This is a genomic window from Sphingomonas sp. Root720 (assembly GCF_001428605.1).
Lineage (GTDB): Bacteria > Pseudomonadota > Alphaproteobacteria > Sphingomonadales > Sphingomonadaceae > Rhizorhabdus.
In genome coordinates this window covers 562020-619172 of sequence record NZ_LMID01000001.1, presented here as the reverse complement: position 1 = coordinate 619172, position 57153 = coordinate 562020, and the positions used below count along the sequence as shown (strand labels likewise).

Here is a 57153-nt window from a genome sequence, read left to right as displayed (position 1 = left end):
CTGCGATCATGGTCGATACCGGCGATCGGGTCGCCATCGACTTCCAGGGATTGGGCACGATCGGGATCAACATCCATTGAAGAGGACGCCATGCCAGTTATTCAAGTCAATCTTATCGAGGGACGGCCTGACGAGAAGATCGAGGCCATGATCCGCGAAGTGACCGACGCGGTTTGCGTCACGCTCGACGCACCGCGCGATTCGATCAGGATCATCGTCAATACCGTGTCCAGTGCACATTGGGGCATCGGTGGCGCGACGGCGAAATCGAAGGGGCGATAACCCTTCGGCTGGCTACGACGATCGCCTCCCGACCATGAGCGGCCCAGACCGGCCGCTCATTCCATTTTCGCGAATGACCTTATTCCTGCAGGAGTCCAAAGAATGACCGCGGCCTCGTTGATGAGCACCTATGCCCGCACATCGTTATCGGTCGCTTCGGGCCGGGGTGTATGGCTGACGGATACCGAAGGACGCACCTATCTCGACTGTGTCCAGGGTATTGCGACCAATGCGCTCGGCCATGCCCACCCCCGGTTGGTGGAGGCGCTGACCGAGCAGGCGAAGGCGCTGTGGCATGTCTCCAACACCTTCCGTGTGCCGGGGCAGGAACGCCTGGCCGGCCGCCTGACCAGCACGACATTCGCCGATGTCGTCTTTTTCACCAACTCTGGCACCGAAGCCGTGGAGGCAGCGCTCAAGGCGGCACGCCGCCATCATGCCATTGGTGGACACGCGGAGAGGGTCGACGTCATCGGTTTTGCCGGGTCGTTTCATGGCCGGACCTATGCCGCGGTCAACGCGTCCGGCAATCAGGCGTATCTCGATGGCTTCGGCCCGCGCTTGCCCGGCTATATCCAGCTGTCGATCGACGACGAGGCCGCGCTCGACCGGGCGGTGGCCAGCCCGACCACGGCAGCGGTGATCGTCGAACCGGTACAGGGCGAGGGCGGCGCCAGAGCGCTCTCCGGCGATTGGTTATGCCGCTTGCGCGAGCGCACGCGGGCTCATGGCGTGCTGCTCATCTACGATGAGGTGCAGAGCGGCATGGGGCGGACGGGGAAGCTGTTCGCCCACCAATGGTTCGAAGGGGCTGAGCCCGACATCATGGCTATCGCCAAGGCGCTGGGGAGCGGCTTTCCGGTCGGGGCCTGCCTCGCCACGGCCCATGCTGCCCGCGGCATGACTGTCGGGGTTCACGGCACTACCTTCGGCGGAAATCCACTGGCGATGGCGGTGGCGACGGCCGCATTCGATGAGATCGCCCGTGAAGATACGCTTGCTGCCGCACGCGATGCCGCGGCCGATCTGAAGGCAAGGCTCGAAAGCCTGTGCGAGACATATCCAGACGTGATGCTCGGCGTGCGCGGCAAGGGATTGCTGCTCGGCGTGAAGCTGGTGCCGAACAATCGCGAGTTCATGGTGCTTGCCCAGGAATTCGGCCTGCTGGTGGCTGGCGGCGGCGAAAATATCATCCGTATCCTGCCTCCGCTCAACATAACCGCCGAGGAGATCGGCGAGGTGATGTCGCGGCTGGCGGCCACATGCGAAGCCGCGCGCACCCGCTTGGCCGCGTAGCGCGGACCCGTGATAGGCCGTCATGGGCTGGGCCGTGGAAACGGCGCCCTCTTGACATCGGCGGAATCACCGGTAATTGCAATCATTACAAGGATACTAAGGATTGGGCGAGGTGATCGCGCGTCATTTCCCCATATGGCTGGAGAGTCAGCGTGACCGACACTTACCGCTCCGCTTGGAAAGATGATGAAATTCAGGCCCTGAGCGACGTCGCGACGAGGTTCATCGACGCTGAGGTGATGGCGCACCGCGAGACATGGGAGCGGCAGCACCAAGTAGACCGCAGCGTTTGGCGCAAGGCCGGCGAGCTTGGGTTCCTCTGTTGTTCGATTCCCGCGGAATATGGCGGCGGCGGCGGCACGATCGCGCATGATCTCGCCATATGCGAAGCCCAGGGCGCCGCCGGTGATTGGAACTGGGGCTATATGGTTCATAGCGGGATCGTCGCCCATTACGTGCTCGCATATGGCACGGAGGAGCAGAGGCAAGCCTGGCTGCCGCTCATGGCGACGGGCGAGGTGGTCGGCGCGATCGCGATGACCGAACCGGGGACCGGCTCCGACCTCAAGGCGGTTCGGACCAGGGCGGTGGCCGATGGCGACGACCTGATCATCGATGGTTCGAAGACGTTCATCTCCAACGGGCAAACCGCCGATCTGGTCATCGTCGTGGTGAAGACCGACCCCGAAGCGGGATCCAAGGGGATCTCGCTTGTGCTGGTCGATACGCGTGACGCCCCCGGCTTCGCGCGAGGCAAGACGCTGGACAAGGTGGGTCAGCTCGGTGCTGACACCGCAGAATTGTTCTTCGACGGGGTTCGCGTTCCGGCAACGAGCATTTTGGGCGGTGTTCCCGGCCTCGGCTTCGGTCAGCTCATGACCCAGTTGGCCCAGGAGCGCCTGTTCATCGGCGTGATGGCCGTGGCGGCGATGGAGACCGCGGTGCAGGACACCGTCGCCTACACGAAGCAGCGACAGGCATTCGGGAACAGCATCTTCGATTTCCAGAACAGCAAGTTCGTTCTGGCGGAGGTGGCGACCACCGCCCATGTCGCCCGAGTATTCGTCGATTCCTGCATCGAGCGGTATTTCGCCGGGCAACTGGACGCCACGACCGCGGCGATGGCGAAGTGGTGGCTCACCGAGCAGCAGACGCAAGTGATAGACCGCTGTCTGCAGCTGTACGGCGGCTACGGATATATCAGGGAGTATCGCATCGCCCGCCTGTTCCAAGATTCGAGAGTCCAGAAAATCTACGGCGGCGCGAATGAGATCATGAAGGATCTGATTTCCCGTGCTCTGTGAAGCGGGCATCCGCGTCTTCGATAACGGTCGGAGCGGAGGATTTGATGGAAGGACGGATGCGCTGAGCATGTTCTTTCCATGGGGACGGTATCGGCAGGCAGCGTTCTGCTGCCATCGCAGCGCAATCCAGAATAACGGGCCGGGGAGAAGCAGATGAGCAGTGGTCCTCTCGCCGGACTAAGGGTGCTGGAACTGGCCGGGATCGGCCCGGCCCCGCTGGCATGCATGATTCTCGCGGACTATGGCGCCGACGTCATCCGTGTGGAGCGCCGCGGCTCCGAAACCGAGCGTTCCGACCAGACCGTGCGTGGGCGCCGGATCGTCAGCGCGAACCTGAAGGACCCGGCAGAACTGGACGACGTTCTCGATCTGATCGCGGATGCGGACATCCTGATCGAGGGTTACCGTCCCGGTGTGACCGAACGGCTCGGGCTCGGCCCGGCGGACTGCCTGTCGCGCAATCCTCGCCTGATATACGGCCGTATCACCGGCTGGGGACAGGTCGGCAGCCTCGCCAGTTCGGCAGGGCACGACATTAATTACATATCCATCACCGGCGTTCTCGAAAATATCGGGCGAGCCGGCGAGCGACCGGTGCCGCCGTTGAACATGGTCGGCGATTATGGCGGCGGTGCGATGTTCCTCATCGCGGGCGTGCTCGCGGCCTTGTTCGAGCGCCAGAAATCCGGTCGGGGCCAGGTCGTGGACGCCGCGATGTGCGACGGGACGGCGGTCCTGGCGCAGCTCATGTGGTCGATGCGCGGTGAGGGGCAATGGTCGGATCAGCGGGGCTCGAACCTGGTCGACGGTTCCCGGCCATATTATGACACCTATGTCTGCGCCGATGGCCGCTGCGTCGCCGTTGGATGCATCGAGCCGCAATTCTTCGCCGTCATGGTGCAGCGCCTCGGTCTCGATCAGGGGGCCCTTCCGGAGCAGAACGACAGCAGCCGCGCCGACGAGCTTCGCGCGGCGCTGGCCGCCGCCTTCGCGACCAGGACTATGTCGGAATGGGCCGATGTCTTCGCCGGAACCGACGCGTGTGTCACGCCGGTCCTGACCTATGCCGAGGCCCTGGAAAACCAGCACTTCCGCGATCGGGAGACCTTCACCCGTATCGACGGTGTCGACCAGCCGCGCCCCGCTCCGCGCTTTTCGCGCACACCATGGGCGGAGCCGATCGCCGCCCGGCGGGAAGATCGTGTGGCCTGGTTTTCAACCTGATCCGCCGGCTGCCCGTCAAGGCGTCGGCGCAAGCGCATATGAGCTGCCCAAGCAGCGAAACTCGAGGAGTTGAAATGTCCGAGAAAGTAGTGGTGGCCGGCGTCGGGATGATCCCGTTCACCAAGCCAGGTAAGAGCGACCCATACCATGTGATGGGCGCCGCCGCCGCGGAAAAGGCGCTTGCCGACGCGGGCATCGATTACAGCGCGGTGCAGCAGGCCTATGTGGGATATGTCTATGGTGACTCCACATCGGGTCAGCGGGCGCTGTATCAGCTGGGGCACACCGGCATCCCGGTTTTCAACGTCAACAATAATTGTTCGTCCGGTTCGTCCGCGCTGTACCTCGCCCGTCAGGCTGTCGAGAGCGGTGCCGTCGACGTGGCGCTGGCGCTCGGCTTCGAACAGATGGTGCCCGGGGCGCTGGGGGCGATCTTCACCGACCGCCCTTCGGCGATGGAAGTCTTCGAAAATGTGCGGGATCGTGTGCGGGGGGTGCCAGATGCAAACACGCCCAACGCCGCCACCTTCTTCGGTGCGGCAGGCCAGCAATATGTCGAAGATCGTGGGATGGATCCGTCGGTCTTCGCGCACATCACCGTCAAGTCTCGGCGGCATGCCGCCAACAATCCCTATTCGGTGTTCCGGGATCCGATGAGTCTGGAGGAAGTCCTCGCCTCTCCGCACATCTACGGCCCGCTCACCCGCTTTCAGTGTTGCCCGCCCACCTGTGGGGCGGCCGCCGCCGTCCTCGTGTCGCGCAATTATGCGAAGCGTCACGGCCTTCGATCGGATGTCGTCATCGCCGGCCAGGCGCTGACGACCGATTCTCCGGAAGCGTTCGACGGCGATATGATCCGGCTGATCGGATACGACATGACAGCGCAAGCGGCGAGCGAGGTATACGCGCAAAGCGGGATCGGGCCGGATGACGTGCGCGTCGCGGAACTTCACGACTGCTTTACGACCAACGAATTCCTCACCTATGAGGCGCTCGGACTGACGCCGGCTGGCACCGCGGAGAAGTTCGTCCTCGACGGCGACAACACCTATGGTGGGCGCGTGGTGACGAACCCGTCGGGCGGCCTGATCTCGAAGGGCCACCCGCTGGGTGCGACCGGGCTCGCCCAGTGTGCCGAACTGGTGTGGCAGCTTCGCGGGCAAGCCGATGCACGGCAAGTCGAGGGCGTGAACGTCGCCCTTCAGCAAAATCTCGGACTCGGCGGAGCATGTGTCGTGACGATGTACCAGAAGGTCGATGGCTGAGATGCGCGTGGACGCTTCGCTTATCGGAACGGGCCGCCCCGGCAGCAGCCTTCTCGTGACGCGTAGCCGGCTGCGCTTCTTCGCGAAGGCGATCGGGCAAACCGACCCGGTATTCTTCGACGTTGACGCCGCACGGCGCGCGGGACATCCCGACCTGCCGGTTCCGCCGACCTTTTATTATGGCGTCGACCTCGAGGTGCTAAACGCCATCGATCTGCTGACCGAACTCGGCGTCGATGTGCGCGCGGTGCTCCATGGGGAGCAGGAGTTCACCTATCATGCCATGGCCTATGCGGGCGACGAGCTGACGTCGTCGGCGACCATCACCGATGTCTATGAGAAGAAGGGGGGAGCATTGAAGTTCCTGGTCACGAAAGTGCCGATCGTCAATCAGCACGGCGTGACCGTGGTCACGATGCGCGAAAGCCTGGTCATACGCGAGATCGCGGGAGCGGCGGCGTGAGCGCCGCACTCACGCCCGGCGCGGAGGTCGGTCCTTTGCGGATTGAGCCGATCTCGCGCACGACGCTCGCATTGTTCGCAGGCAGCTCGGGCGATCACATGCCCCTCCATATCGATATCGACGTCGCGAAATCGGCGGGCATGGACGATGTGTTCGCGCATGGCATGCTGTCGATGGCCTATCTCGGCCGCCTGCTCACCGACAGTTTCGGGGTGGAGAAGCTTCGCAACTACAAGGTTCGGTTTTCGGCCATCACGCCGGTCCACGGGCAGCCGACCTGTCGCGGGACCGTCCGGTCGATCGAGGAGGTCGAGGGGCAACGGCTGGCGACGCTGGATCTCGTCGTCGCGTTGGCGGACGGCACGACCACCCTGATCGGCGAGGCCGTCGTCGAGATCGACCGCACCTAGCAAGATCATTTCGGGCAGGTTCGATCGCGAACCGCAGATGCATAGAGATAAAGGAAAGACGATGGGGAAACTTGACGGGAAGTCCGCGATTGTCACCGGCGGCGGGCGCGGGATCGGCCGAGCGGTCGCGCTGTTGCTGGCCCGGGAGGGCGCACGGGTGGTCGTGAACGACCTCGACCAGGAGCCCGCCGATCAGGTCGTGGAGGAGATTAGGAAGAATGGCGGAGAAGCTGTCGCCTGTGCCGGTAGCGTGACCAGCGAGGGCTTTGCTGATCGGTTCGTCCAGACGGCGGTCGAGACCTATGGCGGCATCGACATCATCATCAACAATGCCGGATATACATGGGATGCTGTCATCCAGAAGATGACCGACGAACAGTGGCACGCGATCGTCGATCTTCACCTGAAGGCCCCTTTCGACATCCTTCGCGCGGCGCAGCCGATCATCAGCGCGGCGGCCAAGAAGGAGAAGGCGGAGGGCCGGATCGTGCATCGCAAGGTCGTGAACATCTCGTCGGTCGCCGGTGTGTTCGGCAACGCCGGGCAAGCCAATTATGCTTCCGCCAAGGCCGGTATCGTCGGGCTGACGAAGGCTCTCGCGAAGGAGTGGGGGCGATATAACGTCAACGTGAACTGTGTAGCCTTCGGGTTCATCCTGACGCGACTGACCGAAGCGACGGCGGATCAGGCTTCGACGATCGACGTGGAGGGTCGCGAGATCAAGGTTGGGGTCAATCCGCAGGTTCTCGAAATGGCCAAGGCTATGATCCCGCTAGGACGCCCAGGGACCCCCGAGGAGGCAGCGGGTTCGGTCGTCATGCTCACCTATCCTGAAGCGGATTATGTTTCCGGCCAGTTGATCGTGACGGGGGGCGGCCTGGAAGGTTGAACACCGGCGCGCTGTCATTCGGTAGGTCGCAGATCGGCCCGCTGCATCGCAGATCGATCGTCACCAGCATGGGCAAAGGGTCTTTGGGCCCGAACTAGCGACACAGGAGGGCCTGATGGCCGACTCAACAGCCAAACCGGCCGCACAGGTCCAGAGCGATGAGGGGCGAGGGAAGCCCTTCGATCTATGGGTCGAGACAGGAAAGGTGCGAGAGTTCGCTTGGGCGACCGGAACGAAAGATCCGGCCTATGCGGAACCACAGCCGGTTTCCCCACCGACTTACCTGATGGTGGCGAACTTCTGGCAGACGCCCGCAAACGCACCTTGGGGCGACTCACCGCCGGACTTCCGCCGTCTTCTGCATGGCGAGCAGGAGTTCCTGTTCCACGGACCTCCGCCCAGGGCGGGTGATCATTTGATCGGGCAAGTTCGTATCGACAAGCGTTATTCGAAACCTGGCAAACGCGGGGGGCTGATGAATTTTACCGAAACCGTGACTGAGTATCGGGATGCCGACTCGAAGAAACTCGTAGCCGAAGTTCGGGCCACGCTGATCGAGACGAGCAAGGCGGCCGCAGCATGAGCCATTCCAAAAGGATATCGTGGGCCGATGCGATTGTCGGCCAAGATGTGGGTGAGAAGGTTGCGCGGCCCCTGACGATCACCGATTTCGTCCGGTACCAAGGTGCATCGGGGGATATGAACCCGATCCATCACGACGCAGAGTTCGCGCGAAAGGCCGGATATGACCAGCCGTTCGCCGTCGGCATGCGCCAGGCTGGAGTGATGGCCAGTTATAGCGCCGAGTTGTTCGGTCCGGAGAATGTCCGCCGGTTCAAGGTGCAGTTCCGCGAACAGGCCTGGCCTGGGGACATCATAACGTACAAGGCCACCGTGGCCGGCAAGCGCGTCGAACACGGCGTTGGGCTGATCGACCTCGACCTGCTCGCCGAACGGCAGACCGGGGGCGTTCATTTGAAGGGGTGGGCGACGTTCGCCATTCCGGTAGAGACATGACGTCGGCGCCGAAACGTCGCTGACCCCGCGGAGCGGAGATGAGCATGAGACCAGAAGAGCCGCCTGAACCGATGGTCGCCGTAGACCGCGCCGGCGACGTGACCGTCATACGCCTGTCCGACCCGTCCCGATCGAATGCGTTGACGCCCGCGATGGTGCTGGGCCTCACCCGCGCTGTCGCGGCGGCCGAGGGTAAGGCGCTGGTGCTCTGCGCGGAGGGGCGGAATTTCTGTTCCGGCGGCGATCACAAGTCGTTCGTCGAGCTGTCGCTGGACGACCGGCGGCAGCACCTGGCCGAGATCAAGGCGCTCATGATCGCGATCAGGGCCGCCTCGCTGCCGACCGTGGCCTGCGTGCAGGGAGCGGCGATCGGCGGCGGGTTGGAGCTTGCCCTTCACTGCGACCTCATCGTCGCGGCCGATGACGCCCGCTTCCAGCTCCCCCAGGTGGCGACGGGCGCAAGGGTGCACCGGACGAGCTATGGCGCGCTGATCGACCGGACCGGCATGGGCTTCGCCCGCCGCATGGTCCTTCTGGGAGATGCCTTGCCGGCGGCTTCCGCGCTCGCCATGGGGCTTATCGACCATGTCAGCCGAGGAGCCGATCTCCACGCCACGGCCTTGTCGATGGCGGCGCACCTGGCGGCACAGCCGCGGGAGACGATGGAACATGCCCGCAAGGCTCTCGCCGGGACGGCTATCGGGCCTGCATAGGGAAGATGCCCGGCCGATCGGGAGCGACGGCCTGGCCATGACCGGCGGTCGTCAGCCGGATGCCGTCAGCCGGATGCGCCCAGCACGCTTATCGCGTGGGACCGGGCGGTTCAGACCAGCGACTGGAAGCTTCGGCGAGCCCTGGCGCTTGCCGCGTCGACGATCTCGTTTCCATCAACGCGGCTGATATACAGGTCGCGAACGGCCTCGTTGTGACGGCGGACGGCGCGTTCCGCCCCGGCTGCATCACCGGCTTCCATGCGGGCAACGATCTTGGCGTGCGCGTCGATCACTGCCTCGCGATTCTCGCGGGTATGGGTCTCGCCGTGCGCGGCCATTGTCTCTTCGACGGCTTCTTCCTGCGACGACCAGAGGGCAACCAGGCTGCGGACCATCAATTCTGTGGTCTTGTTCCCCGCGGAGGTGACGAGCAGGTCGTGAAACTCTCTAGCCTTCATCAGGAATTGGGGCTCGTCGTCCAGCAGCGCCCGAGTCTCCTCGATATTCTGACGCAGCTTGGGAAGGACCTTGTCTTGGTCGGCATTCTCGACACACATTGCCGCGCACATTGGCTCCAGCCGGACTACCGCGTCGCTGAGGTCCGACAGTTGAACCCTTGCGGCCTGGAGGGCGAGGCCGAGCGAGTAGGCGGCTGAACCGGCATCGGGGCGGCGCACCTGTGATCCGCCCAAATTACCTCGGCGAACGGTGATCAGGCCTTCCGTTTCGAGGATTCGAAGAGCCTCGCGCACCGACGGATAGCTGACCTGAAATTCGGCGACGATTTCATCCTGCTTGGGCAGGACGGCGCCCTCGTCGGCATTGAGTATGCGGGCTCGCAATTCGGCCGCGATCGACTCCGCAATCCTGACCTGCTGCAGCGGCATCCGAGGGCGAGCACCGGTGGCCTTCATCAAAGTCCGCTCGCCAATTGATCCACTCCCGAAGCTCCGCTGATCCAGCCGATCTACGTCGGGGTAGTGTCTCCGTCAATCAATAACCTTCACAGGATTGCACCCACAGCCGCCGCTTTTAGCGTCATGAAGGGAGGCGGAGAACTACCCTCATCCGGCCATGGCCGAAGCATTGACATAGCCTTGGATTGTGCAGTCGTGGGCACTCATGATCAATTACTGGCGTGCAGGCGGTCGACTGCCAACGCGACCCGGCAGCAAGGCGTGCCGCCTGCGCTTGCCGCTCGAATGCGATGGATTGTGTTCAGGCGCGCGGCACTGCTGGAGCAGCAATCGCAGTATTGATCGAGAGCTGCGATCCGGGCGGGCATCCGGCGTTGAGACGCCGGCGAAGGGTGTGACACTCCACTTGTCTATCAATGCATTACTTGATAGGATTGATTCTAGAGGCGGCAGGTGGTGCGGAAGGCGGTTGACGAGGATGTGCCTCCCCGAGGCCATGAACGCTCTGCATCGGGGCCGATGCCGAGCTGCACCTTTTTGTTGGGGGCACCAGCCCTTGGCATCCCATTGCGCAGCGAAGGACGAGGTAGCGCGGCTCCGCCCGGTTCACCTTGAAACTCGCCAATGTCGAAGGAGACGATCATGAACTATAAAGGCGACCATAAGTCCGCCCTGCCAGGGGGCTGCTGATGGCTGGACCAATGGAAGGACTGCCCGTTCAGCACGGCGGATCGACTTCGACGCCCCGGCAGATTCCGGTGGTCGACTATTTGGTATTGGGCGACGAGCCACATCTATCCGCCCGGCAGTGCCGGAGTTGTGGTGCCCTCTACTTCGACCGCCGCAACGCGTGCGCCAAATGTTTTGCGGCCGAGTTCACCTCAAGCCGTTTAGCAAATACCGGGCGCGTACGGGCGTTTACTTTCGTGCACCGGGTCAAGCGTCCATTCGTTTCGGCGATCGTCGATCTTGACGGTGGTGGAGTAGTCAAGGCGAACCTGCTCGGTTTCGAGACGCCGGAGGATGTCGCTCCGCATGTGCGTGTTGCGCTGACCACCTTTGTCGTCGGGACCGACGATGACGGCACCGAAGCGATTGCCTTTGGATATAAGCGGCTGGGGAAAACGGCATGAGCTCGGAAGATATTTGGATCATCGGTGCGGCGATGACGCCATTTGGGCGCTTCGCCGATAAGGACCTCATCGACCTCGCGGCCGAGGCGGCTCTCGGCGCGCTATCCGACGCGCAGATCTCGATGGGCGACGTCGGTGTGCTCGCGCTCGGCAACGTGTATGAGGCCAACTCCCATAACGGCCAGCGCCTGCAGAAGCAGATCGGTCAGACTGGTATCCCGGTGTTCAACGTCGTCAACGCGTGCGCCACTGGAGCAACCGCCGCCCGCGTCGCTATGCTGTCGATCGCCGCAGGTGAGTCCGATATCGGCTTGGCTGTCGGGGTCGAGAAGATGGGCAAGATGGGGATGATCGGTGGCGCCGCTCGACCGCGCGAGGAGAAGAAGGTCTATGCGGCCAGCGGACGCTATGGCTCGGTCATCCGTCCCGAAGGAATCCTGGGCACGGGGACGATGCCCGGCGTCTTTGCACAGGCGGGGATGGAATATGCGTTCCGGCACGGCGTGACTCCTACGCACTTCGCGAAGGTGGCCCAGAAGAACCACGCGCATTCGGTGCTCAATCCCCTGGCGCAATATCGCAAAGAATTCTCGCTCGACGAGATATTGAACGCCGAGATGATCAGCTATCCGAACACATTGCCGATGTGTTGCCCCACCGGCGACGGCGCGGCGGCGGTGGTCCTCGTGTCCGGTGCGAAGCTGAAGACGCTCGGCCTCGACGTGCGGCGTCGCGCGGTCAAGATCAGCGCCGCCGTGATGACCTCCGACCCCTGGACCGAAACCGACCAGGTCCAGCCGGACGTGAACACCCTCACGCGGCTCGCCGCCGACCGGGCATATGAGCAGGCCGGCATCGGCCCTGACGACCTCGATGTCGTCGAGTTGCACGATTGTTTCGCGACTGCCGAGCTTCTCCACTACGACAATCTCCGGCTGTGCGATCCCGGCGGCGCGGGCGAGTTCATCGACTCCGGCGCGCCGTGGCGGGACGGGAGGATCCCGGTCAACGTCTCCGGCGGCTTGCTGTCGAAGGGGCATCCGCTGGGCGCTACGGGCATCGCCAATCTCTTCGAGGTGACCGCCCATCTGCGTGGTGAGGCGGGGCAACGGCAGATCGAGGGAGCGCGGGTCGGGCTGACCCATGTGATCGGCCTGGCCTCGGCCTGTGCCGTCCACATCCTGGAAGCGGCGCCACGGTAACGGGCCCGCCTCTGTTGGCGGGGGCGGCGAACGCACATTCCCGTGGTTCGTCGCGCCGCTTGCGCGCCGGCTCGCTTAGCTGACATGACAGCCGCGCGGCGTGGCGCTTGTCGAGGAAAGCCGATAGCCGGGCAGATGGAGCGGCATGATGCTCGAAGATAACCTGCAACGCCGCGCCCGGCCCGCGAAGGATATACCCTGTGAGTGATCTGCTGCGCGGTGTCCGCGTTTTGGAACTCGCCACGCTGCTCAACGGCAGCACGGTTGGAACCCTGCTCGGCGATCTCGGCGCCGATGTGATAAAGATCGAGAGCCCCTTCCTGGGCGATTACATCCGCGACATCGGCGGGAGCGTCTCTCCACATAACAGCCCGTCCCACATCCAGGCGAACAAGCATAAGCGGAGCTTGACGCTCAACCTTCGCGAGGAGCGCGGGCGGGAGCTTTTCTGGAGGCTGCATGCGACCGCCGACGTCTTCATCGACGGGAACCTCGTCGGCGTCGCCGACCGGCTCGGCGTGGGGTATGAAGAGCAACGGCGGCGCAAGCCGGGCATCGTTTACTGCCAATATACCGGCTATGGCGCCCAGGGGCCTTATGCCAGCATCCCGACACACGGCATGATGATGGAGGCGCTCGCCGGGGCGCAGCCCACGGTCGTCGATGCCGACGGCGCGGCACGGGTGCTGCCGGGCCCACCGGTTCCGCCCCCGATCCAGCGCGACCTGCGAAGCGGAGGAGAGGCGACCGCGGCCGGCGCGATACACGCGGCTTTCCATGTGGCGGCTGCGCTGGTCCAGCGGGATCGGACAGGAGAGGGGGCCTATATCGACGTGTCCGCCGCGGCCGGGGTCGTCGCAAATGCCTGGATCGCCGCAACGTTTACGATGAACGATCATCTGATAAGCGACCGCGCCGATTTGCCGGACCCCGATGTGGCCGGATCAGACTGGGTCAAATATCAATTCTACGCTGCCGCCGACGGTAAGGTGGTCCTTTTCGCCTGCATCGAGCATAAATTCTGGGACCGGTTCTGCGCGGCGGCGGGGCGGCCCGACCTGATCGAGCATAAGGATGCGTCGCTCGCCGCCGATTTCGCGGCCGGCAATGTCTGGCTGCGTCAGCAGTTGCAGGACATCATCGTGAAACATGATGCCGCCTATTGGGTCGATCTCGCCGCGCGCGAGGATATACCGATTGGTCCTGCTCCGCGCACGATCTCCGAAGTCGCCGAGGATCGCCAGATGCGACAGCTCGGTATATTCCATCGGGCGCCGGACCCCACCGGCAACGAGTGGACCTATATCGGCGAGCCGGCGATCGTCGCCGGGCAACCCTATCGGGTCCAGCGCCCGGCGCCGGGCCATGGCGAGCACACGGACGAATTGCTGGCCGACCTCGGCGTGACCGCGTCAGAGCTGGCGCGGCTCAAAGCCGATGGCATCGTCTGATCGTCGCGGCCTATCGCTCGGCTGAAAGGTCGGGATGGTCGGGCGCGCCGAGGGCAGGGGCGCCCTCGGCGTCAGGCACTGAGCCTCATTCGTTAGGGGCCGGTCCGATGCGGGGGCGCAGCCATCCGGCTATGCGACCGATGGCTTCATCGGCCTGCGCCAGTCGGCCTGCCCTGAGCTGGAAGACATGCTGCATCCCCGGGGCCACGTCGACCGTCACATCGACATCCGCCTGACGCGCCAGATCGGCGACGCGGAGGCTGTCATCCATCAAGATCTCCGCACCCCCGACCTGAAAGTATAAGGGGCAGATGCCTCTGTAATCGCCGTGAACGGGTGCGGCCCGGGGGTCGCGCGGATTCGCCCCGGCCAGAAATAACCCGGCCAGATTCTTCAACTCGATGGCGGTGACGAGCCGGTCGAACCCGGCGTTCGTCGTGATGCTCGCGCCGAGCACCTCCAGGTCCGTCCAGGGCGAGAAGGCAAAACCGGCTGCAGGCTGAGACAAACCCTCGTCGCGGGCCCGGAGCAGGCTGCATAACGCCAGGCCTCCGCCCGCTGAATCGCCGCCGATGGCGAAGCATTCCGGGTGCGTTCCCGCATCCAGCAGGGCCCGATAGACCGCCATGCTGTCGTCGAGGGGGCCAGGATGGGGAGTCTCCGGCGCCAGTCTGTAATCGACCAGGAACACCCGGCAGCCGATCGCCCTGGCGAGATGGCCACCGAGCCGGCGGTGAGACGCCGCGGACCCGGCCACATAACCACCGCCGTGCAGATATTGCAGCACCCGCCGGGGATCGCCGCGATCGCTGTCAGCCCAGAGGCCCGGAACGCCGCCGACGATCGCGGGCGTCCATGTCACGCCGACCGGTTCGGCCGCGAACGAGATGGCGGTCTCGGTGACCTCGCGATGCTGCTCCACGGTCAGCGGCGGCATGGCGACGGGCCCGGCGCCCGATTTCTGTTCGACCATCCTGGCCGCTTTCCTTTCGGTTCTCAGGCGGAAGTTCCGGCCTTGGCCATCTCATGGCGGCCGATAACCATGCGGAGCACTTCGGACGTGCCTTCGCCGATGGTAAGGCCGTGAGCGTCTCGGGCGTGCATTTCGACGGCATATTCGTCGGTGAAGCCGATGCCGCCGTGCAGATGCAACGCCTGGGTCGTGGCTTCAACCGCCAGTTCGGACGCGTAGACCTTGGCCATGGCCGACTCGGCCTGGCACTGGACACCGGCGTCGACCATGGCCGCGGCGCGTTCGGTGAGCAGCCGGGCGGCGTCCAGGCGGATGCGGATGTCGGCCACCCTGGCCAGAATCACGTCATTTTGGGCGAGCGGGCGATCGAAGGTGGAGCGGTCGATCAGAAAGCGGGTGGCCGATGCCAGCGACGCCTCGGTCATGCCCAGGCAGATGGCCGACAGCCCGACCCGGCCGAACTCGACCATATCCATCATATGGTAGAAGCCGCGCCCTGGCTCGCCAAGCATCCGGTCCTGAGGAACCCGACATGCCTCGAGCTTGAACCAGCCCAGGCCGGCCGCCCGGAAGCCAAGCGTGCGATAGGTGCGCTGATAGTTGAAGCCTGGGTCGTCCCGATAAACAATGAACAGGCTTATGCCTTGGCGGCGGGCCGCAACGTCCTGCTCCGATCTCGCGCTCACCACGATGAACGGTGCATTGGCGGCGTTGTCGATCATGCGCTTTGCACCGTCGAGAAGCCAATGATCGCCGTCGCGAGTGGCGGTGGTGCGGATCCCTGCTGCGTCCGATCCGCCATGCGGTTCGGTGAAGCCCACGCCGCCCAGGCCGGTGCCGTCGACAAGGCCGGGCAAAAGGGCCTGTCGTTGCTGCTCATTGCCGTAGCGAGAGATGAGGCGCCCACTGAGATTGGCCCAGGTTCCGGCGATGGCGGCCGTCGGCCAGACCTTCGCCAATTCTTCCTGTTGGGCGGCGAAAGCCCTCAGCCCTTGCGCTTTGCCGCCAAACTCGACGGGAAGGGTGCGGCCAAAGCATCCCGCCATGGCCATCGCCTCGCGCACTTCGTCCGGGAAGGTACTGGTCGATTCGGCTCTCTCGACATGCGGCGCGATGTCCCGCAACGCCATCTCGCGAATGGCGAGCCTTACCCGTTCGATATCCTGTTCCCCGCTTCCGGAGCCGGATCGTCCCGGTGCGTCGCTTCCGATGTGGCTGGTCGTCGCGGAGGTCAAGATTTCGGCTCCTAATCGGTTCGAGAGAACAGGCAAAGCTGGCGGCGGAATCCCGTGCGAACAAAGGCGGTCTTACCAGGGCCGCCGCGCACCTTGTTCAAGCGTCTCAAGCAGCGCCCTAGAAACCGATCTATGTCGGTCAGTCCTCATCCGTCAATATCTATCTTTATAAGGTTATAATGATAGGCCTTCGACTGGTGGGGCGGGCGGCGGAGCGGCGCGATATGCCGTAGACGTAAGCTGCGCGCGGCACCGTCGTTTAATGCATCAGGATGGCAAAAAGCCGATGCGCACGGCGGCGCAATCAGTCCCTTGTCTATCAATGCATTACTTGTTAGGATTGAAATATGGAGGAGATTTCTAGTGACGGCCAGAGTCGTCCTGGCGCGGAAATGGGGAATGCGAACAATCGCTTCCGGACATCGGGGCGACCATCCGACACATGAATCGAGCCGCCGCCGGTCTTCACCGATGCCAAGCTCGTAGCGGGTCGGATTTTTTCCACCGGTGGAGCGATATTGCCGAGTCCGGCCTATGAAGATCGCACACGGGTCACAGGAGATGATAATGAAATACGTCGCCGATCACTGTCTCGCTCTGGCAGGATCCTGCTGATGGTCGGGCCGCTCGAAGGCATTCGCGTGCTTGAGGTGGGCAGCTATGTCAGTGGTCCATATGCCGGGCAGATGCTCGTCGACCTCGGTGCGGAAGTCATCAAGGTGGAAGGGCCGCCCGAGGGTGACCTCTTCCGACATTTCGGCCGGCCGCCGACGCCAGTCAGTCCGCTGTTCGCCAATTGCAACCGAGGAAAGCGCAGCATCTGCCTTGATCTGAAGCAGCCTGGCTCGGTGCAGAAACTGCTCGGACTGGTGGCGACGAGCGATATCTGGATCAGCAACTGGCGTACCGGGGTCGCAGACCGGCTAGGTCTCGGCGACGACGTCCTGCGATCCGCGAACGAGCGCCTTATCCGGATCAACGTGACCGGCTATGGTTCTGAAGGGCCTAACACCGACAAGCCAGTCTATGACCTGATCGTTCAGGCGGCCAGCGGCCTGACCCAAGCGACTGCCCGTGCCGGCGCTCCCCAGGTCCAGCCCGGCTTTCCGGTCGACAAGATCACGGGCATGATGGTGGCCCAAGCGGCTCTGGCCGCGCTGTACGCCCGCAGCCAGAGCGGCCGGGGCGACCGTGTCGACGTGTCGATGCTGGCATCCGCCGCATATTTCAACTTTGTCGACCTTTTCGCGAACCGCACATTCGTCGATTCCGCTCCGGAGGACCCGCTCAACCACCACGCGCTCTCAACGCAGGTACTGCCGGCCAAGGATGGCTGGCTCGCGGTGGCTCCGGTGTCAGGTCAGGCGATCAAGCGTGCCTGCGACGCGGTGGGGCATCCCGAATGGGTGGCCGATATCCGCCGGGCAACGGGACAAACCCAGTTGCTGATGCGCTTCTTCGAACTGTTCGCCACCGTGCTTCCGACCCAGACGACGACCCATTGGCTGCGGGTGTTCGCCGAACATGACGTGCCCGCGTCGCTGTGCCTGACGATGGACGATCACCTCGCCGACCCGCAGGTGCAGGTCCAGGGGATATATCGGATGGCCGACTGGCCGGAGATCGGCGAGGTGAGGACGGTAGGATATCCCGCCGATTTCGCCGCATTCGACCGGCTCGGATCCGTCGCCCCGCCACCGGCGGTCGGCCAGGACAATGACGAGCTTCTGACGGGGCGGTCGTGACGCAGGGAATATCCCTTCCATCTGCCACATGGGGCGCGGACCTGGTCGAGGAATATGTGCTGGGGGCGCCGTGTCGCGTCTTTTCCAGCCGGCATCGGCATGTCACCGGGCTATTCTCGGACGCCCGGCGGTTTCCGGATCGCCCCTATCTTGTCCAAGGTTCGCGCACGATAAGCTTCGCCGACCACGAGCGCCTCGTCAGGGCGGCCGCCACGCTCCTGCGGCGTCACGGGGTGGAGAAGAAAAGTCCGGTCCTGCTCCTCGGCGCGAACTGCATCGAATGGGTGGTTGCCTATTGGGCCATCCTGGCCGCGGGCGGGGTGGTCGTCCTCGGAAATGCCTGGTGGAGCGAGGATGAGGTTCGTCACGCCGTAACGACCACCGATCCGGTCCTGGTCGTCGGGGACGGAGCCCGGCTGGCCCGGCTGCCCGACGGCCGGAGAGTCCTGGCCTTCGACGCTTTGGCCGAACTGGGTTCTGATGATTCTGGGGATCAGCGTTTCGACGACTCCAAGCCAGTCCAGGAGGATGATCCCGCCGTTGTCGTGTTCACATCCGGCACGACGGGGTTGCCCAAAGGCGCCGTGCTGTCGCATCGGGCGATCATCTCCACCCTTCAGGCCCTGCTGGATAGAACCCGTCGGCTGCCCGATGCGGACAGGCCGCCGCCCGCGCCCAGCAGCTCTCTTCTGAGCCTGCCGATGTTCCATGTGGGCGGCTTGCAGCAGATCATCACTCCGATGGTGACGGGCGGATCGATCGTCTTCAGCGAGGGCCGTTTCGATCCGGAGCGGATCGTGGCGCAGATAGCCGAGCAGGAAATAAGGGTATGGTCGGCTGTCCCCACAATGGTCACCAGGGTGATCGACTATCTCGAGCAGAGTGGGCTTCCGCCTCTTTCCGGTCTTCGCACGCTCGGCCTCGGTGGTGCGCCGGTCTCACAGGAGCTTCGCGAGCGGGTCCTTACCTGGTTCCCTTCGGTAACGCGCAATCTCGCCGTGACCTATGGGCTGAGCGAAGCGTGCGGCGTGGTGGCCACGGGCGTCGGCGAGGAGGTCCGCCTGCGTCCGGGGAGCGTCGGACGACCGCTGGCGACCTCGACCATCTCGATCGCGGACCCCGACGAGGCCGGGATCGGCGAGATCCTGATCCGAAGCCCTTCGTTGATGCTGGGATATTGGTGTCGGGCCGACGGCGCGGATAGCCTCGCGGCATGGGATCCCGGCCCCATCGGGTCGGGCCGATGGCTGGCCACCGGCGATATCGGCCGGCTCGACGGGGACGGGTTCCTCTTCGTGACCGACCGGAGCAAGGACATCGTGATCCGCGGCGGCGAGAATATAGCGACCCCCCATGTCGAAGGGCGGCTGTCGGCGCATCCGGCCGTGGCGGAGGTCGCCGTGCTCGGCTTGCCGCATCCCAGCCTGGGCGAGGAACTCGCCGCGGTCGTGGTCCTGCATAGCGGACAAAAGGTCGATCGGGACGAATTGAAGGCCTTCGCCCACCAGACCCTCGCACATTTCGAGGTCCCGTCTCAATGGTGGTTCCACCCGGGTCCCTTGCCTCAAAATGCCACCGGAAAGGTGCTGAAGCGGGCGTTGAAACAGGCATGGGTCGATCGGGCGGACGCCTGATCCGCCCCCACCGACGCCGCCAAAATACTGAGAGAGCGTGTCTTTTTATTCTTATAAGTATAGAATGATTTTATCATTGTAAGTATAGTAGTATACGGTATAGTTTTTTCCAGGCGCGCTGAAAGGGAGAAAGCCCATGAGCTTGCTTGGTGAGTCGGGTGAGGTCCTGAAAGACGCGCGGCAAAAATGCGGTTGCAATGCGTTGTTCGCCGGGTTTCTCAAATGCTGAGAGCCGCATACGCCACGCTACTGGCGCGCTCTGCTATCAGCGCATCCTTATCAATAATGCCGCGATGCGCCGAGGGCAGTGTTCGATAGTTTGCTGGTCGATGTCCGCCGCGCCATCGGCCTGCGGGCCAAGGATAGGGCAGCCACCGGCAGCGCGCCGCTCGCCACAAAATCATAGAGTCAGAGGGAGACGAGAAATGCTGAATAGCAAGACCATTAAAACAACGTTGCTGGCGGGGGCCTGCGCCATATCTTCCCAAGCTGCCATGGGTGCGGCTCCGGTGCAGGCGGCTGATCGCGTCGGCAGTGCCGCCGACGGCTCCCCGAAGGCGATTCAGTTCGCGCTGGCGGACCAGGCGTCTCCGGACTCCGCCGTAGCAGGCCGCCGTGTTGCGGCTGCCGAGGAGGTGTCGGGCGCGCCGGACGAGATCGTCGTCACCGCCCAGAAGCGCGCCGAGCGGCTGCAGGACGTACCGATCTCGATCGCGGTGCTGAGTGGGAATGCTCTCGACAAATCCTCGATCAACAGCGCGGCCGAAGCGCTGAGGACCGTTGCCGGCGTTTCCGTGATGGAAGCCTATCAGGGTAGCGGCTCGCTGGTCACGATACGTGGCGTGGCAGCAGGCGGCCCGTTGTTCGGTGGCGCCAGCCCGGTATCCTATTATGTCGACTCCGTGCCGTTCGGTTTGATCAAATCGGCCATCGCGCCCAACGCGCAAGCCTTCGACCTTCAGCAGGTCGAAGTCCTTCGCGGGCCACAAGGCACGCTTTACGGCTCCAACGCGCAAAACGGCGTAGTGCGCATCCTCACCCATGATGCCGAACTCGATGGCTTCGACTTCAAGGCTCGCGTCTCGGGTTCCGCCACCAAGGGCGGCGGCGACAATTACCAGGGCGACATGGCGGTCAACGTGCCGATCATCGACGGTGTCCTGGCGGCGCGCGCGGTGCTCGGATATGAGAACAATAGCGGCTGGATTGACACGCCGGGCCCACGCAACGCCAATGACTCGGAAGTCAAGAATGCCCGCCTGAAGATCAACGCCCAGCCCAACGATAATCTTTCGGTCGGCCTGTCCGCCTGGATCTCGCGGGCCGATTACGGCATGCCTTCCTTCGGCAACTCCGACGATTTCAACACGGTTGCCGCGCCGCAGCCGGTCACGACCGATTTCGACGCTTATGGCCTGAAAATCGGCTATGACTTTCCGACATTCACTGTGACGAGCGGCACCAGCTACCTGCGTTATCGCAACACCGGCTATCTGAATCTCGCGCCCCTCGGGATATTCATAGCGCCCGGCGTTCCCATCAACCTTTTCACTAGCCAGGGTGCTCGCATCACCACGGAAGAGCTCAACCTCGCGTCCACGAACAGCAGCGCCTGGCGCTGGACGGCCGGTGCCATGTACCGCCATGACTCCGAAGACCTGCTGCAGGCCAATCTGCCGACGACGGCGGCGACGAGCACCAAAATGCTGTCGAAATCCTATGCCGTGTACGGAGAGCTGACCCGTCTGCTCTTCGACAAGAAGGTCGAACTGACCGCGGGCGTCCGTCACTTCGTCGACAAGCAGTCGAACGTCGCGGTGAGCAGCGGCGGGGTCCGCGACAGCGACACGTTCAAGGCCACCACGCCTCGCTTCGTCGTCACGGTGCATCCCAACAGGCAGTCCACCATCTACGCCTCCTACTCCCAGGGATTTCGGAGCGGCGTGGTGCAGGGGCCGCCCCTGCCGGACGCCCTCAAATTCACCAATCCCGACAAGCTCAGAAATTATGAGATGGGCGCGAAGGGCACCCTCATGGACGGGATGATCAGCTATGACGCCGCCGTCTATTATATCGACTGGAAGGATGTTCAGCAGTTGATCACCGTGCCGGTGGTCACCGGCGGCGTCTCCATTCCGCGCGCCGCCATCGTGAACTCGGAGTCCGCCAGCGGTCCGGGGGCCGATCTTTCGCTGTCGATCCGTCCGGTTGCCGACCTGACGCTGACTGCCCAGTTCAGTTGGAACAATCTGACCTTCGACGAGAATGTGATTTCGGGTGGCCAGGTATTGTTCGCGAAGGGCGCCAGGCTCAACTTCTCGCCCAAATATACCGGGGGCGCGTCGGCCGAATATGCCTTCCCGCTGGGCGGTGACCTGCGCGGAAAGTTGTCGCTGTCCGGCAATTACACCTCGACACAGGCGTATCGAGGATTGGTCGGGGGCGCCGCCGTGTCCGAAGACGGCGATAAGATGTTCGTCGCCCGCGCCGATTTTTCGGTGCTCTTCTCGGAGAGGTTCGGCGTCACGGCGTTCATCGACAACCTGACCAACGAGCGCGGCACCCCGGTGAGGACGCCTTATCTTCCGGCAACGGACGACTGGGATTTCCGCACGCGCCCCCGCACCGTGGGTGTGCGACTGACATATGGGATGTGAGTGAAGAGGGGCAGCGGCCGACGCTGCCCCTCACACCATCGGTCAAGGCAGGTTTCGGCCGCTGGTTACCCTCGATGCGGCCGCAGCGAGCTCGAACGGGAATGTCCGTCGAAGCTTGCTGCGGCCGCAACGCATTTCGGCGCCTTGCGCCACGCATCGATGCGAGAACTTGCACCGATGGTCCTTGGAAAGTTGTTCACCTAATGCGCGCGATGCGGACATTCTCTCGCCGCCTTGGGTGCGATCCGCCAGCCCGGTGTCGACGGCGGCGACAACCAGCGACGCGGATCCGGCGCGATGGGCACGGTCTTTGCCGCCGGTCCAGTCGAACCGGCGGCGCGTCTCCGGACCTTAGCCGAGTAGAGGAGAAACGAACTTCCTATCCAGGGCTTCTTCCAGCGCGATGGCAGCCGAAACGCAGCCGAAGTCGTCCTGCTTGCGGCCGACCACCTGCAAGCCAACCGGCAGGCCGTCGGCAAGGCCGCACGGAATCGAAATGGCCGGATGACCCGAATAGTTGAAAGGGAAGGTGAACGGGACCATCGCGAACCAGCCCGAATGATGTTCGCCGATGCGACAGCTTCCCTCGATCCCATTTGGGCCCCCAGGCCGGCCGCATTCGGGCCCGCGGGTGGGGCTCACCCGATAGAGCCGCACGTCCGGCGGAAAGGCAAGTTCGGCCTCGTGCGCGGTGATCGGGGATGTCGGCGTCAACAGGAAGTCATATTCCTCCATCAGTCGATTCATCCGCTCTATTACCAATTTTTGCTCGGCCAGGCCGATTTCCATCTCCTCCGGCGTGACGTCCTTTCCTTCTTCGAACCATGCCTGGAGCACGGGGAGGAGTGTGTCGAGCCTGCCGCCGGTCTTCGTTAGGGCCTTCTTGCGTGCGCCAGCCGCGAACATGGGCGCCAATCTGTCGAAAGGATCATGGTCGAACGGCGCATCGATCGAAATCAACGTCGCGCCAAGATTGCGGAACCGATTGATCGCACCGCGAAAGGCGGTAGCTACGCCGGGCGATGTCCGCAATCCATAGCCGAACCAGTCGGTGAACCCTATTCGCTTGCCCTTGAATAGGTCGGGTTGCCGCCTGGTATAATCGACGCCGTCATAGGGCAGCGCATAGGGGTCCGAGGCATCCGGCCTGGTCAGAAGATTCATGATGAACGGAATGTCGGAGGCGCGCCGCACGAAAGGGCCGGTCGTGGTGGACGAGGCCACGGGCGGATAGAGCGGAATCCGGCCGAAACTCGCCTTCACGCCCACCACGCCGCAATGCGCGGCCGGGATACGGATCGACCCGCCGGAATCACCACCGATCGCCAGGGGCACCATGTCGGCGGCGACGGCGGCACCCGAACCGCCCGAAGATCCCCCCGGCGTTTTCGAAAAGTCCCAGGGGTTTCGGCCGATCCCGTACAGGCCGCTGATGCACGACGCCAGCGAGGCGAGCTCGGGCTGCGTGTTCTTGCCGATCAGGATTGCGCCCGCTTCCCGCAAGCGCGCTATCGCCGGCGCATCCCGGTCGCCGGGCGGCATGTCACGATTGACCGTAAGCCCCTGCGGGCTGGGCATGCCTCGGGTCAGCGAACTGTCCTTCGCCGAAAAGGGCAGGCCATCGAGCGGTCCCATCGGACGTCCGGCGGCCCAACGGCGTTCGGATTCCGCCGCGGCGGCCCGGGCGCCCGCCGGATCGGTGAAGAAGAACGCGTTGATCTTCGGATTGAGGACTTCGATCCGTTTGAGGACGTGCTCCATGTAGGCGACGGGGGAAAGCCTGCCAGTACGAAAGGCGCCGATTATCTCCTGAACGCTCAAATTGGCTGGGTCGACATTTGCCGGTGCTCTGGATGCCAGCGCCTTTGCTCCGGGGGCGGCAAGCAGCAGCGCCGAGGTTGCGGATAATAGACACTCTCTGCGGTTCATTCGACAGTCCTTCCTATCGTCGAGCAGGCAGCGGATGGCCGCCATCAGAAAAATGGTCCGGCGACCCCTTGGCCGGTTCGGTGCGCCGGCGGGTGAAGGGCCATGGCACCTGAGGGCGTCCTCGGGTCAGCGGTGGTGGGCCCCTGTCGCGAGGGGCGGGATAATAAGGTGCCAGTCGGTCGCTTGCTGATAGGCGTCACCGACCTGGACGAGCAGCGTTTCATCGAACGGCCGTGCGCCCAATTGCAGTGACAGCGGGAGCCCCTCGGCGTTGAAGCCCATCGGGACGGTCAGCGCCGGATTGCCGACAGCGTTCCAATAGGCCGTGTGAAGAACGCCGATAAGGCTCGCGGCGCCCTCCTTTTCCATCCGTGAGAGTAACGTCGCCGCCTGTGACGCGCCCGGCGTGGCGATCACATCGACGCCGGTGAACAATGCTGCGAGCTCGCGCTGCGCAACGCGTCGCGCCCGTTGCGCCTGAACATAGTCGGCCCCCGAGAAAAGCGCGCCAAGGCCGAGAAGCCGGCGCGAACCGGCGAAATAATCCGTCCAGCGACTTCGCAGGTCCGGCAGGTGATATGCCATGCCTTCGCATGTCTGGATCAGGAATGCTGCGGCGCTCATCTCGTCATAGAGCGGTAGTACGATCTCCACGACCGTGGCGCCGAGCGTCGCGAGCACCGCAATAGCCGCCTCGAACGCAGGACGGACGGCTGGATCGTCGCCAGGACCGAAGAGGTCCCGCGCGACGCCGACGCGCACGCCGGCTAGAGACCCATGGGCGCTGGCCAAAAAGTCAGGCACCGGCAGATCGACAGCATAAGGGTCGCGCTCGTCGCCTCCGGCGATCGCCTGAAGGAATACTGCGCAGTCGCGCGCCGAGCGGGCGAGGGGCCCCACATGATCCATCGAATAGCCCATGGGTGTGCAGCCGGCATTGGGTACCCGACCGAAGGTCGGCTTGAGTCCCGATACGCCGCAGAAGATGGCCGGCAGGCGGATCGACCCGGCCGTGTCGGTGCCCACCGCCCCGAGCATCATCCCCGATGCTACGCCCGAGCCGGACCCGGACGACGAACCGCCGGCATATCGTTCTGGGTTCCACGGGTTGCGTGGGATAGGGAAGGGCTTGTCGTGATCGGGAATGCCACAGGCGAATTCCATCGTGGTCAGCTTCCCGGTGATCACCGCGCCGGCCGCCTTGAGCCGTTCGACGACGATCGCGTCGCGGCCCGCGCCCCATTCGGGGTCGAGCACGAGCGACTGCGCGGTCGTCGGCCCCTCGGCCATCGCGACGATGTCCTTGATGCCGATGGGGATGCCGTGCATCGGCCCGCGGTCGATGCCCGCGGCCAGATCGCGGTCGGCGGCTTCCGCCCGGCCGAGCGCATATTCGTCGAAGCGGGTCAGATAGACACCGAGCCGGGCATCGAGCGCGTCGGCCTGGGCGAGCGCCCGCCGGGTCAGCGCGACGCTGGTGGTGGACCCGTCGCGCAGCGCGCGGGCAGCGCCGGTGATGGTGATGGCACCGCCCATCGCGCTCACCATTTCTTGAGTTTCGGCGCGGCCTGGAAGGCAAGGGCCGGGACCTCGTAACGAGCCTGCGGCACGGTATAGAGGGCTTCGATGGCGGGCCGGAACATCGCATAGGTCACGATCAGCTCGTCGCGATCGGCAGGTTCCGGATGAAGGCCGGCGGCGGCGAGCATCGCATCGACGATGGTCGCCATTGCCGCATCGTCCTCATCCGGGATGGCACCCGATGCGGGGGTTCCGGTCTGGTCGGTGGTCGAGGAGGTCAAGGCCGGCTCCTGTTGCTCGCAGCACCCGGTGGAGGCGACCTGGCCGATAGTGGCCAATATGGTCGCAACGTTCGCCGGTTCACCGCTCTCGCCGGCGGATGGGTATCTCCGGCCGGGCGGGTGCAGCCTAGTTCGAGCTCCCCTGTTGCGTCAACCATACTTTATAGGATTATAAACATAGTGCGACGTCGGCCGATAGATCGTCATTGCCTATGGCCGAGGAGGAAGGCGTCGACCATCCATCACCGACTTAGCAGTTCGGCCACATACTACCGACTGGCCAATCTTATCATTATAACTATAGTTATATTTTATCCTTGTAAGTTTAGAGTGATTCCGGATAGGGGTGCGTCTTCGGATTGAACGAGGAGGGGTTATATGGGCTTGCTTGATGGGCGGGTTGCGATCGTGACGGGCGCGGGCCGGGGCATCGGCCGCGAGGAAGCGATCGCGTTAGCTCGAGAGGGGGCCAAGGTGGTCGTCAACGATCTCGGCGGCGGTTGGCAGGGCGCCGGCTCCGACAGCCGCCCCGCCGATGAGGTGGTCGAGGAAATCCGCGCGTTCGGCGGAGAGGCGGTCGCCAATTTCGACAATGTCGCGGACGAACAAGGCGCGCGGGATCTGGTCCGCCAGGCCGTCGATACGTTCGGCGACCTGCACATCCTGATCAACAATGCCGGAATCCTGCGGGACGCAATGGTTTTCAGCGCCGACGTCGCCGAATGGCGTCGTGTCGTGGACGTTCATGTCCTCGGCCACTTCCTGATGACGCGCGAAGCCACCGCCTATTTCCGGGATCAGAGCAAGGCCGGGGTGCAGGCTCGCCGGGCGATCGTCAACACGACCAGCGAATCCGGCCTGTTCGGCAATGCTGGCCAATCTAACTATAATATGGCGAAGATGGGGATCGTCGGGCTCACCGTCACCGCGGCCAAGGAAACCGCCAGATATGGCGTGACGGTCAACGCCATCGCACCCAGGGCGCGGACCAGGCTGACCACCGCGACCTTCGAAGGCACGGCGAGGGCTGGCGAGTTCGCCGAGGCCGCGGTCAAATTCGACGGCATGGATCCGGCCAACATCGCGCCGTTCGCCGTCTTCCTCACGACCGATCATGCGGCGGACGTCACCGGCCAGACCTTCATTGTTTATGGCGGGGTCGTCGCGCACGTCCGGCTGCCGCACCTTTCCGACATGATCGTGAACGACGGCCGCTGGACCCAGGCTGAACTGGCGGCGCGAAAAGATGAGCTTTTCAAGGAGGTCGGGCCGTCGGCCTATGAGGGGCCGCGCGGCTATGCCAGACTGCCGGCGCAGTGACGTCCGCCATCAACGATAATGTGACTCGCCCCGGAAGGGCGGCAATGCAGGATGTCGCATGATCGAGAAACGGAGCCGCCCCCGCTCGCAAGGACCGGGGGCGACCGTTCCTCTCATCGCATCCGGGCTCCGAACCAGGAGAGGTGGTTAGAATGAGCAACGCGTACGACAGCCTGCCCGAACGCGACACACCTGTCCGCGCCTTGATGCGCGGCGCAACGGCCTATGCGGACCGCCTGCTGCTCCGGACGAGCGATGCGGAGTGGACGCACGGCGCGTTCGCGACCCGCGCGGGTCGCATCGCGACCGGGCTGATGGAACTCGGGGTGCGCCCGGGAGATTTCGTCGCGACCATGCTGGACAATAGTGTGGACTGCGCCGCCACCTGGTTCGCGACCGCGATAGCGGGCGCGGTGCACGTGCCGCTCAATACCGCCTTGCGTGGCGAATTCCTGCGCCATCCCCTGCGCGCGACGGGCGCCCGTTTCCTGATTGCGGAGGGCGACTATCTTCCCCGCGTCCCCGGTGTCGCCGATGGCGGGCCGGAGGTGCTGATCAGTCGCGGCCCCGTGCCCGATGGGGGGCCACGGCCCGCCGCCTATCTCGCCGAACTGGAGCGGGACCGCGAGCTTCCACCCGTGGATGCCGACCCATCCGCGCTGATGGGCGTGTGGTATACCGGCGGCACGACCGGCCCGTCCAAGGGATCGATGCTGAGCGGCAACCAGGTGTGCGAGGCGGCCAAGAGTGCCCTTCGCCTGACTAAGCGCGGGCCCGACGACCATCTCTACACACCGTTGCCGCTCTTCCATTTCAATGCCACGGCGACGACCCTCGTCCCTTCCGTGTTGATCGGCGGCAGCGCCACGATCGCAGAGCGCTTCTCAGTTTCCCGCTTCTGGCCGGAGGTGCTGGAAAGCCGAGCCACGATGGTCACGCTGCTCGGTTCGATGGTCCACCTCATCGCCCATATGGAGGAGACCGAGGAGATGCTCCTCGCCAAGGGGCAGCTCCACACCGTCTGGGCAATCCCCTTCGCGCCCGAACTCATCGACATCTGGAAGAATCGCTTCGGGGTCAGGACGCCCGGTGGAGCCGCCTATGGCCAGACCGAAACGGGCTTCATCGCCTCGACGGTGCTCGGGGAAGATGTGCCGGTCGGGGCGTCCGGCCGCGAGACCGATCTGTATGAACTGGCGATCCTCGACGATGAGGATCTCCCCCTGCCCGCGGGAACGGTGGGGGAGATAGCGGCCCGGCCGCGCAAGCCCGACGTCATGTTCAAGGGCTATTGGGGCCAGCCAGCCGAGACGGTCGCCTGCTTCCGGAACCTTTGGCACCATACCGGCGACCTGGGGCGCATCGACGAAAATGGCTGGCTGTATTTCGTCGACCGGAAGGCCGACTATCTTCGCCGCCGTGGCGAGAACATCTCCTCGCAGGAGTTGGAATCCGCCTTTCTCCTCCATCCGAATATCCACGAGGTAACCGCCTATGCGGTGCCGAGCGAGCTGGCGGAAGACGATGTGAAGATCACGGTGGTGCTCGAGCAGGGAGCGGGGCTGACCGAGGAAAGCCTGTGCCATTGGGCGTTCGAGAATGTGCCCCGCTTCGCCGTGCCGCGCTACATCGAATTTTCCGACGACCTGCCACGAAGCCCCACAGGCCGGGTCCTGAAGCGGGATCTGCGGGATCGGCACCGGACCGACCAGTGCTGGGACAGGGAACGCGCTGGTCTGGAGTTGCCACGTGGATAATGTTCCCAACGAAGCCGAACTCGAGGCGATCCGCGAGGGCGTTCGCCCTGTCGTCGCCAGTTTCGACGACGAATATTGGCTCGCGCGTGACGAGGACGGCGATTTTCCGCACGCATTCCATAGCGCGATGGCCGAAGGCGGATGGCTGGGCATCACCATGCCCGAGCGGTTCGGCGGGGCCGGGCTGGGCGTGACCGCGGCGGCCGTGATGATGCGGGAAGTCGCCAGCTATGGCGGCGGGATGGCGGCCGCGTCGGCGGTGCACATCAACCTGTTCGGGCCGCATCCGATCGTCGTGAAAGGCACGCCGGAGCAGCAGGAGCGCTGGATTCCACGGCTGATCGCGGGGAAGGACAAGTGCTGTTTCGGCGTGACCGAGCCGGACGCCGGCCTCAACACGACGCGGATCAAGACCTTCGCGGAGACGGCCAAGGGCGGCTATGTCGTCAACGGTCAGAAGGTGTGGACGTCGACCGGACAGGTCGCGAACAAGATCCTGCTGCTGACGCGCACGACGCGGATCGAGGACTGCCGCCGACCGACCGACGGCATGACGATCTTTTACACCGATATGGATCGCGCCAAGATCGACGTTCACCGCATTCCCAAAATGGGCCGCAAGGCGGTCGATTCGAACGCGATCTTCATCGACGGCCTGTTCGTTCCGGAGGAGGATCGCATCGGCGAAGAGGGCCGCGGCTTCGATTATCTGCTGCACAGCCTCAATCCGGAGCGTATCCTGATCGCTTCGGAGGCGATCGGCATTGGCTATGACGCGATAGGACGTGGCGCGAATTATGCGCGCGATCGGGTCGTCTTCGACCGGCCCATCGGCATGAACCAGGGCATCCAGCATCCGCTGGCCGAACGCTGGATGTACCTCGAAGCGGCGTGGCAGACGGCGCTGCGCGCGGCGGCGTTATATGATCGCGGCCTGCCGTGCGGCGCGGAGGCGAACACCGCCAAATTCCTCGGCGCGCGGGCCGGGCATGATGCGGCCTGGCAGGCGGTGATGACCCATGGCGGCTTCGGCTATGCCAAGGAATATCATGTCGAGCGCCTGTTCCGCGAAGTGTCGCTGACGAGGCTCGCGCCGATTTCCGAGCAGCTCATCCTGTGCTTCATCGGCGAGAAGGTGCTCGGACTCCCCAAGAGCTACTAACCGCGAAGACCAGGCGATTTTCCGTGCGGATTAGGGCTTCGCTCGGTCTCGCCCGGTCCAAGCGCCAGCCGGTGGCTGATCGGACCGTCGGGAGGGCGTGGATCGGATGCTCGGACAGACGGTGGAGGAGCGGCAGGCCGCCACGATTCTCTCGCGAGCGGAGACGCGCTGGGTGCTCGGCCTTCTCCTCGTCGCGAAAGCGTTCGTTTTGGTGTGCGGGCAATGTGCCGGTCGCTATGCAGCCGAGTGGCTATTATGCATGACAGAAGGTCGATGCAGTGCCGGCAGACCACCGATGTGGTGCTGCAGGCGCTGCACATTGCAGTATGGCGGCGCAAGCCGAAGCAGCGGGCGCTGATCCACTCGGATCAGGGCTCGCAGTTCACCAGCATGGTTGCGGTCGACGAAAACGATGCCGCTCAGCACCCGCCGGTCGTCAATCCTCGGCTTGCGGTGGCTCTTGGGAAAATACGGCCGCAAACGCGCGATCTGCTCATCCGTCAGCCATTACAGGTCGCTCGTCCTCGGTCTCCTCACGGAGCTGAATCAGATCGCGCCTCTCACATCAATGGGCCCTGATCCTAAATCGCGCCCAGTTCCTTCCAGGCCGCAAGTTCACCGTCAGAGATTGTGAGTGTTATGCGCCAGTGGCCGTCGGAGCGGCGTAGAACGTAGATATGGTCCCATGCAGCGATCGTTTCTGCCCCTTTGCCGAGCATACGGTAGGCCATGCGGGCCTCGACGACCTGCGGGTAGAGCAGGGTGGCGGACAGGAGTTCGCCCACCGGCGTGACGACGCCCTGCTGGCGATAGAAATCGAGCAGGGTGACGACATGATGGCGGAAGGCCTGCCGGTCCATGGCGAAATTCCCGGTCGGCGAAGGGAACAGGCCGACCGGCTCCCACAGTTCCGCGATCGCGTCGGCATCGTTGTTGGCGAAGGCCTCGACATAGCTGGCGAAGAAGGCGGCGATCTCGGTGTCGGTCGTCATGATGATCCTTTTCATTAGGGGCCCATAGTGCGGGCTTCGATGATACGAGCGACGCTCAGGGGGCAGGCCGGGCGCGCTGGTTGAACAATATGCCGCGCCGCCGCTCCGCTTCCTCGGGCGAGAGCTTGGCGGGATCCTCGGGCGGGCCCGCCGTCAGGGCAAGGCCGCGCTGCACGGCGGGGCGGGCGGATACCTCATCGAACCAGCGCTTCACATAGCGGAACTCGTCGAGGTCGATGCCCTGCTGCCGCCATCCCATAGTGTAGGGATAGGCCGCGATGTCGGCGATCGTATAGTCGTCACCGGCGACGTGGCGGCGATCATGGAGCCGGTTGTTGAGCACGCCGTAGAGCCGGTGTACCTCGTCGTCGAAGCGCCGGCGGGCATAGCTCTGGTCGCCCGCGCTTTCCGGCACCTGTGCGAAATGGCCACGCTCGCCGAATTTGGGCCCCTGGTTGGCCGCCTGCCACACCACCCACTGAACGACTTCATAGCGGACGCGGGCATCGTCCTGCGGCCAGAAGCGCCCCTCCTTTTCGGCGAGGTAGAAGAGGATGGCTCCGGATTCGAAGACGCTGAGCGGTGCACCGCCGCCTTTGGGTTCGGTGTCGACGATCGCGGGCATGCGGTTGTTGGGACTGATCGCCAGAAAGTCGTCGGCGAACTGGTCGCCGCGGCCGAGGTTCACGGGCACGATCCGGTAGGGGATTCCGAGTTCCTCGAGCAGGATGGCGACCTTGATGCCGTTGTTGGTCGGCCAGTAGTGGAGGTCGATCATCGCGGTCTCCCGATGCGCGAACTAGCCGCGGAAAACATCTTTGGCGGCCCGGCGCGACGCGAACGCCGCGACGGTCGCCGCACGCAGGAAGGGGTTGGTGTCGCGTTCGGCAGCGATGGTGGTCGGGACGGTCGGTCGTCCCGCGGCCCGCGCCGCGTCGATCGCCAGGCTGCGTTCCGCCAGCGTCGCATTGTCGGGTTCGACCGTGACGGCGAAGCGGGCGTTGCTCTGGGTATATTCATGCGCGCAATAGACCGCCGTATCCGGCGGCAGGGCCGCCAGCCGCCGCATGTTCGCGAACATCTGTTCGGCCGTTCCCTCGAACAGGCGGCCGCAGCCCAGCGCGAACAAGGTGTCGCCGGTGAACAGAATTGCGGCGTCGGGCAGATGATAGGTCAGATGGACCTTGGTGTGGCCGGGCGTCGACAGGACATGGCCTTCGAAGGCACCGATCCCGACCCGGTCGCCTTCGCCGACGATGCGGTCCACGCCGGGGATCGGATGCTCGGGATCGTCCGGGGCTATGATCCGGCAGCCGGTCGCGGCCTTGATCCCGGTATTTCCCCCGACATGATCGTCATGCCAGTGGGTGTTCCAGATCTGCGAGATGCGCCAGCCGCGCAGCGCGGCTGCTGCGAGGACCGGGGCATCGACCGCCGGATCGACGACGACGGTCTCGCGGCTCGCCGCGTCGTGCATCAGCCAGACATAATTGTCGGCCAGAACGGGGACGCCGACGACCTCCAGCACCTACCAGCTGCCCTCGTTCGACATTGAAAGCCAGGGTTCCTGCGGCGGCAGCGGTTTCTTCTCGGCCTGGACCAGTTCGATCGAGATGTCGTCGGGCGTCTTCACGAACGCCATGACGCCGTCGCGCGGCGGTCGGTTGATGACCACGCCCGCATCGGAAAGATGCTGACAGGTATCATATATGTTGTCGACATAGAAGCAGAGGTGGCCGAAATTGCGGCCCTTGCCGTAATCGCGCTCGTCCCAATTGTGGGTCAGCTCGATCTGGGGGCCGTCTTCCTTGCCGATCACGGCCAGGAAGTAGAGAGAGAAGCGGGCTTCCTCATTGTCGTGGCGATCGACCTGCTCGAGGCCGAGAAGCCGGAAAAAACGAAGCGTCTTCTCGGGGTCCGAGATCCGCAGCATCGTGTGCCAATATTGCGTAGCAGCCATGTCGAACGGGTCCTCCAGCGCGGCAGCGGCCAGGGCGGGGGCCGGCGCGGCGGCCCCACCCGGCATGCCGGGGCGATGTCGGTGGATCTAGCGTGAGGGCCCCGATAAGGTCAAGATATATGATATCTTTTGGAGAAGATTGTCAGTCCATATTGAGGTGGAGCCCGGCGTCGAGCATCAGCACTGCGCCGGTCATCAGCGATGCTCCGGCGACCAGCCAGTGGATGTCCGCCGCGACATCGGCGGTGTGGCCGACCTTCTTGAGCGGGGCACGGTCGCGCTGGATGGCGGCGCGCCGTTCGAACAGCTCCGGATCGAGCCGCTGCACGAAACCGTCGGCGACGAGCGCGGGGCAGACGGCGTTGACCCGGACTTCGGGCGCCAGCACGCGCGCCAGCGACAGGGTGAGCGTGTTGGTCGCACCCTTCGACGCGGCATAGGCTATGGACGAGCCCGTCCCGGTGATCCCGCCATAGGAGGAAACGATCACCACCGCGCCCCGCGCAGCGCGCAGCGCGGGCGCGCAGGCGCGGACGATCTGGAACGGGCCGGCGGTGTTGACCGTGGTGCTGTGGAGGAAGTCGTCGAGGGTGAGTCCGTCGAGGTCATGTTGCGGCACCATCCGCGATGCGCCCGCGCTGCTGACCAGCGCGTCGATCCGCCCGAAACGGCCCATGGCGGCCTCGGCCATGCGCCGGCAGTCGGCGTCAGTGCCGACGTCGCCCCGCACCGCCAGGCCCTCCAGGCCGGCGGCCGAAGCCTCGTCGACCAGCGCTTCAGCGGCTAGGGTCTCGTTTTCCAGGAAGTAGTTGACGACGACGTTCCAACCCTGCGCGATGAAGTGGCGCACGGTCGCGGCGCCGATCCCGGATGCACCGCCGGTCACCAGCACGACCTTCGCCTCGGTCATGCGATGCTGCCGTTCGCGGTCCGCTGTGCCGGGCTGTTCAAGGATCCATCTCCCATATCACGTTGCCGCTATGGGTTACGGCACCCTTGTTCGCCGGTCCAACGATGGCCGCATATTTTTCGAGCAGCCCTCCTTTCGGACGTGCACGGGCGGGGCGGGGCAGGGCGCTGCGCGCTTCCAACTCTCCGTTAGATAGTTCGACCTGGAGTGTGCCGATGCCGTCGCGCGCGTCGATCGCGATGATATCGCCGTCCTGGACCAGGCCGATCGGCCCGTCGCTGGCGGCTTCGGGCGAAATATAGCCGATGCACATGCCGCGCGTGGCGCCCGAGAAGCGGCCGTCGGTGATGAGCGCGACCTTCTCCCCCATGCCCTGACCATAAAGCAGTGCGGTGATGCCGAGCATCTCGCGCATGCCAGGACCCCCGCGTGGTCCTTCGTTGCGGATGACGATGACGTCGTCGGCGGCATAGGCCATCGCCCGTACGGCGGCGAGGCATGCCTCCTCGGATTCAAAGACGCGGGCGGGGCCGCGATGCTCCAGCTTCTTCAGGCCCGCCGTCTTCAACAGCGCTCCGTTGGGCGCCAGATTGCCCTTGAGGACGGTGACGCCGCCCGAGGGGGCGATCGGGGCGCTGCAGTCGCGCACGACCGCGCCGTCCGGCGCGCAGACCTCGGCCAGGTCCTCGGCGAGCGTCCGTCCGGTGACGGTCAGGCAGTCGCCGTGCAGATAGCCGCCGTCGAGCAGCGCCTTCAGGATCACGGGTGCGCCGCCGATTTCGAACACGTCCTTGGCCAGGAAGCGGCCGCCGGGCTTGAGGTCGGCGATCAGCGGGGTGCGGGCGAGCACTTCGGCGACATCGTCCAGATCGAAATCGATGCCGGCTTCGTTGGCGATTGCCGGAAGATGAAGCGGCGCGTTGGTCGAGCCGCCGGTGGCGGCGACCACGGCGCAGGCATTTTCAAGCGCCTTGCGGGTAACGATGTCGCGCGGCAGTGGTCCGCCGCCGAGCACCGCCTGCATCAATATCTTGCCGGCCTTTCGGGCCATCGGGGCGCGGGCGGCATAGACGGCCGGGATCATCGAGGAGCCGAGCAGGGCCAGGCCGATCGCCTCCGACACCATGCCCATGGTGTTGGCGGTATATTGGCCCGCGCAGGCGCCGGCGGTCGGGAGGCAAGCGCGCGCCATGTCCTCCAGCTCCGCCTGCGTCGCCTCGCCCGCCAGGACCCGGCCGATCATCTCATAGGTATCGACGATGTTGACGTCGCGGCCGGCGAGGTGGCCGGGCAGGGCGGCACCGCCATAGAGGAAGACCGAGGGAACGTTGCAGCGCACGATGCCCATCATCAGGCCGGGCATATTCTTGTCGCAGCCGCCGACCGCGAGCACGCCGTCCCATTGATGGCCGCGAACGGTCGCCTCGACGCTGTCGGCGATCAACTCCCGTGAGATCAGCGAGAAGCGCATGCCCGAATGCGCCACCGACAGGCCGTCCGACACCGACACGACCGGGGTTTCGTGGGGGGTTCCGCCGCCTGCATAGATGCCGGTCTTTGCGTGGAGTGCCTGGTCTCGCAGCGTGGTGTTGCACGGGCTCATCTCCCCGCCGGTATGGACGACCGCGACATGGGGGCGCTGGAGATCCTCGTCATCCTCGCCCAGGGCGTAGAGGAAGCTGCGCGTGGTCGTGCGGACCACGCCCTCGCGGATGATCTCCGACCGGAATCTGCGGCTGGTCATGTGGGTCCTCTCCCAGAAAAGATATCATATATGTTGAGTCGAATATGGCCGCTGCCGCTGCCCGTTCGGCCTAGAGATAGGAGACCGAATGGCTCCGGATTCGCAGCGCGGCGCCCTGGCCGAACAGTCGGCTGTTCTGCAGGCTGTCGGGGTCGACATAGTCCTGGGGGTGCGGCGCCCCGCGTTTCGTGTCGAAGAACATCGGATAGCCGTAGAGATCGACGAGGCCAGGGCCGCCATCGAGCGAGCCGTCCATGAGCGTGTACAGGCCGAGCCCGCATTCGAGCTGGTTCAGCCGCACTTCCTGCTCCTCCCCACCGACATCGATGGCCATGTGGCGGCGATCGAGCCGGCGACCCACCCGGTCGACCTCGAGAACGAGCTTCCCGTCGACCAACCAGCGCGCGGTGTTGGCATCGTAATCATAGGCGATGGCGAGCCTGTGCCAGTCGTCCGGCGCCCGCGCAGCGACCTGCATCCCGAAGGAGAAGGCGGCATAGTCGCCGAAGGTCGCACGGGCGAAGGGCGCGCGTTCATAGACGGCGAAGATGCCCTTGTTGGTCAGGAAGAAGCCGAAGACGACGTTCGATTCCTGATCGAGATTGAACAAGGCGGGCGCGCCGAGCCGGAAATCGTTGAGGGGATCGGCGACCGCGTCGCCGAACGGGTGGCCTTCGGTGCCATAGGTGCAGCCGCTCATCAACGCCTCGACCTGAAGCGACCTGCCGGCCGGGGTGTCGAAGCCGGGCACGCCCCCGGCGGAGCGCCGGTCGACCGAGGCGAACCATTTGACGTGATCGAGCACGCCGGGGATCTCGGCTTCCGGAGGGGCCGGCGCGCGCGTCTGGGTGAAGGCCGGTTCGCCGGAGACCGGATGGACGCCTTTCGGAACGATGGTGAGGCCGTCGCCGTCGCTGGTGAAGATGGCATCGTCGGGACGGAATTCCCCGGCTTCGAGCTGTTTCCACGCCGCGTCGTTGCCGCCGATGTCGATGCCCGCGGCGAAATCGTCGAACCAGAGGAGGTCGGTGCCGGCCCGGCGCTTGCCTGCCGTCATACCGGCACCCGGATCGAAATGCCGCCGTCGACGACGATGGTCTGGCCGGTGATGTAGCTCGCCTGGTCCGATGCGAGGAAGAGCATCGCATAGGCGATGTCCTCGGGCTCGCCGAGCCGGCCGGCGGGGATGGCGGCGGCGACGGTGGCCTGTTGCTCGGGCCCACCCATGGCGCGGGTGGCATCGGTCAGGATCACGCCGGGTTCGACGCCGTTCACGGTGATGCGATCAGGCCCATATTCGATCGCCGCGCCCTTGATGAAGCCGTTGAGGCCGGCCTTGGACGCGCCGTAATGCACCATTGTCGCGGCCGAGAAACGCGGGCCGCTGAGCGAGGAGGTGAACAGCAGGCGCGGCGAAGGCGAGGCGCGCAGGATCGGCGCGGCGGCCTTGGTCAGCCAGAAGGCGGCCTTCAGGTTGACGTTGAGGGTGTTTTCCAGGTCCTCCTCGGAAATGTCGTCGACGGTGGCGAAGGGGAACACCCCGGCATTGTGCACCACGATGTCGATGCGACCGAACAGGCGGGCGCTTTCCTCGACCAGCGAGTAGGATGCGGCGCGGTCGGCGAGGTCGACGGCGACCAGTCGGGCGCTGCCCCCTTCCGCCTCGATCAGCCGGACGGTTTCCTCGCCCGGCGCGGCGGTGCGGGTCGCGACGACGACATGGGCCCCGGCACGGCCGAAGACGCGGGCGATCTCGCGCCCGATGCCGCGTCCGGCGCCGGTGACGATGGCGACCCGATCATGCAGGCCGAACGGCAAACTGGCTTCTGTCATAGTCCCGACTCCATGGGGGAGAGTTGATCGATCTTCGGCGCGGAGCACCGTCGCGCCAAGAGGGGGCAGTGGTGAGGCGGGATCATGGCCTTGCGTCCGGCCGGAGGATGATCTTGCCAAAGGCCTGGCCGGCGTCCAGCCTGCGGTGCGCGGCAACGATGTCGGTCATCGGCAGCACCGAATCGATGACGGGTTTTATCCGCCCCGCCGCCATATGATCGAACAGGACGGCCGCCTCCGCGGCGACCCGTTCGGGCGTGGCGGAATTCAGGCTGAAGGCGTGCACGGACGGCGATGCGTGAAAATGCTCGACCAGCTTCATGCCGAAGTCGGCGGGCGGCAATCCGCCCACGCCGCCGCAGAAGAGGTAATGGCCGTTGGTGGCGAGCCTGTCGAAGAAGCCGGGCAGGTCCGGCCCGATGATCGTGTCGACGATGACCTCGAACTTGGCGGCGCCGCCCAGATCGTCGTCGAGCCGGTTCCAGATCGACGCGGCGCCCAGCGCGAGAAGGCGTTCGCCACGGTCGCTGGAGGAGGTGCTTGCGACGACGGTGCCGCCCCGCAGCGCCGCATATTGGACGCACATCATGCCGATCCCGCCGCCCGCGCCTCGCACGAGGACATGGGCGCCCTCGGCGATCGGCAATCGGGCGATCGCGCCTTGCGCGACGAGCGCGTTGAGACCGGCGGCGACGGCATCCTCGCAGGATATCCGGTCGGGCAGCGCAATAAGTTCGTCCGCCGGCAGCTCCAGCCGCTCGGCGCAACCGCCGCCCTGCCGCAACACGGCGAAGACGCGCTTGCCGCACCATGCGCCGTCGACGCCGTCCCCGGTATCGATAACGGTCCCTGCCACTTCATAGCCGGGCGTGAAGCCGGGACATGATGCCAGATAACTTTCACCACGCCGCGCCGCCGTATCCATATAGCCCAGCCCGATCGTCTCGATCGCTACGACGACGGTGCCGGGGCCGGGTCGCGGGTCTGGGGCATCGACGATTCGTAGCGCTTCAGGTGGCCCGAATTCGGCAATCCATACGAGCTTCATGGCGGTCTCCACAGGTTCGTGCTGGGGGCGAGTCGATGCCGAAACCCGCGAGCCGACCCCGTCATATCCGCTGCGAATATGCGCCGAAGTACGTTTCATAGACAAGAGATATATGACAACTTGACGAGTGAAACATATATGATAACTTCATGGTTGCGCACCTCGCTTCACTGGCCGAAGCGTTCCTTCGAAACGCACGGCCAGTCGGGCATTCAGCCTCGGGTGGGCAGGAGAACCGTGCCATCGAGCGCGTCGAGAAGGGGGATAGAACAATGAAGTCCAAGCGTTACCTGGTTGGCTCGTCCGTACTCAGCGTCGCTACGCTGCTCTCCGTCCAGCCGGCTCTGGCCCAGGCGACCGCTCCGGCGGATTCGGGTCTCAACGAGATCGTGGTGACCGCGCAGAAGCGCGAGGAGAACATCAACAAGGTCCCGATGTCGATCACCGCTGCAACCGGCGAGCAGCTCCGCAGCGCCGGCGTCACCCAGGTTCGTGACCTGGTGAAGATCACCCCCGGCCTGACCTATGCGGACTCGGGCGTCGGCACCCCGGTCTACACGGTGCGCGGCATCGGTTTCAGCGACATCGCGCTGGCGGGCCGGCCGACGGTCACGGTCTATGCGGACCAGGCACCGCTGCCCTTCAGCAGCGAGGCGCGCGGCGTCGGCCTCGACCTCGAGCGGGTCGAGATCCTCAAGGGCCCGCAGGGCACGTTGTTTGGCACCAACTCGACGGGCGGCGCGATCAACTTCATCGCCGCGAAGCCGACCAGCGACCTCCAGGCCGGTGCCGATTTCAGCTATGGCCGCTTCAATGCGCATCAGATCGGCGGCTTCGTCAGCGGTCCGATCAGTTCCACGCTCAGCGCGCGCATCGCGGTCCAGCATGACGGCATGGACGCCTGGCAGAAGAGCTACACCACCGACCGCAAGCTGGGCGTGCAGGATTTCTGGAATGGCCGCCTGACCCTCGACTGGACCCCTAGCGACCGGCTGAAGACCAGCTTCACGCTGAACCGCTGGATCGACCATTCGGACACGCAGGCGCAGCAGTTCATCGCCTATCGGCCGACGACGCCCGCCCCGGTTCCCGAACTGGCGGCCTATCCCGTCGCGCCCCACAATGCGCGCGCCGCTGACTTCGATACCGACAAGAGCTATCGCAAGGACAACGATTTCATCCAGGCGAATTTCCGGGTCGATTACGACGTCGCAGACGATCTGACCCTGACCTCGCTGACCTCCTACAGCCGGTACAGCGAGAACCAGCTTGTCGACCTCGACGGCACCACGGTGAACAACAGCTTTTTCCAGACGATCGGCCGGCTTCGCTCGATCTCGCAGGAGTTGCGCCTGTCCGGTTCGATCGCGGATCGCGGGCATTTCACGATCGGCGCCAACTATGCCGACGACGACACGAGCGAGATCAACCCGACGTCGAGCCCGATCTCCTCGGTCTCGAACCTGTTCTCGGGCCTGCTCGGCGTCCCGCTGCCGGTGACCTTCACCACCTCGACCAACCAGGATTCGACCACCAAGGCGATCTTTGCCAATTTCGACTATGACCTGACCGACGCGATCAACGTCTATGCCGGTGGCCGCTATACCGATTTCAAGACCAAGTTCTCAGGCTGCGCTGCCGACAGCGGCGATGGCGTTGCGGCGACGATCTTCTCGATCCTCAACGGTTCGCCGGTCCTGACCGGCCAATGCTTCACCGTCACCGAGGCGGGGACGGCGGGCATCGTGCGGTCGACCCTGAAGCAGGATAATTTCTCATGGCGCGCCGGTGTCCAGTGGACGCTCGCCCCGCGTGTGCTGATCTACGCCAATGTCAGCAAGGGCTATAAGGCCGGCAGCTTCCCGATCGTCCCGGCGAACAGCTTCCTCTCGTTCAACCCGGTCACCCAGGAATCGGTGCTGGCCTATGAGGCGGGGTTCAAGGCGGGGCTGTTCAACCGCGCGCTGCAGCTCAACGGTGCGCTCTTCCACTATGACTACAAGAACAAGCAGGTGCTGGGCAGCGTGGTGCTGCCGGGCGTGGGCAGCGTCCTTCGGCTGCTGAACATCCCCAAGTCGCGGGTGAGCGGTGCCGAGCTTGAGATCACGGCGGCTCCGGTCGACGGGCTGAAGATCTCGGCCGCGGGCACCTACATCAGCTCGAAGGTTTCCAGCTCCTTCGTCAACGTCGACCCGTTCGGCACGCCGGGCGACTTCAAGGGGCAAGCCTTCCCCAACACGCCGAAGTGGCAGTTCACCTCGGACGCCGAATATAAGTGGCCGGTCGGCGAGCGGTTGAACGCCTTCCTGGGCAGCAATGTCAGCTACCAGAGCAAGACGAACAGCCAGTTCGGCGAGCTCGCGCTGTTCACGACCAAGGCCTATGCGCGGCTCGATCTGCGGGCCGGGATCGAGGCGGACGACGGCAAGTGGCGTGCCTCGATCTGGGGACGCAACGTCACGAACACCTATTATTACTCGTCGGCCACCTATGTGCAGGACGCCATCGTCCGCTACATGGGCCAGCCAGTCACCTATGGCGTCTCGCTGTCTTTCCGATATCGTTGATGCCGAAGCCGGGCGGCGTTCCGTACGGCAGGCCGCCCGTCACCGCGCCTGGCTTGTCACTGAAGACTAGCGGCACTGGGCCGCGAGCGGATCGACGGGAGCCGCTCGCGGCCGCTTCGTTGGACGAAACGGGCGGGCGATCCGCCGATGAGGGAATATTCGCATGGCCAGACCCTCTCATCCGGCGTCGCCCGAACCGGTTCGGTCGCTGCACCGAACGACCGGGCGCGGCGCGATATTGGCCTTGCTGGCGCTGATCGTCGGATCGTCCTTCTTCTGCCGCATGACCCTGAACTCGCTGCAGCAATCCCTGCAGGCGGGGATGGGGCTGAGCGACAACCAGGTCGCCTTGCTGCTGGGCAGTGCTATGGCGGTTCCCGCCGTCATCGGCGGCATTCCGGTCGGCCTTCTGGTCGATCGGTTCAACCGGGCCCGGCTGATCATGGTCTTCTGCCTGCTCAGCTTCGCCGGGACCTTGGTCACGGCGCTGAGCGACAGCCTGACCCTGCTCTTCGCGTCGCGCGCGCTGATCGGCTTTTCGACGGCGGCGGTGTCGATCACGGTGCCGTCGCTGCTGGCGGACCTGTTCCCGCCGTCGCGGCGCGGGCGCGGCAGCATGATCTACGGCATCTCGCAGGTCGGCGGCATGGCCGTCGCGTTCGCGGTGGGCGGGGCGCTCGTCACGATCCTGCCCGCGACCGACCTGTGGCGGTCGGGCGCGCTGATCATGAGTGTCCCGTTGCTGCTCGTCTTCCTGCTCTCGCTGCTGCTGCGCGAACAGCCGCGCATGGAGATCGCGCGGGAGCGGCCCAGCCTGGCCGTATCCGCCATCGAGCTGTGGACCTTCCGACGCATGATCCTGCCGCTGTTCGGCGGTGTCGTGGCGATCAGCGTCGCCGACGGCGCCACCTTGGTCTGGGTGGTGCCCACGTTGACCCGCACCTTCGGGATGAGCGCGGCCTATGCCAATGGCGTTATGGGGATCGCGCTGGTGGTCGGCGGTTTGCTCGGTCCGATCTTCGGCGGACTGGCCGCCGATCGCAGCCTGGGTTCGGGGGGCGTGGTACGCGCGATGAGCCTGCTGGCGCTGCTGGCGGGCGCGAGCGTGCTGCTGGGCCTGTTCGCGGTCGCGCCGGGATCGGCGCTCGCCAGCGTCTGTCTGACCGCATTTCTGCTGGTCGGCAGCATGGTCATCTCGGTCTCGCTCACCCTCATCACGGTCCTGCTCCCCAATGAATTGCGCGGGTTCGCGGTGTCCGTACTGGCCGTCGTGCAGATCCTGCTGAGCGCCGGTCTGTCACCCAGCCTGGTCAGCATCGTTGCGGCGGGTATCGGCGGCCCGGCAAATGTGGGGACGGCGCTCGCGATCGTCTGCGCGGCTTCGAGCCTGGTGTCTGCGATCGCCTTTCTGGTCGGGCGGCGCGCGGAGAAGCGGCAGCCCACGCAGCTTCGGTCGATCATGGCGGGCGCGGCCTTCCATTGATGTCGGACATCACCCTGTACGAGATCGGCGTGGCGGACGGATCGTCGGCCAGTCCGTTCGTCTGGCGGATCAAGTTCGCGCTCGCGCGCAAGGGGCTGGCCTATCGGTCCGAGATGCTGGGCCTGACCGACATCCCGAAGCTGTTCGACGGACGCTTTGCGACAGCACCGATCATCGACTTCGGAGATCGGCAGATGAACGAGAGCCTCGCCATCGCCGATCATCTCGACGCAGCCTATCCCGATCGGCCGGCGATCTTCGCTTGTGCGGCCGAGCGGGCGATGGTCGGCTTCTTCGACAGGTGGCTGCTGCAACTGATCCTCACCCATGTTCTGCCGATCTACATGCTCGACGCGCATGACGGCTCGACGCTGAAGGACCGGAGCTATTACCGGCAATCGCGCGAGGCGTTTTTCGGCCGGACGATGGAGGCGATCGTCGCCGACCGTGACGAGCGGCTGCCCGAGCTGCGCCGCGCGTTCGATCCGGTGCGCGAGACGATCGCCGGCCAGGCCTTCCTTGGCGGGCAGGAACCGAACTTCGCGGACATGTGCCTGCTCGGCCTGTTCATCTTCATCGGCACGATCGCGACGCTGCCGCCGCTCGTCGCCGACGATCCTTTGATCGGCTATGTCGAACGCGGCCTGGCCGCCTTCGGCGCGGAGACGGTTTCCCTTTCGCTGAACCTCGGCGAGAAGGCGGCCTAGCCCCGATGGGCGGGGCGGGAATCGCGGGACGTGCCATGAATCTGTTCACCGATGATGAGCTCGCTTCCGGCTCTTCCCCCACCATCGAGGCCAGGCCGCTGGCCGAACGGCTGCGCCCGACGGCGATCGAGGAGGTCGTCGGGCAGGAGCATCTGACCGGCGCCGACGCGCCGCTCGCCCGCATGATCGGCGCGGGGCGGCTGGCGTCGATGATCTTCTGGGGCCCGCCGGGGACCGGCAAGACGACGCTGTCGCGCCTGCTGGCCGATCTCGTCGGAATGCGCTTCGTGGCCTTTTCCGGCACCCATGTGACGGTCGCCGAACTCAAGGCCGCCTATGCCGAGGCGCGGCGCCAGCTGGGTGAAGGCAAGCGCACCGTCCTGTTCCTCGACGAAAGCCACCGCGCGGCGCGGAACATCACCGAGACGCTGTTACCGGTCATGGAGGACGGCACGATCATCGCCATCCTCGCCACCACCGAGGCGCCGTCGTTCACGCTCGCCAAGGGCATCACCTCACGCGCCCGCGTGCTGACGCTAAATTCGCTCGATGCAGACGGCCTTGCGAAGCTGCTGGCGCGGGCCGAGGATCATGTCGGGGCCCGTCTCGCCCTGACCGAGGAGGCGCGGGCCGCGCTGTTCGAACAGGCCGGCGGCGACGGGCGCTATTTCCTCAACATGGTCGAAGACCTGCTGGACGCGCCGGCTGAGGAGCCGCTCAACCCGGACGATCTGCGACGGATATTGTCGCGGCGCATCGCCAATTACGATCGCCAGGGCGACGGCCATTACGAACTGGCCAGCGCATTCCAGAAGTCGATCCGGGGCAGCGACCCGGACGCGGCGCTCTATTATGGCGCGCGGCTGGTGCAGGCAGGTGAGGATCCGCGCTTCATCCTGCGCCGGTTGCTGGTGATGGCGTCGGAGGAGGTCGCCATGGCCGACCCCACCATCCTGGGCGTGGTGACCGCTGCGCTCGACGCCTTCCAGCATGTCGGCATGCCCGAGGCCAAATATGCGCTGGCACAGGCCATCGTCGCTGTCGCCACGGCGCCCAAGTCCAACGCGGTCTACCTGGCCTGGAAGAAGGCGATGGCGCTGGCCGAGGCGACGCCGAACATGCGGCCGCCGAGGCGCATCCTGAACGCGCCGACCACGCTGCACCGGTCGCTGGGCTTCAAGCAGGAATATGAATATTCCCATGACTGGCCCAACGCCTTTTCGGCGCAGAATTATTGGCCGGACGAGCTTGGCCGCCACCAATTCTACGCGCCGAACGCGCGTGGCTTCGAGGTGACGATCAAGCGGCGGGTCGACCATTGGAACGGCCTTCGCGAGGAACGTGATAGCGTCGAAGGCGACTGACCTTCCGGCACGGGCGACAAGCTCCGGCCGGCACAGACGAGGAGAGGAGAGACGATGAAACTGGTTCGATATGATGCGGGGGCAGGCCCGCGCATCGGCGCGGTGAAAGGCGACGGGATCGTCGATCTGGCGGCAGCAGGCGCACGCTGGATGACGATGAGGGAGGTCATCGCGGCCGGCCCCGAAGCCCTGGACGCGATTGCGGCTATCGTGGCGCGCAGCGATGTGTCGGTCGGGCTCGATGGCGCGCGGTTGCTGGCGCCGATCGAGCGGCCCGGCAAATATCTCGCGATCGGGATGAACTATGCCAAGCATCGCGACGAGGCCGACAAGCTGGGTATCGCCCGGACGCAGCATCAACTCTGGTTCAACAAGCAGACGAGTTGCCTTTCGGGACCGTTCGACGCGATTGAGCCCGGTGTCACCGAAAAGCTGGACTACGAGGTCGAACTGGGTGTCGTGATCGGCAAGGCCGCCAAGCGGGTGTCCGAAACCGAAGCGCCCGGCCATGTGTTCGGCTATGTCGTGGCGAACGACGTGTCGGCGCGCGACTGGCAGATGCATTCGCCGACCTTCACTATGGGCAAGTCGTTCGATACCCACGGGCCGATCGGTCCCTGGATCGTTACCGCCGACGAGATCGCCGATCCACACGCCCTTGGCCTGCGCTGCTTCGTGAACGGCGAAAAGCGGCAGGACAGCAACACCGGCGAGATGGTGGCCAACCTCTGGGCCCAGATCGCCTATCTCTCCACCGCCTTCACGCTGGAGCCGGGCGACCTGATCGCAACGGGGACTCCGCACGGCGTCGGTGCGGCGCTGGAGCCGCCGATCTTCCTGCAGCCCGGCGATGTCGTGCGCTGCGAGATCGACGGAATCGGCGCCATCGAGAATGTGGTCGCCGCGCGGCCCTGACCGGATCGCGAAAGGATGAAGCCGCGGAGACATCCTCCGTCTCCGCGGCTTTCTCTTGTCGATCGATCAGAAGCGGGGATCGATCGGTGTGGTGACCCCGGCGGCCGCTTCGATGACGGCGGCCGCGTCGAGGCAGAGGTCCTCGCGGAAGCGCCGGCCCCCGAGGAGCACGCCGATCGGCAGACCCGTCGCGGGATCGATGCGGCCCGGCACGCAGACCGACGGCAGGCCGAGGAGATTGGCGGGTGTCACCGGCCGGATGATCTCCAGAAGGCCCGCCAGACTCCCGGCGTCGAGGTCATAATCGTGACCGGGCGTCACTCGGGTCCAGGTGGGGCTCAGGATGAGGGGGTGGTCCTCCTGGAAAGCGGCCCAATCCATCGCGATGCTGTGGCGGCGGATGAAGGCCGCCGACATCTCGAAGGAGTCGGCGAAGGGCGGGACGCCATCGAGGTAGAAATTGAAATAGCGCAGTGTGTCGGGGCTGAGGATCGGCAATACGCCCTCGGCGCCGAAGCGTTGGTCGCCGACGATGATCTGCCCCCAGGTCTCGATCGCCTCCTCATAGCGCGGTGGACAGGCTTCGACGACGTCATAACCCGCGTTCGACAGCGCGTCGGCGGCGGCGCGGACGGTGTCGGCGACGGCGCCCTCCAGCGGCGAGCCGGGCAGGGAGGTCATCGCCGCGACGCGGACAGGCGACCCGAGCGGCTTGCCGGCGAGCGGGGCGTCGATCGCCCAGGGGTCCCTCGGATGTGCGCCGATGATCGCCTCGAGGACGAGGCGGACGTCTCCGACGGTCCTTGCCATCGGGCCCTGGACGTTCATCAACTGGTTGGAGATGTGCTGGTCCGGCCCCGGCACCTGCTGCGCCAGGGGCACGCGCCCGGCGGAGGGCCGGACGCTGACGATGCCGCAGGCGTTGGCCGGGTTGCGCAGCGAGCCGCCGAGGTCCGATCCCAGGCCGATCGGCGTCATGCCCGAAGCGAGCGCCGCGGCGTCGCCGCCGCTCGATCCGCCGGCCGTCCGGTCATGATCCCAGGGGTTGCGGGTCAGGCCGTAGAGCGAGCTGTCCGTCGACGGCCGCATCGCGAAGTCGGGCAGGTTGGTGCGTCCGATCGGGATGGCGCCGGCCGCGCGCAACTTCTCCACCACCGGCGCGTCGACCGGGGATACCGCCTCGGCCAGCGCGCCGGTGCCCCAGGTCGTCGGCAAGCCGGCAACGTCGATGCAATCCTTGATCGTGAAGGGGACGCCGTGCAGCGGGCCGAGCGGGGCGCCCTCCCACCGCTTGCGATCGGCATCGCCCGCGGCCTTCAGGGCCTCGTCGCGCAGGACGCGGACCACCGCGTTGACGCGCGGATTGACCACGTCGATCCGGGCGAGATGGGCCTCGACAAGATCGCGCGAGGTGATGTCCCCGGCGGCGACCTGCCGGGCCATTTCGTTGGCGGAAAGGCGCCATGCTTCGCTCATATCATTGCTCCCTGACACTGGCGCTATAGTCCCTCGCGAGATCGACATCGACCGCGTCGAAGCCCGCCGGGGTCGCGTCGTCGACGCCCCGGTCGAGGCCGAGGCGGTTGAGCCGGCGCAAATAATAGGCCCAGGCGGCCTCATAATAGATCGTGGACCCCATGACCTGCTTGACGTCGGCCAGTTCTTCGGTGGGCATGGCCTGAACCTCGCCGGCGGCCATGGCCTTGAGCTGTGCGCCGCAGACATTGTCGAGCTCGATCGTGGAGACGATCGCGTCGGCCAGGCAGGTTCCCGTGATGAGGACGCCGTGATGCTTGAGCAGCAGCGCCTTCATCGAACCGAGCGCGTCGGCGATCGAGGCGCTCTGGCCGTGGAGGAGGGGGCTTTCGTAGACTTCGGCGAGCGCGATCTCCTCATGCCAGCGCGCGGCGTGCTGGTCGAAGGGGATGACCGAAGCGCCGATCGCGCCCAGCGCGACGCCGTTGGCGCCGTGGTGATGGATGATCGCCTGCACGTCGGGTCGCGCGGAATAGATCTTGCCGTGGATCGACAGGCTTGGGTTGACCCGCCCTTGGCCGCCGACCGGTTTCAGGTCGAAATCGACCTCGACGAGGTCGGCGGTTCGCACCTCCTCGACGCTCTGGCCGAGCTGATAGGTCCAGAACGTCGAGCCGCCGGCGCCGCGCATCGTCAGATGCGCGAGGACGCCGACGCCAATCTTGAAGGAGCCCAGGATTCGATAGGCCAGGGCCAGGTCTCGGACGGGATCGGTCATTCGTGCAGCCTTTGTGGATTCGCAGCGCCCGGCGGGCGATCTTTCATCAAACATATCTGATAACTTATTTTCAAAGGCAAGCGGCCTGTAGCTCGGGAATGCGAAAAAAATCCGAAGCGTTTTTCGCGAATCGCCTCTTGTTGCAGAGTCGGGTCGCTCCTAAGGTGTCCGACATGTGAAGGGACTTTGTCGCGATGACAGTTCCTTGCGAGGGCGCTCTGCGGTGATGGTGGCACGGCTGGCCGGGGTGGTCAGCCGTGGCGTTGCGGATTGCGGTGCGGAACGGTAGGAGTTGAACGATGAATAGCCCCACCGTCACCGAGGCCGGCCGGCGTAGCGCGCGCAAGCGCGCCGATGACGGCGGTGTCTCGCGGGGGCGTATGGCGGCCAAGGCCGTCGGTTCGAAGTCCGCCGCGGCCGAGGCGGGCGAGCATGGGTCCAGCGGCTCGCTGGTCCAGCAGGCGATCCGCGCCGTCGGCAACTATATGCGGGACAATGGCCTGCGCCCCGGCGACACGCTTCCGGGCGAGAAATATTTCGGCGACGAACTGGGCGTGAGCCGGGCCGTCATGCGCGAGGCGTTTGGTGCGCTCGGCGCACTCCAGATCATCGATGTCGCCCGCGGTCGCAAGCCGAAGGTCAGCCATGTCGATGGTTCGCTGTTCGCGACCTCGATCGTCCATGGCTTCAACACGTCGCAGATCTCAATCCTCGATGTCTGGGAAGTCCGCAAGACGGTCGAGCTACGCGCTACCGAAATGGCGGCGACGGCGCGCACCGACGAGGAGCTCAAGGAAATCCAGGACATCGTCGAGGCGATCGCCGTACACATGGACGATCCCGACCTCGTCTCCCAATATAATGCGGAGTTCCATTACGCGATCGCGCGGGCCAGCCATAATGTGCTGTTCGCGCAGATCCTCGCCTCCTTCGCGCCGATCACGCGCATCGCCACGCGGGCGGCCTGGAAGGCCTGCACCACCAAGGCGATGAAGCAGACCCAGGTGACCCGGCACAAGGCGATCGTCCGCGCCATCGCGCGCAAGGACCCTGAGGCCGCGACCGACGCCATGCGGCAATTGTTCGACGACGCGATCCGCGAGAATTGGAGCCGGCTGGCCGCCCATCGCTTCTCGTTCGACCCGTTCTTCGAACAAGGTCAGCGCCCCGCCCTCATCTGATCGAGGACGGGGCGAACGCGATGGCGGGGGTCAGCCCATCATCGCGGTGTAGCTGGCGATATCCTCGTCGATCACCTGCCGCAGCTTGGGCGTATTCATCAGGCGGTCCTTGACGGCATCGAGATGCGGCGTCGGCGAAAGACCTTTGCCGGCCGGCGCCATGATCTTCCACAGGGCCAGCACGCCAGCATAATAGTCGAGGACGGTGAGCGGGCTGCTCGTGTCGCGCAGGCCGATCCTGCGTTCAAGTTCGGTATAGGCGGCGTCGAGGCGAATGCGCGCCTGAGCGCCGACTTCGGCAGCCGCTGCGTCGCTGGGCGCGTAGCGGTTAGGACGGTTGATCATCTTCCAGGCGGACTGCACCTCCACCGCCGCGACGATCATGGTCGACAGCTCCTTCGCCCGCGCGATCGGGGCGGCGTCGACCCAGCCCTGACCCCCCAGGTCGGCGATGAAGTTGAGGATCGCGACGGTCTGGGTGACGATCGCGCCGTCGACGTCCAGGGTGGGAACCTCACCCAGCGGATTGATCGAGAGGAACGGCGCCTGCTTCGTCTCGCCCGACAGCGAACTGACGATCACGACTTCGTGGTCGATGTCAGCCGCGGTGAGGGCGAGGCGGCATGCCAGGGCGATGCTCATGGGCGAGTGATAAAGGCGCATATGGTTCGATTCCCTTGCTGATTTCCGAATGAATAGCTCACACATATCAGATATCTTGGCAATATAGAATGCCGTTGGATTCGCCGAGAATCGCGAGAGATGGTCCAGAAATATCTGGTTCGTGTGCGCTATGTCGGATCCTGCTGCATCGTGGCGCAACGATAGATATCAGATAAGCACTGGACATGATCTGTGGGCGGCCGCATAGGTCTCGACAACGCGGCACCGGCGTGCTTGCGATCTTGCAGGAGGAACATGATGTCGACGACCGAAGCCGTTGCGCCCGTGTGGGACTTTGTGGGGCATTATGTCGGACGCTTTTCGGTCGCGCCCGATTTCGGTGCGCTCGGGCGATATGAGTTCATCGGCGAAGCGCTGATGCCCATCGCGCAGATGATCGTCGACACCGCGGCCATCAAGCCGGGCGAGACCGTCCTCGACGTCGGCGCGCGCAACAATGCGGCGCTGCTGGCGGCGCAGGCCGGGGCGAAGGTCACTGCGATCGAGGTGTCGCCCCGACTGCTGGACGTCGCGCGCGACAAGCTGAAGGATTATCCCGAGACCCGGTTCGAGCTTGCCGATGTGGCGAAGCTTCCTTTCCCGGATGCCAGCTTCGATGCGGTGGTCGACGCGGTCAGCCTGATGTTCGGCGCGGATCGCGAGGCGGCGGTCGCCGAGATGGCCCGGGTGCTGAAGCCGGGCGGCCGTATCGTATGGACCGGTTGGTTCGGCGGCGATGCGATTTCGGACGTGGCGAAGATCCAGATCAACGATACCGCGGCCGTCGTCGGCCAGGCGCCCTTTCCCTACAGCTATTGGGGCAATGAGGACGAGATGCGCGCGCTGTTCGGCGCGCAGGGTCTCGACGTCGTCCTGACCAAGCATCCGATGGTCAACACCGGCCCTGCGCCGCGCGAATTCCTCGAAGGGCTCGATCAGGTGCACCCGGTATCCCGCGGTTGCAGCCTGGCGCTCGAGAAGGCCGGCCTCTTCGAACAGACGATGACCCGGATGGTCGAGGCTATGGAGAGCCGCAACGAGGACAAGGAGGGGACGAAGATCAGCCGGCACTATGTCGTCGGCGTCGCGACGCGGAAGGCCTGACCCTCCAGCGAAGCGCCGACCGGGCGGGTGCGTCGGCGCCCGCCCGATTGGGCAAGATGGTACGGAGCTTGTCCGGGTCCGCGGTAAACCGCCCCTCAGCGATAGGGCGGGCGGTGCAGGCCTCTGGGGCTGACGGTGAAGATCTCGCAGCCGGTCTCGGTGATGCCGATCATATGTTCGAACTGCGCCGATAGCGTCCGGTCGCGCGTCACGGCGGTCCAGCCGTCGTCGAGCATCTTCACGTCGGGACGCCCGATGTTGATCATCGGTTCGATGGTGAAGATCATGCCGGGCCTCAGTTCGGGGCCGGTGCCCGGCTTGCCATAATGCAGCACGTCCGGCGCATCGTGATAGACGCGGCCGACGCCATGGCCGACGAAATCCCTGACCACGCCATAGCGGTGCTTTTCGGCATGGTGCTGGATGGCATGGCCGATATCGCCCAGATGGTTGCCGGGCCTCGCCTGCTCGATCCCGAGCATCAGGCATTCATAGGTCACGTCGACCAGCCGCCTGGCCTTGATCGACACGTCGCCGACGAGGAACATGCGGCTGGTGTCGCCATGCCATCCGTCCACAAGCGATGTCAGGTCGATGTTGACGATGTCGCCGTCCTTCAGCGTCCGATCGCCCGGGATGCCGTGGCAGACGACGTGATTGATCGAAATGCAGCTGGTATGGGCATAGCCCCGATAACCGACATTGGCGGGGGTCGCCCCGGCTGCCAGCATCGCGTCACGCGCGAAATCGTCGAGCGCTTCCGTGCTGACGCCGGGCTCGACCAGTTCGGTCAGCGAGTCGAGGATCGTGGCGGTGATCTGTCCGGCCTTGCGCATGGCGGCGAACCCTTCGGCGCCGTGCAGCTTGATGGCGCCTGTCCGACGGTCGTCGACCGCCGCTGCGGAAACATATTGGGTCATCGGTCTTTCAGAATCCCGTGCATGCGCGCCGTTGGTGAGAACTTATCTTATATGTCGATGCTGGATTTGTCACATGCCATGACGCCGGAATCGAACGGGGGGCGTCGCATGGCCCGGATCGCGTCCACATTCGGGAGGCCGGCCAGCGCCATGGCCGTGCGAAGTTCGGTCTGGAAGCGGGCGAGCATGGCGACGATCGCCGCCTCGCCGCCAGCGGCGGCAGCATAGGCCCAGGCGCGGCCGATCAAGACGCCGTCGGCGCCGAGCAGCAGCGCCTTGAGGACATCGTGGCCGCTGCGCACACCGCCGTCGACGAGGAGCGGTGCCCGCCCGTCGACCGCCCGGGCGATGGCCGGCAGCGCGACCGCCGTCGGCGCGACGCTGTCTAGCTGGCGCCCGCCATGATTCGAGACGACGATCGCGTCCGCACCGGCATCGAGCGCCATCGCGGCGTCACGGCTGTCGAGAATGCCCTTGATGACGAGCCTGCCCCGCCACTGGCCGCGCAGCCAGGCGATGTCCGGCCAGGTGACGGCGGCATCGAACTGCCGCAGCAACCAGCCGCCGAAGCCGGCCAGGCTGCGTGCCTCGACGTAAGGCGCCAGGTTCCCGAACGTGTGCGGCATCCCCCGCAATCCGACATCGACCAGCCAGCGCGGATGGCAGATATAGCTGGCGAGCTTCGCCGGCGTGGTGCCGCGGAACAGTTCGTTGCGGATATCACGCCGCCGAATGCCGGGGGTGGCGAGATCGACCGTGAAGACGAGCGTGCGAGACCCGCTGTCCCAGGCGCGCCGGAGCAGGTCGGCGACGACGTCCCGGTCGCGCATCATGTAGAGCTGGAACCACCAGGGCCGCCGGGCGACGCGTGCGGTCTCCTCGATCGAGCAGATGGAATTCGCCGATAGGCAGAAGGGCACTTTCGCCCTATCGGCCGCGCGCGCCGCCTGGACCTCGCCCCGGCGACAGAGCAGCCCGCCGAAGCCGACCGGTGCGAGCGCCAGCGGCATTGCTGCGGGATCGCCCACCAGGTCGGAGGCCGTGGTCGTGGTGGAGACGTCGACCATCACGCGCTGCGGCAGGTGCACGGCGGCGAAGGCCGCTTCGTTCGCATGTAGCGTGATCTCGTCACCGGCGCCGCCGTCGAAATAGTCGAAGATGGAAGCCGGGAGCCGGGATCGCGCGACCCGGCGGAAATCTGCATGGCTTGCAAGCCGGGCGTGGGATGGGGTCACGATCCGCTCCTTGATCGCGGGAGGGCGTCAGGCGACGCGATTGGCCGGGCGCTCCCCGCGCCGCCAGGCGATGACGGCATCGCGCAGGGTGGCGGCCATGCCCCGGCGCGCCTCTTCGGTAGCGCTGCCGACATGCGGGGTCGCCACCACATTGGGCAGCATGAGATAGCGCGGATCGACCCGCGGCTCGTCGCGGAAGACGTCGAGCGCTGCGGCGCGGACCTTGCCGCTGCCAAGCGCTTCGATCAGCGCGTCGTCGTCGATCAGGTCGCCCCGCGCGATGTTCACCACGATCAGGCTGTCGCGCGCCATGGCGAGGCGACGGCGATCGAGAATGTTGCGGGTCTCGTCGGTGGACGGGGCGGCCAGCAGCACTATGTCGCTCGCCCCGAGGAAGGCGTCGAGCGCGGAAATGAAGCGGGCGCCGGCTTCGTTCCGGGCGGGCCGGCGGTTATGATAGACGATGTTCATTCCGAATGCCGCCGCGCGCTGCGCGACACGGGCGCCGATGTCGCCCATGCCGTAAATGCCCAGGGTGCGCCCGGCGAGCTCGATGCCGAGGATCTGGTTCGAGCGCATGTCGGTCCACCGGCCGTCGCGCAGCAGCGCGGTCGCCTCGGTCATGCGCCGGGCCGCCGCCAACAGGAGCAGCATCGTATGGTCGGCGACGGCGTTGGAAAGGACCGCGGGGGTATTGAACAGCGCCAGTCCCCGCGCGCGCACCGCGTCGACATCGACATGATCGAGGCCCACGGAATAGGTGGCGATCGCACGCACCGAGGCGGGCAGCCGTGCGAGGAAGGGCTCGTCCACCCGCAGTGGCAGTCCAACGACCAGCGTGTCGGGTGAGGTGTCTGGGCCGGTTGGCGCATCGTCTTCATCCTGCACGACCAAGCGGCGCTCGAACTCCGCGCGGGCGATCGGCGGCAGCTCGAAGCCGGCGGCGATCCGGACGCCCTTCTCTTCGATATCGATCATGGAACGCCCTCAGTTCGCACCGCCGTCAGGCGGCGGCCTCCGCCTTGCGCAGGATGTCGAGCGCTACGTCGACGATCATGTCCTCCTGCCCGCCGACCATCTTGCGCGCGCCCAGTTCGATCAGGATATCGCGCGCATCGAGGCCATAATCGGCGGCGGCCTTYTCGGCGTGGCGCAGGAAGCTCGAATAGACCCCGGCATAGCCGAGCACGAGCGTCTCGCGATCGACGCGCACCGGGCGGTCCTGCAGCGGGCGGACGAGNTCGGCGTGGCGCAGGAAGCTCGAATAGACCCCGGCATAGCCGAGCACGAGCGTCTCGCGATCGACGCGCACCGGGCGGTCCTGCAGCGGGCGGACGAGATCCTCGGCCGCGTCCATCAGCTTCATCACGTCGCAGCCATGGTTCCAGCCCTTGCGGTCGGCCGCGGCGACGAACACCTCGAGCGGGGCGTTGCCGGCGCCCGCGCCCATGCCCGCCAGGCTGGCGTCGATCCGCACCGCGCCCTCCTGCGCCGCGACGATCGAGTTGGCGACGCCGAGCGAGAGATTGTGGTGGGCGTGCATCCCGCGCTGCGTCTCGGGCCTGAGCACCCGGTCATAGGCCTGGAAGCGCGCCCGCACCCCGTCCATGTCGAGCGCGCCGCCGCTGTCGGTGACGTAGACGCAGTGCGCGCCGTAGCTTTCCATCAGCAGCGCCTGCTGCGCCAGCGCCTCGGGCTCGATCATGTGGCTCATCATCAGGAAGCCCGACACGTCCATGCCGAGGTCGCGGGCGATGCCGATATGCTGCTTCGAAACGTCGGCCTCGGTGCAATGGGTCGCGACCCGGACCGAGCGGACGCCCAGANGACACGTCCATGCCGAGGTCGCGGGCGATGCCGATATGCTGCTTCGAAACGTCGGCCTCGGTGCAATGGGTCGCGACCCGGACCGAGCGGACGCCCAGTGCATAAGCGCGGCGCAGTTCCTCGGCGGTGCCGATGCCGGGTACCAGCAAGGTCGTCAGCACGGCGCGTTCGAGGACGTCGGCCGCAGCTTCGATCCATTCCCAGTCGGTCTGCGCGCCGAAGCCGTAGATGAAGCTGGTACCGCCCAGCCCGTCGCCGTGCGAAACCTCGATCGCGTCGACGCCGGCCTCGTCGAGCGCCTTGGCGATCGCRCGGACATGGTCGAGRCCGTACATGTGCCGGATCGCGTGCATGCCGTCGCGCAGCGTCACGTCCTGGATGTAGAGCTTGTCCTTGCCGACGTCGAAGCTCATGCCGCGGCCCTCNCCGTACATGTGCCGGATCGCGTGCATGCCGTCGCGCAGCGTCACGTCCTGGATGTAGAGCTTGTCCTTGCCGACGTCGAAGCTCATGCCGCGGCCCTCCGTTCGATGATGCGCTGCGCCAGCAGCTCGCYGGTCGCCTTGGCGGCGGCGGTCATGATGTCGAGATTGCCCGAATAGCTGGGCAGATAGTCGCCCGCRCCCTCGACCTCGAGGAACACCGAGGTCTTGATGCCGGTGAACTCGCCSCGGCCGGGAATCTTGAGCTTGTTGTTGTCGCCRTAGCGYTCGAACTGGACGTCCTGCTTCAGCCGGTAGCCGGGGACGTAGCTCTGCACCTTGGCGACCATCGCCTTGACYGAGGCGCGGATCGCGTCCTCGTCGGCGCCYTCGGACAGGGTGAAGACCGTGTCGCGCATGATCATCGGCGGCTCGGCGGGGTTGAGGATGATGATCGCCTTGCCCTGCGCCGCGCCGCCGACCTTCTCGATCGCGCTSGCSGTSGTGCGGGTGAACTCGTCGATATTGGCGCGGGTGCCGGGCCCGGCCGAGCGCGAGGAGRCCGARGCGATGATCTCGGCATAATGGACCGTCGCCACCTGGCTGACGGCGGCGACGATCGGGATCGTCGCCTGGCCGCCGCACGTCACCATGTTGACGTTGGTCGCCTCGAGATGCTCGTCCATGTTGACGGGCGGGATGGTGAAGGGGCCGATCGCCGCCGGGGTCAGGTCGACCACNCACGTCACCATGTTGACGTTGGTCGCCTCGAGATGCTCGTCCATGTTGACGGGCGGGATGGTGAAGGGGCCGATCGCCGCCGGGGTCAGGTCGACCACSAGCTTGCCGTCGGCGCGCAGCGCCGCGTCATGGACYTTGTGGGCATAGGCCGAGGTCGCGTCGAAGACGATGCCGATCTCGGCATAGTCGGGCAACGCCCTGAGGCCCTCCAGCCCGTCATGGGTGGYGGCGATGCCCCGCTCGCGCGCCATCGCCAGCCCTTCGGACGCCGGATCGATGCCGACGACCGCCGCCAGCTCCATATTCTGSGGATATTTGATCATCTTGATCATCAGGTCGGTGCCGATATTGCCCGATCCGATGATCGCCGCCTTGATCTTCYGGTTCATGTTCAGGCTCCGTAGCTGAAGGCGCAGCTGCCCAGCCCGCCGATGTGGATGCGGGTCCGGTCGCCGGGGTGCAGGTCCACCATCGGGCCGAGCGCGCCGGACAGGATGATGTCGCCGGCCCGTAGCGGCTCCCCGTTCAGGGCCAACGTGCGGGCCAGCCAGCGGACCGATTTATAAGGGTGGTCGAAACAGGCGGCACCGGCGCCGACGGAGACGATCTCGCCGTTGATCTCGGTGACCATGCCGCAACTGTAGAGATCGAGCCCGGTCGGGGATTTCACGTCGGTGCCCAGCACGAAGAACGCCGAGGAACCGTTGTCGGCGATGGTATCCGATAAGCTGATCTTCCAGTCGGCGATGCGGCTGTCGACGATCTCGATCGCGGCTACGGCGCCGTCGACCGCGGCAGCGACGTCGTCGAGCGAAAGATCGGGATCGGCGAGGTCGCGTCCGAGGATGAAGGCGATCTCCGCCTCCGCGCGGGGCTGGATAACCGTCGCCGGATCGAGTTCGCCGCCATCGTGGATCTGCATGTCGGCGAAAAGCGCCCCGAAATCGGGCTGATCGATACCGAATTGCTGTTGAACCGCCTTGGCCGTCGCGCCGATCTTCCGGCCGATCAGGCGGCGCCCTTCAGCGATCCAGTGCCGAGTGTTGATCGCCTGCACCGCATAGGCGCCATCGATATCCAACGGGTCGAGAAACGCGCGCATCGGCGCGATGGTCTTGCCCTGATAGGCGTCGCGCAGCAGCCGCGCCTCATGATCAAACTGTCTCTCCATGAAAAAGATATATGATATGTTTAGGAGATGAGACAAACTCGCTCCGTCTCAACTTTCCGAGGATGAAGAATCGCGATGGTCGGATCATCGAGTTCGCTGGATAAATCGCTCTCGTTGCTGATCCGAGTGCTCGAGGGCGGGGGCGATCGTTCCTCGCTATCGGCGCTGGCGGATGCGGCCGGTTTGCCGGTTTCGACCGCCCATCGGTTGTTGGGCGGACTGGCCCGGGCGGGCTTCATCGCGCCGCTGGGTCAGCGCTATATCGGCGGACCGATGTTGCGGCGGCTGGCGGAGTTGCAGCCTTCGCCAAGCCGGATACTCGCTGACGCCGG

The 57153-nt window shown here is 65.2% G+C and carries 51 protein-coding genes and 7 pseudogenes (2 of these 58 running past the window's edge); 30 read left to right on the top strand and 28 right to left on the bottom strand.

Annotation, left to right across the window (positions count from 1 at the left end; genetic code table 11):
* The 12 genes from ASE22_RS02860 to ASE22_RS02805 form a co-directional block, all read left to right on the top strand.
* Positions 1–80, top strand: partial view of a fumarylacetoacetate hydrolase family protein gene (locus tag ASE22_RS02860; protein ID WP_235536520.1) — the end only. The gene continues 607 nt to the left of window position 1, outside the view; only the last 80 of its 687 coding nucleotides appear in the window; its start codon lies off the left edge, out of view; it ends in the stop codon at positions 78–80.
* A gap of 10 nt (positions 81–90) precedes the next feature.
* Positions 91–282, top strand: a complete 192-nt coding sequence (locus ASE22_RS02855) for a 4-oxalocrotonate tautomerase (protein WP_056354672.1) — start codon at positions 91–93, stop codon at positions 280–282.
* 102 nt (positions 283–384) lie between these two features.
* Positions 385–1578, top strand: coding sequence for an aspartate aminotransferase family protein (locus tag ASE22_RS02850; protein ID WP_056354669.1), 1194 nt, complete (start codon positions 385–387; stop codon positions 1576–1578).
* Between the two features lie 152 nt (positions 1579–1730).
* Positions 1731–2882 carry an acyl-CoA dehydrogenase family protein gene (locus ASE22_RS02845; protein WP_056354668.1) on the top strand — a complete coding sequence of 384 codons (1152 nt, stop codon included), beginning with the start codon at positions 1731–1733 and terminating at the stop codon, positions 2880–2882.
* 153 nt (positions 2883–3035) lie between these two features.
* On the top strand, positions 3036–4106 hold the full coding sequence (locus tag ASE22_RS02840) for a CaiB/BaiF CoA transferase family protein (protein ID WP_056354665.1): 1071 nt from the start codon (positions 3036–3038) through the stop codon (positions 4104–4106).
* On the top strand, positions 4049–5371 hold the full coding sequence (locus tag ASE22_RS02835; protein WP_235536521.1) for a lipid-transfer protein: 1323 nt from the start codon (positions 4049–4051) through the stop codon (positions 5369–5371). The genes ASE22_RS02840 and ASE22_RS02835 overlap by 58 nt, the downstream gene beginning before the upstream one ends.
* Positions 5372–5378: 7 nt before the next feature.
* Complete coding sequence (locus ASE22_RS02830) at positions 5379–5834, top strand: MaoC family dehydratase N-terminal domain-containing protein (protein ID WP_200933243.1); 456 nt, start codon at positions 5379–5381, stop codon at positions 5832–5834.
* On the top strand, positions 5831–6244 hold the full coding sequence (locus tag ASE22_RS02825) for a MaoC/PaaZ C-terminal domain-containing protein (protein ID WP_056354655.1): 414 nt from the start codon (positions 5831–5833) through the stop codon (positions 6242–6244). The genes ASE22_RS02830 and ASE22_RS02825 overlap by 4 nt, the downstream gene beginning before the upstream one ends.
* 61 nt (positions 6245–6305) lie before the next feature.
* Complete coding sequence (locus ASE22_RS02820) at positions 6306–7133, top strand: SDR family NAD(P)-dependent oxidoreductase (protein ID WP_056354652.1); 828 nt, start codon at positions 6306–6308, stop codon at positions 7131–7133.
* Positions 7134–7248: 115 nt separating this feature from the next.
* Complete coding sequence (locus ASE22_RS02815) at positions 7249–7716, top strand: FAS1-like dehydratase domain-containing protein (RefSeq protein ID WP_056354648.1); 468 nt, start codon at positions 7249–7251, stop codon at positions 7714–7716.
* Positions 7713–8150 carry a MaoC family dehydratase gene (locus ASE22_RS02810; RefSeq protein ID WP_082545716.1) on the top strand — a complete coding sequence of 146 codons (438 nt, stop codon included), beginning with the start codon at positions 7713–7715 and terminating at the stop codon, positions 8148–8150. The genes ASE22_RS02815 and ASE22_RS02810 overlap by 4 nt, the downstream gene beginning before the upstream one ends.
* A 44-nt stretch (positions 8151–8194) precedes the next feature.
* On the top strand, positions 8195–8863 hold the full coding sequence (locus tag ASE22_RS02805; RefSeq protein WP_162248267.1) for an enoyl-CoA hydratase/isomerase family protein: 669 nt from the start codon (positions 8195–8197) through the stop codon (positions 8861–8863).
* A gap of 110 nt (positions 8864–8973) precedes the next feature.
* On the opposite strand, the gene ASE22_RS02800 is transcribed toward ASE22_RS02805, so the two are convergent.
* Complete coding sequence (locus tag ASE22_RS02800; protein ID WP_056354642.1) at positions 8974–9777, bottom strand: FadR/GntR family transcriptional regulator; 804 nt, start codon at positions 9775–9777, stop codon at positions 8974–8976.
* 704 nt (positions 9778–10481) lie between these two features.
* Here ASE22_RS02800 and ASE22_RS02795 point away from each other — a divergent pair.
* The 3 genes from ASE22_RS02795 to ASE22_RS02785 all read left to right on the top strand — a co-directional run bounded on the left by ASE22_RS02795 (position 10482) and on the right by ASE22_RS02785 (position 13566).
* Positions 10482–10913 (top strand): Zn-ribbon domain-containing OB-fold protein, encoded by a 432-nt coding sequence (locus ASE22_RS02795; RefSeq protein ID WP_056354639.1) that lies wholly within the window; start codon positions 10482–10484, stop codon positions 10911–10913.
* Positions 10910–12115 (top strand): thiolase family protein, encoded by a 1206-nt coding sequence (locus ASE22_RS02790; RefSeq protein ID WP_056354637.1) that lies wholly within the window; start codon positions 10910–10912, stop codon positions 12113–12115. Before ASE22_RS02795 ends, ASE22_RS02790 begins: the two co-directional genes overlap by 4 nt.
* A 200-nt stretch (positions 12116–12315) precedes the next feature.
* Positions 12316–13566 (top strand): CaiB/BaiF CoA transferase family protein, encoded by a 1251-nt coding sequence (locus ASE22_RS02785; protein ID WP_056354635.1) that lies wholly within the window; start codon positions 12316–12318, stop codon positions 13564–13566.
* An 85-nt stretch (positions 13567–13651) separates the two neighbouring features.
* Here ASE22_RS02785 and ASE22_RS02780 read toward each other — a convergent pair whose 3' ends face one another.
* The gene (locus ASE22_RS02780; protein ID WP_056354630.1) at positions 13652–14539 is read right to left on the bottom strand and encodes an alpha/beta hydrolase; all 888 of its coding nucleotides are present in this window, start codon (positions 14537–14539) and stop codon (positions 13652–13654) included.
* Positions 14540–14562: 23 nt separating this feature from the next.
* Positions 14563–15774, bottom strand: a complete 1212-nt coding sequence (locus ASE22_RS02775) for an acyl-CoA dehydrogenase family protein (protein WP_156397377.1) — start codon at positions 15772–15774, stop codon at positions 14563–14565.
* A 614-nt stretch (positions 15775–16388) separates the two neighbouring features.
* Here ASE22_RS02775 and ASE22_RS02770 point away from each other — a divergent pair.
* From ASE22_RS02770 to ASE22_RS02760, 3 genes are all read left to right on the top strand, one after another.
* The gene (locus ASE22_RS02770; RefSeq protein WP_056354624.1) at positions 16389–17519 is read left to right on the top strand and encodes a CaiB/BaiF CoA transferase family protein; all 1131 of its coding nucleotides are present in this window, start codon (positions 16389–16391) and stop codon (positions 17517–17519) included.
* Positions 17516–19153 carry a class I adenylate-forming enzyme family protein gene (locus tag ASE22_RS02765; protein WP_082545720.1) on the top strand — a complete coding sequence of 546 codons (1638 nt, stop codon included), beginning with the start codon at positions 17516–17518 and terminating at the stop codon, positions 19151–19153. The genes ASE22_RS02770 and ASE22_RS02765 overlap by 4 nt, the downstream gene beginning before the upstream one ends.
* A gap of 425 nt (positions 19154–19578) precedes the next feature.
* Positions 19579–21810: a TonB-dependent receptor gene (locus ASE22_RS02760; protein ID WP_162248268.1), complete on the top strand. Its 2232-nt coding sequence runs from the start codon at positions 19579–19581 to the stop codon at positions 21808–21810.
* Positions 21811–22161: 351 nt separating this feature from the next.
* Here the strand turns inward: ASE22_RS02760 and ASE22_RS02755 are convergent, their stop codons facing one another.
* The 3 genes from ASE22_RS02755 to ASE22_RS02745 form a co-directional block, all read right to left on the bottom strand.
* Positions 22162–23739 (bottom strand): amidase family protein, encoded by a 1578-nt coding sequence (locus tag ASE22_RS02755; protein WP_162248269.1) that lies wholly within the window; start codon positions 23737–23739, stop codon positions 22162–22164.
* 126 nt (positions 23740–23865) lie between these two features.
* Complete coding sequence (locus ASE22_RS02750; RefSeq protein ID WP_056356256.1) at positions 23866–25275, bottom strand: amidase; 1410 nt, start codon at positions 25273–25275, stop codon at positions 23866–23868.
* A gap of 5 nt (positions 25276–25280) precedes the next feature.
* Positions 25281–25541 carry a hypothetical protein gene (locus ASE22_RS02745; protein ID WP_156397378.1) on the bottom strand — a complete coding sequence of 87 codons (261 nt, stop codon included), beginning with the start codon at positions 25539–25541 and terminating at the stop codon, positions 25281–25283.
* Positions 25542–25919: 378 nt separating this feature from the next.
* On the opposite strand from ASE22_RS02745, the gene ASE22_RS02740 reads away from it, so the two are divergent.
* The 4 genes and pseudogenes from ASE22_RS02740 to ASE22_RS26610 form a co-directional block, all read left to right on the top strand.
* Positions 25920–26861: an SDR family NAD(P)-dependent oxidoreductase gene (locus ASE22_RS02740; protein WP_082545723.1), complete on the top strand. Its 942-nt coding sequence runs from the start codon at positions 25920–25922 to the stop codon at positions 26859–26861.
* A 152-nt stretch (positions 26862–27013) separates the two neighbouring features.
* Positions 27014–28618, top strand: a complete 1605-nt coding sequence (locus ASE22_RS02735; RefSeq protein ID WP_056354613.1) for an AMP-binding protein — start codon at positions 27014–27016, stop codon at positions 28616–28618.
* A complete protein-coding gene (locus ASE22_RS02730) occupies positions 28611–29780 on the top strand; it encodes an acyl-CoA dehydrogenase family protein (protein WP_056354610.1) in 1170 nt (389 codons plus the stop codon). Before ASE22_RS02735 ends, ASE22_RS02730 begins: the two co-directional genes overlap by 8 nt.
* Positions 29781–30050: 270 nt before the next feature.
* Positions 30051–30170, top strand: a pseudogene (locus ASE22_RS26610) (IS3 family transposase); the annotation flags it as partial.
* Positions 30171–30173: 3 nt separating this feature from the next.
* Here ASE22_RS26610 and ASE22_RS25995 read toward each other — a convergent pair.
* The 10 genes and pseudogenes from ASE22_RS25995 to ASE22_RS02685 all read right to left on the bottom strand — a co-directional run.
* Positions 30174–30284, bottom strand: a pseudogene (locus ASE22_RS25995) (IS5 family transposase); the annotation flags it as partial.
* Between the two features lie 77 nt (positions 30285–30361).
* Complete coding sequence (locus tag ASE22_RS02725; RefSeq protein ID WP_056356254.1) at positions 30362–30772, bottom strand: SgcJ/EcaC family oxidoreductase; 411 nt, start codon at positions 30770–30772, stop codon at positions 30362–30364.
* A 55-nt stretch (positions 30773–30827) separates the two neighbouring features.
* A complete protein-coding gene (locus ASE22_RS02720) occupies positions 30828–31550 on the bottom strand; it encodes a glutathione S-transferase N-terminal domain-containing protein (protein ID WP_056354606.1) in 723 nt (240 codons plus the stop codon).
* 21 nt (positions 31551–31571) lie between these two features.
* Positions 31572–32300, bottom strand: a complete 729-nt coding sequence (gloB, locus tag ASE22_RS02715; RefSeq protein ID WP_056354603.1) for a hydroxyacylglutathione hydrolase — start codon at positions 32298–32300, stop codon at positions 31572–31574.
* The gene (locus tag ASE22_RS02710) at positions 32301–32732 is read right to left on the bottom strand and encodes a VOC family protein (protein WP_056356252.1); all 432 of its coding nucleotides are present in this window, start codon (positions 32730–32732) and stop codon (positions 32301–32303) included.
* Positions 32733–32874: 142 nt separating this feature from the next.
* On the bottom strand, positions 32875–33642 hold the full coding sequence (locus tag ASE22_RS02705) for an SDR family NAD(P)-dependent oxidoreductase (protein ID WP_056354600.1): 768 nt from the start codon (positions 33640–33642) through the stop codon (positions 32875–32877).
* Between the two features lie 37 nt (positions 33643–33679).
* Positions 33680–35386, bottom strand: a complete 1707-nt coding sequence (gene ilvD, locus ASE22_RS02700; protein WP_056354597.1) for a dihydroxy-acid dehydratase — start codon at positions 35384–35386, stop codon at positions 33680–33682.
* A 70-nt stretch (positions 35387–35456) separates the two neighbouring features.
* On the bottom strand, positions 35457–36443 hold the full coding sequence (locus tag ASE22_RS02695) for a DUF6081 family protein (protein WP_056354592.1): 987 nt from the start codon (positions 36441–36443) through the stop codon (positions 35457–35459).
* Positions 36440–37219 carry an SDR family NAD(P)-dependent oxidoreductase gene (locus tag ASE22_RS02690; protein WP_056354589.1) on the bottom strand — a complete coding sequence of 260 codons (780 nt, stop codon included), beginning with the start codon at positions 37217–37219 and terminating at the stop codon, positions 36440–36442. The genes ASE22_RS02695 and ASE22_RS02690 overlap by 4 nt, the downstream gene beginning before the upstream one ends.
* 82 nt (positions 37220–37301) lie before the next feature.
* Entirely contained in the window at positions 37302–38267 is a 966-nt protein-coding gene (locus ASE22_RS02685; protein WP_056354584.1) for a zinc-dependent alcohol dehydrogenase family protein, read from the bottom strand.
* Between the two features lie 272 nt (positions 38268–38539).
* Here ASE22_RS02685 and ASE22_RS02680 point away from each other — a divergent pair, with 272 nt between their 5' ends.
* The 5 genes from ASE22_RS02680 (at position 38540) to ASE22_RS02660 (ending at position 45303) form a co-directional block, all read left to right on the top strand.
* Positions 38540–40834: a TonB-dependent receptor gene (locus ASE22_RS02680; protein WP_056354581.1), complete on the top strand. Its 2295-nt coding sequence runs from the start codon at positions 38540–38542 to the stop codon at positions 40832–40834.
* Between the two features lie 163 nt (positions 40835–40997).
* Positions 40998–42317 (top strand): MFS transporter, encoded by a 1320-nt coding sequence (locus ASE22_RS02675; RefSeq protein WP_082545724.1) that lies wholly within the window; start codon positions 40998–41000, stop codon positions 42315–42317.
* Positions 42317–43024: a glutathione S-transferase N-terminal domain-containing protein gene (locus ASE22_RS02670; protein ID WP_082545725.1), complete on the top strand. Its 708-nt coding sequence runs from the start codon at positions 42317–42319 to the stop codon at positions 43022–43024. The genes ASE22_RS02675 and ASE22_RS02670 overlap by 1 nt, the downstream gene beginning before the upstream one ends.
* Positions 43025–43059: 35 nt before the next feature.
* The gene (locus ASE22_RS02665; RefSeq protein WP_056354578.1) at positions 43060–44388 is read left to right on the top strand and encodes a replication-associated recombination protein A; all 1329 of its coding nucleotides are present in this window, start codon (positions 43060–43062) and stop codon (positions 44386–44388) included.
* Between the two features lie 54 nt (positions 44389–44442).
* On the top strand, positions 44443–45303 hold the full coding sequence (locus ASE22_RS02660) for a fumarylacetoacetate hydrolase family protein (RefSeq protein WP_056354575.1): 861 nt from the start codon (positions 44443–44445) through the stop codon (positions 45301–45303).
* A gap of 66 nt (positions 45304–45369) precedes the next feature.
* On the opposite strand, the gene ASE22_RS02655 is transcribed toward ASE22_RS02660, so the two are convergent.
* On the bottom strand, positions 45370–46779 hold the full coding sequence (locus ASE22_RS02655; RefSeq protein ID WP_056354572.1) for an amidase: 1410 nt from the start codon (positions 46777–46779) through the stop codon (positions 45370–45372).
* 1 nt (position 46780) lies between these two features.
* Complete coding sequence (locus ASE22_RS02650; RefSeq protein ID WP_235536522.1) at positions 46781–47557, bottom strand: class II aldolase/adducin family protein; 777 nt, start codon at positions 47555–47557, stop codon at positions 46781–46783.
* A gap of 299 nt (positions 47558–47856) precedes the next feature.
* Between ASE22_RS02650 and ASE22_RS02645 the strand changes: the two genes are divergently transcribed.
* A complete protein-coding gene (locus ASE22_RS02645; RefSeq protein WP_056354566.1) occupies positions 47857–48738 on the top strand; it encodes a FadR/GntR family transcriptional regulator in 882 nt (293 codons plus the stop codon).
* A gap of 30 nt (positions 48739–48768) precedes the next feature.
* Here the strand turns inward: ASE22_RS02645 and ASE22_RS02640 are convergent, their stop codons facing one another.
* The gene (locus ASE22_RS02640; protein WP_056354563.1) at positions 48769–49401 is read right to left on the bottom strand and encodes a glutathione S-transferase family protein; all 633 of its coding nucleotides are present in this window, start codon (positions 49399–49401) and stop codon (positions 48769–48771) included.
* 258 nt (positions 49402–49659) lie between these two features.
* Between ASE22_RS02640 and ASE22_RS02635 the strand changes: the two genes are divergently transcribed.
* Complete coding sequence (locus tag ASE22_RS02635) at positions 49660–50505, top strand: methyltransferase domain-containing protein (protein ID WP_321163866.1); 846 nt, start codon at positions 49660–49662, stop codon at positions 50503–50505.
* A gap of 95 nt (positions 50506–50600) precedes the next feature.
* On the opposite strand, the gene map is transcribed toward ASE22_RS02635, so the two are convergent.
* From map to ASE22_RS02605, 9 genes and pseudogenes are all read right to left on the bottom strand, one after another.
* A complete protein-coding gene (map, locus tag ASE22_RS02630; RefSeq protein WP_056354557.1) occupies positions 50601–51425 on the bottom strand; it encodes a type I methionyl aminopeptidase in 825 nt (274 codons plus the stop codon).
* Between the two features lie 47 nt (positions 51426–51472).
* Positions 51473–52660 carry an L-lactate dehydrogenase gene (locus tag ASE22_RS02625; protein WP_056354554.1) on the bottom strand — a complete coding sequence of 396 codons (1188 nt, stop codon included), beginning with the start codon at positions 52658–52660 and terminating at the stop codon, positions 51473–51475.
* Between the two features lie 27 nt (positions 52661–52687).
* Complete coding sequence (locus ASE22_RS02620; protein ID WP_056354551.1) at positions 52688–53638, bottom strand: NAD(P)-dependent oxidoreductase; 951 nt, start codon at positions 53636–53638, stop codon at positions 52688–52690.
* Between the two features lie 25 nt (positions 53639–53663).
* Positions 53664–53900 (bottom strand): annotated as a pseudogene (locus ASE22_RS27470) (4-hydroxy-2-oxovalerate aldolase); the annotation flags it as partial.
* 1 nt (position 53901) lies between these two features.
* A pseudogene (dmpG, locus tag ASE22_RS27465) lies at positions 53902–54486 on the bottom strand (4-hydroxy-2-oxovalerate aldolase); the annotation flags it as partial.
* 1 nt (position 54487) lies between these two features.
* A pseudogene (locus ASE22_RS27460) lies at positions 54488–54900 on the bottom strand (4-hydroxy-2-oxovalerate aldolase); the annotation flags it as partial.
* A 95-nt stretch (positions 54901–54995) separates the two neighbouring features.
* A pseudogene (locus ASE22_RS27455) lies at positions 54996–55649 on the bottom strand (acetaldehyde dehydrogenase (acetylating)); the annotation flags it as partial.
* 1 nt (position 55650) lies between these two features.
* A pseudogene (locus ASE22_RS27450) lies at positions 55651–56039 on the bottom strand (acetaldehyde dehydrogenase (acetylating)); the annotation flags it as partial.
* A gap of 2 nt (positions 56040–56041) precedes the next feature.
* Complete coding sequence (locus ASE22_RS02605) at positions 56042–56821, bottom strand: 2-keto-4-pentenoate hydratase (RefSeq protein WP_056354541.1); 780 nt, start codon at positions 56819–56821, stop codon at positions 56042–56044.
* 75 nt (positions 56822–56896) lie between these two features.
* On the opposite strand from ASE22_RS02605, the gene ASE22_RS27965 reads away from it, so the two are divergent.
* Positions 56897–57153, top strand: partial view of an IclR family transcriptional regulator gene (locus tag ASE22_RS27965; protein ID WP_056354538.1) — the 5' portion only. Its footprint extends 511 nt past the window's final position; 257 of the gene's 768 nt are visible here — the first part of the coding sequence; the start codon lies at positions 56897–56899; the stop codon falls past the right edge of the window.

What these genes read in the sequence shown, in the direction of transcription:
- ASE22_RS02855 (WP_056354672.1), top strand. Translation starts at nt 91, where the DNA reads ATGCCAGTTATTCAAGTCAATCTTATCGAGGGACGGCCTGACGAGAAG.
- ASE22_RS02850 (WP_056354669.1), top strand. Translation starts at nt 385, where the DNA reads ATGACCGCGGCCTCGTTGATGAGCACCTATGCCCGCACATCGTTATCG.
- ASE22_RS02840 (WP_056354665.1), top strand. Translation starts at nt 3,036, where the DNA reads ATGAGCAGTGGTCCTCTCGCCGGACTAAGGGTGCTGGAACTGGCCGGG.
- ASE22_RS02835 (WP_235536521.1), top strand. Translation starts at nt 4,049, where the DNA reads ATGGGCGGAGCCGATCGCCGCCCGGCGGGAAGATCGTGTGGCCTGGTT.
- ASE22_RS02820 (WP_056354652.1), top strand. Translation starts at nt 6,306, where the DNA reads ATGGGGAAACTTGACGGGAAGTCCGCGATTGTCACCGGCGGCGGGCGC.
- ASE22_RS02815 (WP_056354648.1), top strand. Translation starts at nt 7,249, where the DNA reads ATGGCCGACTCAACAGCCAAACCGGCCGCACAGGTCCAGAGCGATGAG.
- ASE22_RS02810 (WP_082545716.1), top strand. Translation starts at nt 7,713, where the DNA reads ATGAGCCATTCCAAAAGGATATCGTGGGCCGATGCGATTGTCGGCCAA.
- ASE22_RS02805 (WP_162248267.1), top strand. Translation starts at nt 8,195, where the DNA reads ATGAGACCAGAAGAGCCGCCTGAACCGATGGTCGCCGTAGACCGCGCC.
- ASE22_RS02800 (WP_056354642.1), bottom strand. Translation starts at nt 9,777, where the DNA reads ATGAAGGCCACCGGTGCTCGCCCTCGGATGCCGCTGCAGCAGGTCAGG.
- ASE22_RS02795 (WP_056354639.1), top strand. Translation starts at nt 10,482, where the DNA reads ATGGAAGGACTGCCCGTTCAGCACGGCGGATCGACTTCGACGCCCCGG.
- ASE22_RS02790 (WP_056354637.1), top strand. Translation starts at nt 10,910, where the DNA reads ATGAGCTCGGAAGATATTTGGATCATCGGTGCGGCGATGACGCCATTT.
- ASE22_RS02780 (WP_056354630.1), bottom strand. Translation starts at nt 14,539, where the DNA reads ATGGTCGAACAGAAATCGGGCGCCGGGCCCGTCGCCATGCCGCCGCTG.
- ASE22_RS02770 (WP_056354624.1), top strand. Translation starts at nt 16,389, where the DNA reads ATGGTCGGGCCGCTCGAAGGCATTCGCGTGCTTGAGGTGGGCAGCTAT.
- ASE22_RS02760 (WP_162248268.1), top strand. Translation starts at nt 19,579, where the DNA reads ATGCTGAATAGCAAGACCATTAAAACAACGTTGCTGGCGGGGGCCTGC.
- ASE22_RS02755 (WP_162248269.1), bottom strand. Translation starts at nt 23,739, where the DNA reads ATGAACCGCAGAGAGTGTCTATTATCCGCAACCTCGGCGCTGCTGCTT.
- ASE22_RS02750 (WP_056356256.1), bottom strand. Translation starts at nt 25,275, where the DNA reads ATGGGCGGTGCCATCACCATCACCGGCGCTGCCCGCGCGCTGCGCGAC.
- ASE22_RS02740 (WP_082545723.1), top strand. Translation starts at nt 25,920, where the DNA reads ATGGGCTTGCTTGATGGGCGGGTTGCGATCGTGACGGGCGCGGGCCGG.
- ASE22_RS02735 (WP_056354613.1), top strand. Translation starts at nt 27,014, where the DNA reads ATGAGCAACGCGTACGACAGCCTGCCCGAACGCGACACACCTGTCCGC.
- ASE22_RS02725 (WP_056356254.1), bottom strand. Translation starts at nt 30,772, where the DNA reads ATGACGACCGACACCGAGATCGCCGCCTTCTTCGCCAGCTATGTCGAG.
- ASE22_RS02720 (WP_056354606.1), bottom strand. Translation starts at nt 31,550, where the DNA reads ATGATCGACCTCCACTACTGGCCGACCAACAACGGCATCAAGGTCGCC.
- ASE22_RS02710 (WP_056356252.1), bottom strand. Translation starts at nt 32,732, where the DNA reads ATGGCTGCTACGCAATATTGGCACACGATGCTGCGGATCTCGGACCCC.
- ASE22_RS02705 (WP_056354600.1), bottom strand. Translation starts at nt 33,642, where the DNA reads ATGACCGAGGCGAAGGTCGTGCTGGTGACCGGCGGTGCATCCGGGATC.
- ilvD (WP_056354597.1), bottom strand. Translation starts at nt 35,386, where the DNA reads ATGACCAGCCGCAGATTCCGGTCGGAGATCATCCGCGAGGGCGTGGTC.
- ASE22_RS02695 (WP_056354592.1), bottom strand. Translation starts at nt 36,443, where the DNA reads ATGACGGCAGGCAAGCGCCGGGCCGGCACCGACCTCCTCTGGTTCGAC.
- ASE22_RS02690 (WP_056354589.1), bottom strand. Translation starts at nt 37,219, where the DNA reads ATGACAGAAGCCAGTTTGCCGTTCGGCCTGCATGATCGGGTCGCCATC.
- ASE22_RS02685 (WP_056354584.1), bottom strand. Translation starts at nt 38,267, where the DNA reads ATGAAGCTCGTATGGATTGCCGAATTCGGGCCACCTGAAGCGCTACGA.
- ASE22_RS02680 (WP_056354581.1), top strand. Translation starts at nt 38,540, where the DNA reads ATGAAGTCCAAGCGTTACCTGGTTGGCTCGTCCGTACTCAGCGTCGCT.
- ASE22_RS02675 (WP_082545724.1), top strand. Translation starts at nt 40,998, where the DNA reads ATGGCCAGACCCTCTCATCCGGCGTCGCCCGAACCGGTTCGGTCGCTG.
- ASE22_RS02670 (WP_082545725.1), top strand. Translation starts at nt 42,317, where the DNA reads ATGTCGGACATCACCCTGTACGAGATCGGCGTGGCGGACGGATCGTCG.
- ASE22_RS02665 (WP_056354578.1), top strand. Translation starts at nt 43,060, where the DNA reads ATGAATCTGTTCACCGATGATGAGCTCGCTTCCGGCTCTTCCCCCACC.
- ASE22_RS02660 (WP_056354575.1), top strand. Translation starts at nt 44,443, where the DNA reads ATGAAACTGGTTCGATATGATGCGGGGGCAGGCCCGCGCATCGGCGCG.
- ASE22_RS02655 (WP_056354572.1), bottom strand. Translation starts at nt 46,779, where the DNA reads ATGAGCGAAGCATGGCGCCTTTCCGCCAACGAAATGGCCCGGCAGGTC.
- ASE22_RS02650 (WP_235536522.1), bottom strand. Translation starts at nt 47,557, where the DNA reads ATGACCGATCCCGTCCGAGACCTGGCCCTGGCCTATCGAATCCTGGGC.
- ASE22_RS02645 (WP_056354566.1), top strand. Translation starts at nt 47,857, where the DNA reads ATGAATAGCCCCACCGTCACCGAGGCCGGCCGGCGTAGCGCGCGCAAG.
- ASE22_RS02640 (WP_056354563.1), bottom strand. Translation starts at nt 49,401, where the DNA reads ATGCGCCTTTATCACTCGCCCATGAGCATCGCCCTGGCATGCCGCCTC.
- ASE22_RS02635 (WP_321163866.1), top strand. Translation starts at nt 49,660, where the DNA reads ATGTCGACGACCGAAGCCGTTGCGCCCGTGTGGGACTTTGTGGGGCAT.
- map (WP_056354557.1), bottom strand. Translation starts at nt 51,425, where the DNA reads ATGACCCAATATGTTTCCGCAGCGGCGGTCGACGACCGTCGGACAGGC.
- ASE22_RS02620 (WP_056354551.1), bottom strand. Translation starts at nt 53,638, where the DNA reads ATGATCGATATCGAAGAGAAGGGCGTCCGGATCGCCGCCGGCTTCGAG.
- ASE22_RS02605 (WP_056354541.1), bottom strand. Translation starts at nt 56,821, where the DNA reads ATGGAGAGACAGTTTGATCATGAGGCGCGGCTGCTGCGCGACGCCTAT.